This window comes from Pseudomonas sp. NPDC047961, assembly GCF_050272435.1.
Lineage (GTDB): Bacteria > Pseudomonadota > Gammaproteobacteria > Pseudomonadales > Pseudomonadaceae > Stutzerimonas.
Genome location: NZ_JBNNMD010000007.1, coordinates 227,388 through 283,148 on the forward strand (window position 1 = coordinate 227,388; position 55,761 = coordinate 283,148).

54 protein-coding genes and 1 pseudogene (2 of these 55 running past the window's edge) are annotated in these 55,761 nt (G+C 62.1%); 28 read left to right on the forward strand and 27 right to left on the reverse strand.

Annotated elements, in window-relative coordinates:
• From ACQKIK_RS21135 to glcD, 6 genes are all read right to left on the reverse strand, one after another.
• On the reverse strand, window positions 1-1,226 hold the 5' portion of the coding sequence (locus tag ACQKIK_RS21135) for an L-lactate permease (RefSeq protein WP_499137354.1). Its footprint begins 484 nt before the window's first position; the window shows 1,226 of its 1,710 coding nt (coding positions 1-1,226); it begins with the start codon at window positions 1,224-1,226; its stop codon lies off the left edge, out of view.
• A gap of 221 nt (window positions 1,227-1,447) precedes the next feature.
• Complete coding sequence (locus ACQKIK_RS21140) at window positions 1,448-3,628, reverse strand: malate synthase G (protein ID WP_499137355.1); 2,181 nt, start codon at window positions 3,626-3,628, stop codon at window positions 1,448-1,450.
• Window positions 3,629-3,646: 18 nt separating this feature from the next.
• The gene (locus tag ACQKIK_RS21145) at window positions 3,647-4,051 is read right to left on the reverse strand and encodes a heme-binding protein (protein ID WP_045160358.1); all 405 of its coding nucleotides are present in this window, start codon (window positions 4,049-4,051) and stop codon (window positions 3,647-3,649) included.
• A 182-nt stretch (window positions 4,052-4,233) separates the two neighbouring features.
• Entirely contained in the window at window positions 4,234-5,451 is a 1,218-nt protein-coding gene (glcF, locus tag ACQKIK_RS21150) for a glycolate oxidase subunit GlcF (protein WP_499137356.1), read from the reverse strand.
• A 1-nt stretch (window position 5,452) separates the two neighbouring features.
• Window positions 5,453-6,511, reverse strand: coding sequence for a glycolate oxidase subunit GlcE (gene glcE, locus ACQKIK_RS21155; RefSeq protein ID WP_499137357.1), 1,059 nt, complete (start codon window positions 6,509-6,511; stop codon window positions 5,453-5,455).
• The gene (gene glcD / locus ACQKIK_RS21160; RefSeq protein WP_499137358.1) at window positions 6,511-8,010 is read right to left on the reverse strand and encodes a glycolate oxidase subunit GlcD; all 1,500 of its coding nucleotides are present in this window, start codon (window positions 8,008-8,010) and stop codon (window positions 6,511-6,513) included. The genes glcE and glcD overlap by 1 nt, the downstream gene beginning before the upstream one ends.
• A gap of 234 nt (window positions 8,011-8,244) precedes the next feature.
• Here glcD and glcC point away from each other — a divergent pair, with 234 nt between their 5' ends.
• The 8 genes from glcC (at window position 8,245) to ACQKIK_RS21200 (ending at window position 15,836) form a co-directional block, all read left to right on the forward strand.
• On the forward strand, window positions 8,245-9,015 hold the full coding sequence (gene glcC / locus ACQKIK_RS21165) for a transcriptional regulator GlcC (RefSeq protein ID WP_045431204.1): 771 nt from the start codon (window positions 8,245-8,247) through the stop codon (window positions 9,013-9,015).
• 291 nt (window positions 9,016-9,306) lie between these two features.
• On the forward strand, window positions 9,307-9,525 hold the full coding sequence (locus tag ACQKIK_RS21170; RefSeq protein ID WP_045431207.1) for a hypothetical protein: 219 nt from the start codon (window positions 9,307-9,309) through the stop codon (window positions 9,523-9,525).
• A 156-nt stretch (window positions 9,526-9,681) separates the two neighbouring features.
• Window positions 9,682-10,419 carry a hypothetical protein gene (locus tag ACQKIK_RS21175; RefSeq protein ID WP_046162996.1) on the forward strand — a complete coding sequence of 246 codons (738 nt, stop codon included), beginning with the start codon at window positions 9,682-9,684 and terminating at the stop codon, window positions 10,417-10,419.
• Between the two features lie 250 nt (window positions 10,420-10,669).
• Window positions 10,670-11,209 carry a chorismate--pyruvate lyase family protein gene (locus tag ACQKIK_RS21180; protein ID WP_127838259.1) on the forward strand — a complete coding sequence of 180 codons (540 nt, stop codon included), beginning with the start codon at window positions 10,670-10,672 and terminating at the stop codon, window positions 11,207-11,209.
• A 50-nt stretch (window positions 11,210-11,259) separates the two neighbouring features.
• Window positions 11,260-12,156 (forward strand): 4-hydroxybenzoate octaprenyltransferase, encoded by an 897-nt coding sequence (gene ubiA / locus ACQKIK_RS21185; RefSeq protein ID WP_127838258.1) that lies wholly within the window; start codon window positions 11,260-11,262, stop codon window positions 12,154-12,156.
• 165 nt (window positions 12,157-12,321) lie between these two features.
• Window positions 12,322-13,011 carry a phosphate regulon transcriptional regulator PhoB gene (gene phoB / locus ACQKIK_RS21190; RefSeq protein WP_046162997.1) on the forward strand — a complete coding sequence of 230 codons (690 nt, stop codon included), beginning with the start codon at window positions 12,322-12,324 and terminating at the stop codon, window positions 13,009-13,011.
• A gap of 80 nt (window positions 13,012-13,091) precedes the next feature.
• Window positions 13,092-14,393, forward strand: a complete 1,302-nt coding sequence (phoR, locus tag ACQKIK_RS21195; protein WP_499137359.1) for a phosphate regulon sensor histidine kinase PhoR — start codon at window positions 13,092-13,094, stop codon at window positions 14,391-14,393.
• 99 nt (window positions 14,394-14,492) lie between these two features.
• Window positions 14,493-15,836 carry a hemolysin family protein gene (locus ACQKIK_RS21200; RefSeq protein WP_045431221.1) on the forward strand — a complete coding sequence of 448 codons (1,344 nt, stop codon included), beginning with the start codon at window positions 14,493-14,495 and terminating at the stop codon, window positions 15,834-15,836.
• A gap of 84 nt (window positions 15,837-15,920) precedes the next feature.
• On the opposite strand, the gene ACQKIK_RS21205 is transcribed toward ACQKIK_RS21200, so the two are convergent.
• On the reverse strand, window positions 15,921-16,829 hold the full coding sequence (locus ACQKIK_RS21205; protein ID WP_499137360.1) for a peptidoglycan DD-metalloendopeptidase family protein: 909 nt from the start codon (window positions 16,827-16,829) through the stop codon (window positions 15,921-15,923).
• 165 nt (window positions 16,830-16,994) lie between these two features.
• Complete coding sequence (locus tag ACQKIK_RS21210) at window positions 16,995-17,906, reverse strand: response regulator (RefSeq protein ID WP_499137361.1); 912 nt, start codon at window positions 17,904-17,906, stop codon at window positions 16,995-16,997.
• A gap of 183 nt (window positions 17,907-18,089) precedes the next feature.
• Between ACQKIK_RS21210 and ACQKIK_RS21215 the strand changes: the two genes are divergently transcribed.
• Window positions 18,090-18,884 carry a universal stress protein gene (locus tag ACQKIK_RS21215; protein ID WP_499137362.1) on the forward strand — a complete coding sequence of 265 codons (795 nt, stop codon included), beginning with the start codon at window positions 18,090-18,092 and terminating at the stop codon, window positions 18,882-18,884.
• A 160-nt stretch (window positions 18,885-19,044) separates the two neighbouring features.
• Here ACQKIK_RS21215 and ACQKIK_RS21220 read toward each other — a convergent pair whose 3' ends face one another.
• Complete coding sequence (locus ACQKIK_RS21220; RefSeq protein ID WP_499137363.1) at window positions 19,045-19,818, reverse strand: ParA family protein; 774 nt, start codon at window positions 19,816-19,818, stop codon at window positions 19,045-19,047.
• Window positions 19,819-19,958: 140 nt separating this feature from the next.
• On the opposite strand from ACQKIK_RS21220, the gene ACQKIK_RS21225 reads away from it, so the two are divergent.
• Entirely contained in the window at window positions 19,959-21,023 is a 1,065-nt protein-coding gene (locus ACQKIK_RS21225) for a transporter substrate-binding domain-containing protein (RefSeq protein WP_499137364.1), read from the forward strand.
• Between the two features lie 38 nt (window positions 21,024-21,061).
• On the opposite strand, the gene ACQKIK_RS21230 is transcribed toward ACQKIK_RS21225, so the two are convergent.
• From ACQKIK_RS21230 to ACQKIK_RS21240, 3 genes are all read right to left on the reverse strand, one after another.
• Window positions 21,062-21,856 (reverse strand): thymidylate synthase, encoded by a 795-nt coding sequence (locus ACQKIK_RS21230; RefSeq protein WP_045431233.1) that lies wholly within the window; start codon window positions 21,854-21,856, stop codon window positions 21,062-21,064.
• Between the two features lie 108 nt (window positions 21,857-21,964).
• Window positions 21,965-22,765 (reverse strand): prolipoprotein diacylglyceryl transferase, encoded by an 801-nt coding sequence (gene lgt, locus ACQKIK_RS21235; protein ID WP_127838251.1) that lies wholly within the window; start codon window positions 22,763-22,765, stop codon window positions 21,965-21,967.
• 10 nt (window positions 22,766-22,775) lie between these two features.
• A complete protein-coding gene (locus ACQKIK_RS21240) occupies window positions 22,776-23,558 on the reverse strand; it encodes a sulfite exporter TauE/SafE family protein (protein ID WP_046163006.1) in 783 nt (260 codons plus the stop codon).
• A 125-nt stretch (window positions 23,559-23,683) separates the two neighbouring features.
• Between ACQKIK_RS21240 and ACQKIK_RS21245 the strand changes: the two genes are divergently transcribed.
• Window positions 23,684-24,463, forward strand: coding sequence for an NRDE family protein (locus tag ACQKIK_RS21245; RefSeq protein ID WP_499137365.1), 780 nt, complete (start codon window positions 23,684-23,686; stop codon window positions 24,461-24,463).
• Here ACQKIK_RS21245 and ptsP read toward each other — a convergent pair.
• Window positions 24,460-26,733 carry a phosphoenolpyruvate--protein phosphotransferase gene (gene ptsP / locus ACQKIK_RS21250; RefSeq protein WP_241529935.1) on the reverse strand — a complete coding sequence of 758 codons (2,274 nt, stop codon included), beginning with the start codon at window positions 26,731-26,733 and terminating at the stop codon, window positions 24,460-24,462. The two genes, ACQKIK_RS21245 and ptsP, sit on opposite strands and share 4 nt — an antisense overlap.
• Window positions 26,734-26,752: 19 nt before the next feature.
• Window positions 26,753-27,232 carry an RNA pyrophosphohydrolase gene (locus tag ACQKIK_RS21255; RefSeq protein WP_045432287.1) on the reverse strand — a complete coding sequence of 160 codons (480 nt, stop codon included), beginning with the start codon at window positions 27,230-27,232 and terminating at the stop codon, window positions 26,753-26,755.
• Between the two features lie 178 nt (window positions 27,233-27,410).
• Between ACQKIK_RS21255 and ACQKIK_RS21260 the strand changes: the two genes are divergently transcribed.
• Window positions 27,411-28,064 (forward strand): histidinol-phosphatase, encoded by a 654-nt coding sequence (locus ACQKIK_RS21260; RefSeq protein ID WP_499137366.1) that lies wholly within the window; start codon window positions 27,411-27,413, stop codon window positions 28,062-28,064.
• Window positions 28,065-28,078: 14 nt separating this feature from the next.
• Here the strand turns inward: ACQKIK_RS21260 and ACQKIK_RS21265 are convergent, their stop codons facing one another.
• Together ACQKIK_RS21265 and ilvA are read right to left on the reverse strand one after the other, a co-directional pair.
• A complete protein-coding gene (locus ACQKIK_RS21265) occupies window positions 28,079-28,519 on the reverse strand; it encodes a DUF2269 family protein (RefSeq protein ID WP_064481293.1) in 441 nt (146 codons plus the stop codon).
• A 21-nt stretch (window positions 28,520-28,540) separates the two neighbouring features.
• Complete coding sequence (gene ilvA, locus ACQKIK_RS21270; protein ID WP_045431247.1) at window positions 28,541-30,055, reverse strand: threonine ammonia-lyase, biosynthetic; 1,515 nt, start codon at window positions 30,053-30,055, stop codon at window positions 28,541-28,543.
• 174 nt (window positions 30,056-30,229) lie between these two features.
• Between ilvA and rpiA the strand changes: the two genes are divergently transcribed.
• A complete protein-coding gene (rpiA, locus tag ACQKIK_RS21275) occupies window positions 30,230-30,901 on the forward strand; it encodes a ribose-5-phosphate isomerase RpiA (RefSeq protein ID WP_045431250.1) in 672 nt (223 codons plus the stop codon).
• Between the two features lie 122 nt (window positions 30,902-31,023).
• On the opposite strand, the gene ACQKIK_RS21280 is transcribed toward rpiA, so the two are convergent.
• The 3 genes from ACQKIK_RS21280 to ACQKIK_RS21290 form a co-directional block, all read right to left on the reverse strand.
• On the reverse strand, window positions 31,024-31,935 hold the full coding sequence (locus tag ACQKIK_RS21280) for an SdiA-regulated domain-containing protein (protein ID WP_499137367.1): 912 nt from the start codon (window positions 31,933-31,935) through the stop codon (window positions 31,024-31,026).
• 101 nt (window positions 31,936-32,036) lie between these two features.
• Complete coding sequence (locus ACQKIK_RS21285; protein ID WP_499137368.1) at window positions 32,037-32,702, reverse strand: fumarylacetoacetate hydrolase family protein; 666 nt, start codon at window positions 32,700-32,702, stop codon at window positions 32,037-32,039.
• Between the two features lie 17 nt (window positions 32,703-32,719).
• Window positions 32,720-34,114, reverse strand: coding sequence for a D-2-hydroxyglutarate dehydrogenase (locus tag ACQKIK_RS21290; RefSeq protein ID WP_499137404.1), 1,395 nt, complete (start codon window positions 34,112-34,114; stop codon window positions 32,720-32,722).
• 197 nt (window positions 34,115-34,311) lie between these two features.
• On the opposite strand from ACQKIK_RS21290, the gene serA reads away from it, so the two are divergent.
• Window positions 34,312-35,541 (forward strand): phosphoglycerate dehydrogenase, encoded by a 1,230-nt coding sequence (gene serA / locus ACQKIK_RS21295; RefSeq protein ID WP_499137369.1) that lies wholly within the window; start codon window positions 34,312-34,314, stop codon window positions 35,539-35,541.
• A 500-nt stretch (window positions 35,542-36,041) separates the two neighbouring features.
• Here serA and ACQKIK_RS21300 read toward each other — a convergent pair whose 3' ends face one another.
• Both ACQKIK_RS21300 and ACQKIK_RS21305 read right to left on the reverse strand, forming a co-directional pair.
• A complete protein-coding gene (locus ACQKIK_RS21300) occupies window positions 36,042-36,374 on the reverse strand; it encodes a hypothetical protein (protein WP_052724748.1) in 333 nt (110 codons plus the stop codon).
• Window positions 36,375-36,582: 208 nt separating this feature from the next.
• Window positions 36,583-38,283, reverse strand: coding sequence for an OPT family oligopeptide transporter (locus ACQKIK_RS21305; RefSeq protein WP_499137370.1), 1,701 nt, complete (start codon window positions 38,281-38,283; stop codon window positions 36,583-36,585).
• Window positions 38,284-38,563: 280 nt separating this feature from the next.
• On the opposite strand from ACQKIK_RS21305, the gene ACQKIK_RS21310 reads away from it, so the two are divergent.
• From ACQKIK_RS21310 to ACQKIK_RS21375, 14 genes and pseudogenes are all read left to right on the forward strand, one after another.
• The gene (locus ACQKIK_RS21310; RefSeq protein WP_045432296.1) at window positions 38,564-39,148 is read left to right on the forward strand and encodes a helix-turn-helix transcriptional regulator; all 585 of its coding nucleotides are present in this window, start codon (window positions 38,564-38,566) and stop codon (window positions 39,146-39,148) included.
• Complete coding sequence (locus tag ACQKIK_RS21315; RefSeq protein ID WP_045431266.1) at window positions 39,136-39,546, forward strand: CsgE family curli-type amyloid fiber assembly protein; 411 nt, start codon at window positions 39,136-39,138, stop codon at window positions 39,544-39,546. Before ACQKIK_RS21310 ends, ACQKIK_RS21315 begins: the two co-directional genes overlap by 13 nt.
• A gap of 116 nt (window positions 39,547-39,662) precedes the next feature.
• Entirely contained in the window at window positions 39,663-40,145 is a 483-nt protein-coding gene (locus ACQKIK_RS21320) for a curli production assembly protein CsgB (RefSeq protein ID WP_499137371.1), read from the forward strand.
• A gap of 31 nt (window positions 40,146-40,176) precedes the next feature.
• Entirely contained in the window at window positions 40,177-41,106 is a 930-nt protein-coding gene (locus ACQKIK_RS21325) for a hypothetical protein (protein WP_499137372.1), read from the forward strand.
• Between the two features lie 21 nt (window positions 41,107-41,127).
• The gene (csgH, locus tag ACQKIK_RS21330) at window positions 41,128-41,553 is read left to right on the forward strand and encodes a curli-like amyloid fiber formation chaperone CsgH (protein ID WP_499137373.1); all 426 of its coding nucleotides are present in this window, start codon (window positions 41,128-41,130) and stop codon (window positions 41,551-41,553) included.
• Window positions 41,554-41,613: 60 nt separating this feature from the next.
• Window positions 41,614-41,835, forward strand: coding sequence for a hypothetical protein (locus tag ACQKIK_RS21335; RefSeq protein ID WP_499137374.1), 222 nt, complete (start codon window positions 41,614-41,616; stop codon window positions 41,833-41,835).
• A gap of 69 nt (window positions 41,836-41,904) precedes the next feature.
• Window positions 41,905-42,915 carry an SDR family oxidoreductase gene (locus ACQKIK_RS21340; RefSeq protein ID WP_499137375.1) on the forward strand — a complete coding sequence of 337 codons (1,011 nt, stop codon included), beginning with the start codon at window positions 41,905-41,907 and terminating at the stop codon, window positions 42,913-42,915.
• A gap of 135 nt (window positions 42,916-43,050) precedes the next feature.
• Window positions 43,051-43,656 (forward strand): hypothetical protein, encoded by a 606-nt coding sequence (locus ACQKIK_RS21345; protein ID WP_499137376.1) that lies wholly within the window; start codon window positions 43,051-43,053, stop codon window positions 43,654-43,656.
• 69 nt (window positions 43,657-43,725) lie between these two features.
• Window positions 43,726-44,402 (forward strand): annotated as a pseudogene (locus ACQKIK_RS21350) (response regulator).
• On the forward strand, window positions 44,399-45,796 hold the full coding sequence (locus ACQKIK_RS21355) for an ATP-binding protein (RefSeq protein ID WP_499137377.1): 1,398 nt from the start codon (window positions 44,399-44,401) through the stop codon (window positions 45,794-45,796). The pseudogene ACQKIK_RS21350 and the gene ACQKIK_RS21355 overlap by 4 nt, the downstream one beginning before the upstream one ends.
• An 85-nt stretch (window positions 45,797-45,881) precedes the next feature.
• Window positions 45,882-46,325 carry a ketosteroid isomerase-related protein gene (locus ACQKIK_RS21360; RefSeq protein ID WP_046163021.1) on the forward strand — a complete coding sequence of 148 codons (444 nt, stop codon included), beginning with the start codon at window positions 45,882-45,884 and terminating at the stop codon, window positions 46,323-46,325.
• Window positions 46,326-46,431: 106 nt separating this feature from the next.
• Window positions 46,432-47,085 carry a DUF2238 domain-containing protein gene (locus ACQKIK_RS21365; protein ID WP_499137378.1) on the forward strand — a complete coding sequence of 218 codons (654 nt, stop codon included), beginning with the start codon at window positions 46,432-46,434 and terminating at the stop codon, window positions 47,083-47,085.
• Window positions 47,086-47,230: 145 nt separating this feature from the next.
• Entirely contained in the window at window positions 47,231-47,662 is a 432-nt protein-coding gene (locus ACQKIK_RS21370) for a hypothetical protein (RefSeq protein ID WP_046163023.1), read from the forward strand.
• A 298-nt stretch (window positions 47,663-47,960) separates the two neighbouring features.
• Complete coding sequence (locus ACQKIK_RS21375; protein ID WP_499137379.1) at window positions 47,961-49,604, forward strand: methyl-accepting chemotaxis protein; 1,644 nt, start codon at window positions 47,961-47,963, stop codon at window positions 49,602-49,604.
• 159 nt (window positions 49,605-49,763) lie between these two features.
• Here ACQKIK_RS21375 and ACQKIK_RS21380 read toward each other — a convergent pair whose 3' ends face one another.
• The 6 genes in view from ACQKIK_RS21380 to ACQKIK_RS21405 are tightly spaced (each overlapping or abutting the next) and all read right to left on the reverse strand, a layout consistent with a single transcriptional unit that may run on beyond the window.
• Window positions 49,764-51,419 (reverse strand): proton-conducting transporter transmembrane domain-containing protein, encoded by a 1,656-nt coding sequence (locus ACQKIK_RS21380; protein WP_499137380.1) that lies wholly within the window; start codon window positions 51,417-51,419, stop codon window positions 49,764-49,766.
• Window positions 51,416-52,912, reverse strand: a complete 1,497-nt coding sequence (locus tag ACQKIK_RS21385) for a complex I subunit 5 family protein (protein ID WP_127838231.1) — start codon at window positions 52,910-52,912, stop codon at window positions 51,416-51,418. Before ACQKIK_RS21385 ends, ACQKIK_RS21380 begins: the two co-directional genes overlap by 4 nt.
• Window positions 52,909-54,333, reverse strand: coding sequence for a complex I subunit 5 family protein (locus ACQKIK_RS21390; RefSeq protein WP_499137381.1), 1,425 nt, complete (start codon window positions 54,331-54,333; stop codon window positions 52,909-52,911). Before ACQKIK_RS21390 ends, ACQKIK_RS21385 begins: the two co-directional genes overlap by 4 nt.
• Window positions 54,330-54,629 (reverse strand): NADH-quinone oxidoreductase subunit K, encoded by a 300-nt coding sequence (locus tag ACQKIK_RS21395; RefSeq protein ID WP_499137382.1) that lies wholly within the window; start codon window positions 54,627-54,629, stop codon window positions 54,330-54,332. Before ACQKIK_RS21395 ends, ACQKIK_RS21390 begins: the two co-directional genes overlap by 4 nt.
• Complete coding sequence (locus ACQKIK_RS21400) at window positions 54,626-55,537, reverse strand: hydrogenase subunit MbhD domain-containing protein (RefSeq protein WP_499137383.1); 912 nt, start codon at window positions 55,535-55,537, stop codon at window positions 54,626-54,628. The genes ACQKIK_RS21395 and ACQKIK_RS21400 overlap by 4 nt, the downstream gene beginning before the upstream one ends.
• Window positions 55,530-55,761, reverse strand: the 3' portion of a protein-coding gene (locus tag ACQKIK_RS21405) for a cation:proton antiporter (RefSeq protein ID WP_045431315.1). The gene runs 65 nt beyond the window's last position; the window shows 232 of its 297 coding nt (coding positions 66-297); the start codon falls outside the window, past its right edge — the gene reads right to left on this strand; its stop codon occupies window positions 55,530-55,532. Before ACQKIK_RS21405 ends, ACQKIK_RS21400 begins: the two co-directional genes overlap by 8 nt.

Consider the following 55,761-nt stretch of genomic DNA (forward strand, 5'->3'; position numbering starts at 1 on the left):
GCGCCCAGCAGCGTCTTGCTCGATTCGGCGATGGCAGCGCCCAGCTGAGCGGCTTTCATCCGATGCAGGAAGAAGGTCACCAGCACTACCATGCAGAGAATCCCGCCTGGCAGATACAGCGGCTCCAGCGTGCCGGATACACCGGTTTCACCAAGGATGTCCCTCCAACCGAAGCTCACCGACATCAACGCCGCCTTGAGCTCCGGGAATATCCGCGACATCACCAGGAAGATCGCCAACAGCAGGTAAGGCGCCCAGGCCATCGGCACGGAGATCGGTGTACGCCCAGCGACGTCTTCGATCTTCATCTCGATCTTGCCCATCCACTCAACCGGCCACTCGCTGGCCGGGGCGAAATCCCAGCTGGTCTTGGGCAGCAGGAAGCCCGCCTTCGCCGCCGGAACCACAATGGCCAGACCGACCAGAGCGCCGATCATCGACGGGAATTCCGGACCGAGGAACACACCCGCCGCAGCGTACGGAATCACGAACGCAAGACCGGTGAAAATGGCAAACGGCGCCATTGCCAGACCTTCGCTCCAGGAACGGTTACGACCGAAGAAGCGCGTCATGATGCAGATCATGATCAGCGGCATGAGGATGCCACACAGCGCATGGATGATCGCCACGCGGGAGTAGATCAGCTGGAAGAACACATCCCAGTTGCTGCCCACGGTTGCCAGCTGACCGCCGAGCGTGGCCTGGTCCAGACCACCCGCGACACCCACCAGAATCGGCGTACCCACCGCCCCGAAAGACACCGGTGTGGATTGCACCATCATCCCGAGCACCACCGCCGTCAGCGCCGGAAAGCCCAGTGCGACGAGTAGCGGCGCAGCGACCGCTGCTGGAGTACCGAAGCCCGAGGCGCCCTCAATGAAGCAGCCGAACAGCCAGGCCACGATCAACACCTGGACGCGCTTGTCCGGGCTCACATTGGCGAAGCCCCGACGAATCGACGCGATACCCCCGGAGTGTTTAAGCGTGTTCAGGAGAAGGATTGCGCCAAAGATGATCCAGAGGATCGCGGCGGTGAGAATCAAGCCTTGCAGCGTGGAAGCCAGGACCCGGTTGAAGGTCATGTCCCAGGCCAGCAGCCCGATCAACGCAGTGAGCACGAAAACCAGCGGCATTGCGTACTTGGCCGGCCAGCGAAAGCCGATCAGCAGTACCCCCGCCAGCACCAGCGGCACGAAGGCCAGTATGGACAGCAGTGTCTGACTCATTGTTGGGTTCCTTGTTTTTTGTTGTGAACCGCTTACATCCGGGAAAGCCCGGTCCCACGCATGGCTGAAATGAAGAATCACCTCAGTCCGAAAAGCTGACTAGCAAGTCACGTTAGCCCGCCCCTCTTGCTCGAAAGCCCCGGACGCTGAAGCGCCCGGGGCTCATCAAATCGCGTCGGCGATCAGCTCATGCTGACCGCCGACTGTCTTGCTGATGCCGCTCAACCGACCTGCTGCTTGAAGCGCTGACGCCAGGCATGCAGCAGCGGCTCGGTATAACCGCTGGGCTGCTCGCGACCCTTGAACATCAAGTCACAGGCCGCCTGGAAAGCCGCAGAACCCGCATAGTCGGCAGCCATCGGGCGATAGGCCGGATCGCCGGCGTTCTGCTGATCGACCACCTTGGCCATGCGTTCCAGGGTCTCGCGCACCTGCGCTTCATCGACCACACCGTGATGCAGCCAGTTGGCCAGGTGCTGGCTGGAGATACGCAGCGTGGCGCGGTCTTCCATCAGGCCGACATCATGGATGTCCGGCACCTTGGAGCAACCAACGCCCTGCTCGACCCAACGCACCACGTAGCCGAGGATGCCCTGGCAGTTGTTGTCCAGTTCCTGCTGAATCTCCGCGGCCGACCAGTTGCGCTCAGGCGCGACCGGGATGGTCAGCAAATCGTTGGTCAGCTTGTCGCGCTCGGCGGCGAGATCGACCTTTTCCAAGTCAGCCTGAACGGCTTGCACATCGACCTGGTGGTAGTGCAGCGCGTGCAGCGTCGCACCCGTCGGCGACGGCACCCAGGCGGTGTTGGCACCGGCCTTGGGATGACCAATCTTCTGCTCGAGCATGGCGGCCATCAGGTCCGGCATGGCCCACATGCCCTTGCCGATCTGCGCCTTGCCACGCAGCCCGCAGTTCAGACCGACCAGCACGTTGTTGCGCTCGTAGGCCTGAATCCAGGCGGTGCTCTTCATGTCGCCCTTACGCAACACGGCGCCGGCTTCCATGATGGTGTGCATCTCGTCGCCAGTGCGATCAAGGAAGCCGGTATTGATGAAGGCCACGCGGTTCTTCGCCGCGCCAATGCAGGCCTTGAGGTTGACGCTGGTGCGGCGCTCCTCGTCCATGATGCCGACCTTCAGCGTATGACGCGGCAGACCGATGAGGTCTTCGACGCGACCGAACAGCTCATCGGTGAAGGCGACCTCGGCAGGGCCGTGCATCTTCGGCTTGACGATGTACATCGAGCCGGTACGCGAGTTGCCCTTGCGCTGCTGGTCATGCTTGGCGATCAGGCTGGTAACCACGCCGTCCATGATGCCTTCGGGGATCTCGTGGCCTTCGCCATCAATGATCGCCGGGTTGGTCATCAGGTGACCGACGTTACGGATGAACAGCAGCGAGCGGCCATGCAGCTTCAGGTTGGAGCCATCAGCGGCGGTGTACTCGCGATCTTCGTTGAGGCGGCGGGTGATGCGCTTGCCGCCCTTCTCCATATCTTCGACCAGATCACCCTTCATCAGGCCCAGCCAGTTGCGGTAGACCAAAACCTTGTCGTCGGCATCGACCGCGGCGGTTGAGTCTTCGCAATCCATGATGGTGGTGACGGCGGCTTCCAGCAGCAGATCCTTAACCCCAGCGGCATCGGTCTGGCCGATGGAGCTGTTCGGATCGATCTGGATTTCGACGTGCAGCCCGTTGTTCTTCAGCAGAATCGCAGTCGGCTCGACTGCTTCGCCCTGGAAGCCCACGAACTTCTCGGGTTGCTTCAGCCCGGTGACACTGCCGTTTTCCAGGGTGACCTTGAGCTCGCCATCCTGCACACGGTAGCTGACCGAATCCACATGGCTGCCTTCGGCCAGCGGCGCGGCCTGATCGAGGAAGTTGCGCGCGAAGGCGATGACCTTGGCGCCACGTACTTCGTTGTAGCCGGGGCCTTTCTGCGCGCCGTTCTCTTCGCTGATGGCGTCGGTGCCGTAGAGCGCGTCATACAGCGAGCCCCAGCGGGCGTTGGCGGCGTTCAGTGCATAGCGCGCATTGCCGATCGGCACCACCAACTGCGGGCCGGCCTGGGTGGCGATTTCGCTGTCGACGTTGCTGGTGCTGATCTTCACCTCGCCCGGCTCGGGCTGCAGGTAGCCGATGGACTCGAGGAAGCTGCGGTAGGCCGGCATGTCGCTGATCGGGCCGGGATGGCTGCGGTGCCAGTTGTCGAGCTCGACTTGCAGGCGGTCGCGCTCGGCAAGCAGGGCACGGTTCTTCGGCGCCAGGTCATGCACCAGCTGGTCGAAACCACTCCAGAAAGCGGCCGCCTCGACGCCGGTGCCCGGCAATACTTCGTCTTCGATAAAGCGTTGCAGGTTGGCCGCGACTTGCAGACGGCCCAGGGTTACACGCTCGGTCATGTTGTTCTCCTATCCGAATCAGTTGGCGACAGCGGCGACGCCGGCCTTGGCGACCTGTGCATCTTGAGCAGCGGTCACGCCGGATACGCCGACCGAACCGATCACCTGCCCATCGACGATCACCGGCACGCCACCTTCCAGCGAGCAGACCACCGGCGCGGACAGGAAAGCATTGCGGCCGCCGTTGACCATGTCCTCGTAGCCCTTGGTTTCGCGACGACCCACCGCGGCGCTGCGCGCTTTCTCAGTGGCGATGTAGGAGGCGATCGGCGCACAGCCGTCCAGACGTTCCAGCGCCAACGGATGGCCGCCGTCGTCAGCAACCACAATGGTCACGGCCCAGCCGTTGTTCTGCGCTTCGCTGCGCGCGGCGGCCAAAATGGCGGTCACTTCGGTCTGGGTCAGCATGGCTTTGGTTTTCATGGTTTCTCCTGTCTTCAGATTCGGTTGTTCGTTTGGGCCGCGGCCAGAGCTGCCAAGTTGATTCGTAGGGTGGGCCGGGCGGCGTTCCGCTTCAGCCCACCGGGCGGCATGTGATCAGCTATTGGTGGGCTGAAGCCCACCCTACTTCGACTTCGGCGATTTCAATCTAGCCTTCGACGTTGTCACCCCATCGCCTCCTCGACGATTTCGATCCAGTGCCGCACCGGTGTCCGCCCGGCGCCGTCGAGGTGTGTCTGGCAGCCGATGTTGGCGGTGACGATGACTTCCGGCTTGCCGCTTTCCAGTGCGTTGAGCTTGTTGTCGCGCAGCTGGTGAGAGATCTCCGGCTGGGTGATCGAATAGCTGCCTGCAGAACCGCAGCACAGATGCGCATCCGGTACCGCGGTGAGATGGAAGCCGAGCCGGGTGAGCACGTCTTCGACCGCGCCGCCGAGTTTCTGTGCGTGCTGCAGGGTGCAAGGGCAATGAAAGGCCATGCGCTTGTCGGTCTCGACCTTGAGCCGTTCCAGCTCGGCGCTGCGCATCACTTCCACCAGATCCTTGGCCAGCTCGCTGACCCGCGCGGCCTTGGTCGCGTAGGCCGGATCGCCTCGCAGCAGATGACCATAGTCCTTGATGAAGGCACCGCAACCACTGGCGGTCTGAACGATGGCTTCGGTGCCGCCTTCGATGGCGGGCCACCAGGCGTCGATGTTGCGGCGCGCGCGGTCGAGGCCGGCTTCCTGGGCGTTCAGGTGATAGTCCACGGCACCGCAGCAGCCGGCTTCACGCGCGGTCGTCACGCTGATGCCAAGGCGATCAAGCACGCGGGCCGTGGCGGCATTGGTGTTCGGCGACAGGCTCGGCTGCACGCAGCCTTCAAGGATCAGCACGCGGCGTGCATGCAACACCTGGGGCCGCGGCTTGGCCGGGGTGACCTGGCGTGGCATGTGCGCCTTGAGCGTCGCCGGCATCAACGGACGCAGCGTGTTACCGGCACCCAGCAGCGCCTTGAACAGACCCGGGCGCGGAATCACGGTGCGCAGGCCGGTGCGTAGCAGGCGTTCGCCCGCCGAGCGCGGCACCTGCTGTTCCATGAAGTCGCGGCCGATATCCAGCAGGTTGTGGTACTGCACGCCGGACGGGCAGGTGGTTTCGCAGTTACGGCAGGTCAGGCAGCGGTCCAGGTGGGTCTGGGTGGCCTCGGTAACTTCGCCGCCTTCGAACATCTGCTTCATCAGATAGATGCGCCCACGCGGGCCGTCCAGCTCATCGCCAAGCAACTGGTAGGTCGGGCAAGTGGCGTTGCAGAAGCCGCAATGCACACAGGAGCGGAGGATGCTTTCGGCTTCCTCGGCGCGCGGCAGCTTCTTCGCGGCTTCGCTCAGATTGGTTTGCATATCAGACCTCGGAATACATGCGGCCGGGATTGAAAATCCCCTGCGGGTCGAGCGCCGTCTTGAGCTGGCGGTGGTAACGCAGCAGCGGCTCACCCAATGGCTGAAACGGGCTGCCCGTGGCGCCAGTGGTAAAGCAGATCGCATGACCGCCGACTTCACTGACGATGGCGCGGATGGTTTGCGCATCGGCATCGGATTTGAGCCAGCGCTGGGCGCCGGCCCAGTCAATCAGCTGCTCGCCGGGTAGCGCCAGCACCGGGGTATCGGTAGGCAGCGACAGACGCCACAGCGGACGGGCATCACCAAAGAAGCCCAGGCGCTGTTCGCGCAGTTCATTCCAGTAGCCAACGTCCAGCGTCTCGCCACCAATACGGTCGCAAGCGGCGTTAACCGAGCCTTCGCCGCCTTCGAGACGCAGATGCAGCGCCTGTCCGTCATGGCTCGCCGCCGTGATCGGCACCGGTTGCTGTCCCCACTCGGCGAGCTTGAGCAGTGCACGGTCGACCGGAATCTCGACCCGCAGGCTGCGACACAGGCGCGGCTTGGGCAGCACTTTCAGCGAGACTTCAGTGATCACGCCAAGACAGCCGAAGCTGCCGGCCATCAGCCGTGACAGGTCATAGCCGGCGACGTTCTTCATCACTTCGCCGCCGAAACGCAAGTGTTTACCGAGGCCAGTAATTACGCGTGTGCCGAGCACAAAGTCGCGCACAGAGCCGGACCAGGGCCGGCGCGGACCGGACAGGCCAGCGGCGATCATCCCGCCAACTGTGGCCCCTTCGCCAAGATGCGGCGGTTCGCACGGCAGCATCTGGTTGGCCTCGTCGAGCGCGGCTTCTAGCTCCGCCAACGGGGTGCCGGCGCGAACGCTGACCACCAGCTCGGTAGGGTCATAGGTGACGATGCCGCGATGGGCGCGGGTGTCGAGCAGCGTGCCCTGCACCTCGCGGCCGAGAAACGCCTTGCTGCCGCCGCCCTGAATGCGCAGCGGGGTGTTGCTGGCCAACGCCTGGTTGACCTGGTCGAGCAGCTGCTGGCTGTCGTCGAAGGAAACCGTCATCAGAAGCGCTCCAGTTCAGGGAAAGGCAACTGCCCGCCATGGACGTGCATGCCGCCGAATTCGGCGCAGCGATGCAGTGTCGGGATGTTCTTACCGGGGTTGAGCAGGCCGCTGGGGTCGAAGGCCGCCTTTACCGCGTGGAACAGGGTCAGCTCGTCGGCGTTGAACTGGGCGCACATCTGGTTGATCTTCTCGCGACCGACACCGTGTTCGCCGGTAATCGAACCACCCACCTTGACGCAGAGTTCCAGAATCTTGCCGCCCAGCGCTTCGGCGCGCTCCAACTCGCCTTCGGTGTTGGCATCGAACAGGATCAGCGGGTGCATGTTGCCGTCGCCGGCGTGGAATACGTTGGCCACACGCAGGCCGTATTCGTCGGAAAGATCACTGATGCCCTTGAGTACACCCGGCAGCTCGCGGCGCGGGATGGTGCCGTCCATGCAGTAGTAGTCTGGCGAAATCCGCCCGACCGCCGGGAAGGCGTTCTTGCGCCCGGCCCAGAACTTGACCCGCTCGGCCTCGTCCTTGGCCAGCCGCACTTCGGTGGCGCCGGCCAGCTTGAGCACCTCGCCCACGCGGGCGCAGTCATCGTGAACGTCGGCTTCGACACCATCCAGTTCGCAGAGCAGGATCGCCTCGGCGTCCACCGGATACCCGGCGTGGATAAAGTCTTCGGCGGCGCGGATCGACAGGTTGTCCATCATTTCCAAGCCACCGGGGATGATGCCCGCCGCAATGATGTCGCCCACCGCGCGGCCGGCTTTCTCCACCGAATCGAATGCCGCCAGCAGCACCTTGGCCACCTGCGGCTTGGGCAGGAGCTTGACCGTGACCTCGGTGACGATGCCGAGCATGCCTTCGGAACCGGTGAACAGCGCCAGCAGGTCGAAACCCGGCGAATCCAGCGCGTCGGAGCCCAGCACCATGCGCTCGCCCTCGACGGTGAGGATCTCGACCTTGAGCAGGTTATGCACCGTCAGCCCGTATTTCAGGCAGTGCACACCACCGGCGTTCTCGGCGACGTTGCCGCCGATGGAGCAGGCGATCTGTGACGAGGGATCCGGGGCGTAATAAAGGTCATAGGGCGCCGCCGCTTGGGAAATCGCCAGATTACGCACGCCGGGCTGGACGCGAGCGAAGCGACCGGCCGGGTCGACTTCGAGAATCTTGTTGAAGCGCGCCATGACCAGAAGGATGCCATGCTCCAGCGGCAACGCACCGCCCGACAACCCGGTTCCCGCGCCTCGCGCCACAACCGGGACACCGCGCTTGTGGGCGATCTTCAGTAGGGTTTCGACCTGCTCGATGCGCTCGGGCAGCACCACCAGCATCGGCGTGGTGCGGTAAGCGGAAAGGCCATCGCACTCATAAGGCTTGAGGTCTTCGCCGCGATGGAGAATGTCCATGTCGGGCAATTGCGCCTTGAGCTCGGCAAGCAATGCCGCTTTGTCGACCTTGGGCAGCTCACCATCGACGCGTTCGTCGTAGAGGATATTCATGGCAGTCGGTGCTCTCATTGTTCACCGCGCGCACGGCCAGCTGCGGTGGTTTGACGCATCATTAGCCCGACACCTTCCTGCCGTCCACACTAAAAACCACTGGTCCTACCAGTTTCTTTCATGAGCCTTTCAACGGAAATGGCCACAAGCACCGGATATCCAGGCCTTTAGCGGAGCGATTCGAGATTGATGTAAGATCCGGCCAAACTGGTCCTACCAGTAACGGAGCCCACAATGCTGATTGAAAACACCCAGGATCGCCGCCAGCTGTCGGACGTAGTAGCCGAGCGTATAGAGCGCCTGATCGTCGACGGCGTGCTCAAGGTTGGGCAGGCGCTACCATCGGAACGGCGCCTGTGCGAAAAACTGGGCATTTCGCGCTCGGCACTTCGAGAAGGGCTGCGGGTGCTGCGCAGCCGCGGGATCATCGAGACCGCCCAAGGGCGAGGCTCCCATGTGGCAAAGCTGTCCGGTGAGCAGGACGCGAGCCCTCTGATGCACCTGTTCAACTCGCAGCCGCGCACCCTCTACGACCTACTTGAGGTCCGCGCCTTGCTCGAAGGCGAATCGGCCCGGCTGGCCGCCCTGCGCGGCACTGATGCCGACTTCATCCTGCTGCGCCGTCGCTACGAGGAAATGCTCGCCGCGCACACCACGGAAGAGGCCGACCCGCGCGAGCATGCGCGCCTGGACCACGCCTTTCACCTGGCCGTCAGCGAGGCGTCGCACAACCCGGTGCTGGTGCATACGCTGCAGTCGCTGACCGATCTGATGCTCTCCACCGTGTTCGCCTCGGTGAACAACCTCTATCACCGACCGATGCAGAAGCGGCAGATCGACCGGCAGCACTCGCGGCTGTTTCACGCCATTACCGAGCGCCTGCCGGATCAGGCCCAGCGCGCCGCGAGAGACCATATCCACGGCATTCGCGACAACCTCAAGGAGATCGAACAAGAGGAGCAGCGGCTGGTGCGGGCGACCATGCGACTGGAAGGCTGGGGCTGACGCCTACCCCGGCAGACACAATTGAGCCCTCAAAGCACGCTACCAGACGCCAGGAAATATCTGTCGACCCTGCCTATCCCTGCCTTGCATGAATCCCTCCCCTGCCCCTAAGGGCTGTCAGCCCTGTAGTCCAGCGCGCCACCGGTCGTGGCTCACTCTGACTAATTGCTGAACTGTGAAAGACGCTCCCTGTCGACTTTATTAAGCGCGGACGAACCGTCACAGGTTGCGCATATGCGCTGCCGCTTCGGCAATTCCGCGTCTTTAGCCAGTCATTCGGAGGAATGTTGCATGAACAGATCAGCCAAATTTGCACTCGGCAGCAGCCTGCTTGCGCTCATGCTCGGAGTAGGTGGTTGCACCATCGAGAAGGAAGAATCCGGTCGGTTGCCCGACGTAGATGTGCAGGGCGGCAACATGCCTGAGTACGACGTTAAAGACGCTGACGTCGATGTGGGTATCAAAGAACGATCTGTGCCACTTCCGAACGTAGACGTCGACACCGAGTGATAGCCCCCTGGAAGCACCGGGCTCGATAGCGCCCTTACTAAGGAGGACCCGTGCGAAACAATCACCCCCGTCTCGCCAGCCGCAGCGATCAGACGCCTGACGGATAAACCGTGATTGCTCAGCAAAACCCCAACCATTACCTGTGAGGAATGAACGATGAACGCATTGAACAAGAAGCCACTAGCACTCGCCACCGCCCTGATGGCCGCCAGCCTAGCGCTGCCCGCCGCCGCCCAAGAGACGCAAAAGGGCATGCAGACTCAGCAGGCAGGCACCTCCATTCGAGTTGGCCATAACGTCGTTGATGCCGTTGACGATGTTCGCGAGAACGTTGCCGATTTGATCGGATCGCTGCGCCAGTCCGGGGTATCCATGGGCATCACCAACTGGCAGCAGAGCGATGGTCAGCTGGCAAAAATGGAACAACAGCTTAACCAACAGATGGAGCACCGGCTGGACGAGAAAGCCGAACGCACTGACGATGATTGGATTACCTGGATCCGCGACGAAGATTACAAGGTTGGCGTGACCAAACAGGTCAACGAGCTGGCCAGCAACTTGGACGAAGTGGCGAAGATGCTCAGCGGCGCGTCAAGCCAGAAGATGCAGGAAATCGACAGCGCCGACGTCGTGAATCAGGTCGATGACCTGCAGGAAACTGTCGAGGACTTGGTTCAGGCACTGCAGGACATGGACGGTATGAACGTCAACAAGCAGAACCTGCAGCAGGCTCAGCAGCGCCTGGATACCCTAGAGAAGGAGCTGGACCGCCTGAATGATATGGCAGAGGCGGAATGGCGCACCTACGCCCTTGGCGAGCAGTTCAATCCCGCCGTTCATAAAAACATATCCGAGCTTGCGCAGATCCTGCGGAGCCTGTTCCAGCAAAGCTAACCCCGTCCTAGGACTCGGTTCGCACCAAGCCCCGCCGGCGCCAAAGAGTCGCATGGCGGGGCTCGCTCCCACCCGTACAACCACTACATGCGCTCAGATGCCAACGCTTCGGTCGACAAGGCGTTCTACCTCGAGCGCTCACGTCGCAGTGCTAAACGGTCTTGGCGCCCAAGGCAAACCCTACGCCTTTAAGCCTGCTAATAGCCCCCATGCTAGACTGGCCGCCTCTTTCCGCTACCTGTTACCGCCCGTGCCCGATTCTCAAGCCTGGCTGCCTGCCGACCGCCTTTGCGCCCCACCCGCACCTGATCTGCACGACTGGCTTTACCTCGACAAGGGGTCGCTCACCCGTCGCCTGACCGAGCTGGCCGACGGCGCGTTCAGCGTCGAGCCCCTGAATGAAGGCTGGCAGGTCATGCGCGCTGACGAATGCGCCGCGCTGGACGTAGCGGAAGGGAGTGAAGGCTGGGTTCGCGAAGTCTATCTACGTGGCCACCATGAGCCCTGGGTATTCGCCCGCAGTGTCGCCGCCCGCCACGCCCTGGAACAGTCCGGACTGGATCTGCCACACCTGGGTAGCCGCTCGCTCGGCGAACTGCTGTTCAGCGACCCGGCGTTCAGCCGCGGCCCACTGCAAGCCCGACGCTACCCGGCCGCCTGGTTGCCGCAGGATGTTCGCCAATCGCAGCTGTGGGCGCGCCGTTCCTGTTTCAGCCAGGACAAGCTGCGCGTGCTGGTGACCGAAGTGTTTCTGCCAGCACTGTGGCAGGCCGCACGGATCACCACCTGAACGCGGCACAGACTGCCCGTAACCGCCGCTCACCGACCGGAGCCCCGCCGATGTATCAAAAGCTTCTGCAATCGAGCAATCGCCTTCATCCGCGCGCCTGGGACTTTATCCAGCTGATGCGCCTGGATCGCCCGATTGGCACCTATCTATTGCTGTGGCCGACGCTCTGGGCGCTGTGGATCGCTGGCGAGGGATCGCCCAGCGTGAAAAACGTCGCAATCTTTGTGCTCGGCGTGATCCTCATGCGTGCCGCCGGCTGCGTGATCAATGATTTCGCCGACCGCAACCTGGACGGGCACGTCAGCCGTACCAAGGGCCGTCCACTGGCGACGGGCAGGGTCACCTCGAAGGAGGCCTGGATCCTCTTTGCCGTCCTTGTCGCATTGAGCTTCGGCCTCGTCCTGCTAACCAACACTGCCACCGTCTGGCTATCGTTTGGCGCGCTCGGTGTCGCATCGCTCTACCCCTTCATGAAGCGCTACACCTACTACCCGCAGGTTGTGCTCGGCGCGGCGTTCTCCTGGGGCATGCTGATGGCCTTTACCGCCGAGCGAGGCGAACTGCCCCCCGAAGCCTGGCTACTGTTCATCGCCAATGTGCTGTGGACGGTCGGCTACGACACCTATTACGCCATGGCCGACCGCGAGGACGACCTAAAAATAGGCATCAAATCCACAGCGATCCTCTTTGGCGAGGCTGATCGGGTCATCATCGCCACGCTACAGGGCCTCGCCCTGTTCTGCCTGATTCTCGCAGGCGTGCGCTTCGAACTCGGGCAGTGGTTTCATCTTGGGCTGACCATCGCCGCAGCCTGCTTTGCCTGGGAGTTCTGGAAAACTCGCTCGCGCAAACCACAGGTGTGCTTCCAGGCCTTTTTGCATAACCACTGGGCAGGCCTGGCGATTCTTGCGGGGATCATGCTCGACTACGCTACAAGAGCGGGCTAATGCGCCCCAGCGCACGCAGCATGACCGAACCCCACAGCTTCGAGACGCTTGCTAGACGAGGTCGGGCGGCAGTCGTTCTGGTGCAGAGGCGCCAATTCCTGTCACATGGCTGCAACATTTCCGTTATCTAATGCCGAGCGACAATAAAACGGACCGAGAGCGGACATGAACGGTAAATGCATACTGATCGTCGATGACGAAGCGCCGATTCGGGAAATGATCGTGGTGGCGCTGGAGATGGCCGGCTACGAATGCCTTGAAGCGGAAAACGTCCAGCAGGCCCATGCGCTGATCATCGATCGCCAACCGGATCTGATCCTGCTCGACTGGATGCTGCCCGGCACATCCGGCATCGAGCTGGCTCGGCGCCTCAAGCGCGACGAGATGACAGCCAACACACCGATCATCATGCTCACCGCCAAGGATGCCGAGGACAACAAGATCCAGGGCCTGGAAGTGGGCGCCGATGACTACATCACCAAACCCTTCTCGCCTCGTGAACTGGTGGCGCGCCTCAAGGCTGTGTTGCGCCGCGCCGGCACCAGCGACAACGAAACGCCGATCGAGATCGGTGGTCTGCTGCTGGACCCCATCAGCCACCGAGTGACTATCGACGGCACACCCGCAGACATGGGCCCGACCGAATACCGCTTGCTGCAGTTTTTCATGACCCATCAGGAGCGTGCCTACACCCGTGGGCAGTTGCTGGATCAGGTCTGGGGCGGCAATGTGTATGTCGAGGAGCGCACGGTGGATGTCCATATCCGCCGCCTGCGCAAAGCACTGGGCGAAACCTATGAAAACCTGGTGCAAACCGTGCGTGGCACTGGTTACCGTTTTTCCACCAAGAGCTGAACAAGCCGCAACCGCCGAGCATGAGCTGGCGTTGTAGATGATTTCCGGCCGGCCTCAAGCTGCCTCAAGGAGCGTTAGCGGTGAATCAAGACTGGCAAGGCGCTCTGGTGCGCCGCCTGCTGTTGATACTGGCTGGATGCCTGCTGGTGGGCCTGGTCACGGGCGAATATGCCTGGGCACTGGTGATTGGCCTTACCGGTTACCTGGGCTGGACGCTGCGCCAGATCCGGCGCCTGTTGCTGTGGCTGAAGAGCGATCAAACCGATCAGCCTCCGCCGGACAGTCATGGCATCTGGGGAGAGATTTTCGACAACCTGTACCAGCTACAGCGCCGCGATCTACGTCTGCGAGCCCAGTTGCAATCGGTGATCGACCGGGTGCAAGGCTCGACCACCGCGCTCCGGGATGCGGTCATCATGCTCGACAGCGATGCCAATCTTGAATGGTGGAACCCTGCCGCCGAGCGCTTGCTGGGCCTGAAGAAACCGCAGGATACCGGCCATCCGGTGACCAACCTGGTGCGTCACCCGAGCTTCAAGGAATATTTCGACAAAGGTCGTCACGAGGAACCGCTGGAGCTGTCGTCGCCAGTCAACGACCGCCTTTGGCTGCAGATAACCATTACCCGCTACGGCAACAGCGAGCATCTGATGGTGGTACGCGACATCACCCGCCTGCATCTGCTGGAGCAGATGCGCAAGGACTTCGTTGCCAATGTGTCCCACGAGCTGCGCACGCCGTTAACGGTGATTGCCGGCTACCTGGAAACGATGCTCGAACATACCGACGAAATGCCTCCGCGCTGGCCTCGGGCGTTGAACCAGATGAGCCAGCAGGCCGGCCGCATGCAGCTCCTACTCAACGATCTGCTGCTATTGGCCAAGCTCGAAGCGACCAACCCACCGACCAATACCCAGCCGGTGGCCATCGCAAAACTGCTGCAGTCCATCAAGAGCGACGCCTTGGCGCTGTCGGCCGAGCGCAACCACCAGATCACCCTGGAAGCGGATCCTACCCTGCTGCTCAAGGGCAGCGAGAGTGAGCTGCGCAGCGCATTCTCCAATCTGGTATTCAATGCGGTGAAATACACGCCGGACAATGGCGAGGTGCATATCCGCTGGTGGTGCAACGAACATGGTGCACACCTGGCCGTGCAGGACTCAGGCATCGGCATCGAACCCAAGCATCTGCCGCGTCTGACCGAACGCTTCTACCGGGTCGATTCCAGCCGCGCGAGCAGTACCGGCGGCACCGGCCTCGGCCTGGCCATCGTCAAGCACGTATTACTGCGGCATCAGGGCCGTCTGGATATCAACAGCACGCCCGGCAAAGGCAGCACTTTCACCTGCCATTTCCCGCTGACCCAGGCCACGGTGCCGTGACCGCTGTGCAACCGGCCGGCAGCTGACGCCTCAACGGCTCCTTGAAATAACCCCGAGCCGGCCCCATCCTTGGGCCGTCTTTGACTACCCGACACCCTAATGGACCCTTCCCCCGCTAGTTACGCCGCTTCATCCTACTTCGCCGATTTCGGCATGATTCTGTTTGCACTTTTCCTGGTCTTGCTCAACGGCTTCTTTGTGGCGGCCGAGTTCGCCATGGTCAAGCTGCGCTCCACCAAGGTCGAGGCGATCGCCAAGCAGCACGGCTGGCGCGGGCATATCCTGCGCAAAGTACACAGCCAGCTGGACGCCTACCTGTCGGCTTGTCAGTTGGGTATCACCCTGGCATCGCTAGGCCTCGGCTGGGTCGGTGAGCCGGCCTTTGCCCACCTGCTGGAGCCGGTACTGGCCGCCGCAGGCGTGCAATCCCAGGCGGTTGTACATGGCATCGCCTTTTTCACGGCTTTTTTCATCATTTCCTACCTGCACATCGTCATCGGCGAGCTGGCCCCCAAATCCTGGGCGATTCGTAAACCCGAGCTGCTGTCGCTGTGGACGGCGGCGCCGCTCTACCTGTTCTACTGGGCGATGTATCCAGCGATCTACCTGCTCAATGCCAGCGCCAACGCCATTCTGCGGGTGGCCGGCCAGGGCGAGCCGGGGAGCCACCACGAACACCACTACAGCCGCGACGAGCTCAAGCTGATCCTGCATTCGAACCGGGCGCTGGATCCGGCCAACCAGGACATCAAGGTGCTTGCCTCGGCGGTCGAAATGAGCGAACTGGAAGTGGCCGACTGGGCCAACTCCCGTGAGGACTTGCTGCAACTGGAACACAATGCTTCGCTGGCCGACATCCTCGACCTGATTCGGCGCCACAAGTACAGCCGCTACCCGGTCTATGACAGTGAGCAGGGCGACTACATTGGCCTGTTGCATATCAAGGATCTGCTACTGGCGATCGCAGGCGACGAGCAGCTGGCTGAGCATTTCGTGCTCAGCGACATACTGCGGCCGCTGGAGCGGGTGCCACGCTATCTGCCGCTGAACGTACTGCTGGACCAGTTCCGCCAAGGTGGTGCGCATTTCGTGCTGGTTGAAGAAGGCGACCACAAGGTGGTGGGCTTCCTGACCATGGAGGATGTGCTGGAAGTGCTGGTGGGTGACATTCAGGACGAGCACCGCAAAACCGAGCGCGGCATTCTTGCCTATCAGCCAGGCAAGCTGCTGGTACGGGGAGACACGCCACTGTTCAAACTCGAGCGCCTGCTTGGCATCGACCTGGATCATATCGAGGCCGACACGCTGGCGGGACTGATCTACGAGACGCTGAAGCGCGTCCCGGAAGAAAACGAAGAGTTGCTGGTGGATGATCTACAGATCGTGGTCAAGAAGATGCGCGGACCGAAGATCGTTCTGGCCAAGGTACTGAAGCAGGAATAAGCCCGCATGGAGCCGCCATGCGGCAAAGAGCGGTGGCGTCGAGCGTTTTGCTTTCAGTTGATGGGCTTGGGCTTGCAGCGGCCCTTAGTCCCCACCCACCGCAAAATTGGGCAAGCTGTTGACCGGCTGGGCGAAATCGAAGGGAATCGATTCGACGGCCAAACCAACGTTGCGCTGGACCACGAAATGCAAATGCGGGCCGGTGCTGTTGCCAGTGTTTCCGGAGCGAGCCAGCAAGCTGCCGGCTTCGATGTGCTGGCCTTCGCGTACGCTCACCGAGCCCTTCATCAGGTGCAAGTAAACGCCCATGGTGCCGTCATCATGCAGGACCCGGACGAAATTGCCGGCCGGGTTGTTGCCCCGCCCACTCTGCGCGTTCTCGATTTTTACCACCATGCCGCCGCGCGCCGCCACGATGGGCGTGCCTTCCGGCATGGCGATATCGGCGGCGTAGCGACCTTTAGGCGTGAAGTGACTGTACTTGCCGTTGGCGCCCTGAGTCAGGCGGAACGGGCCGCCACGCCACGGCAACGGATACCGGTAGGGTTTGGGCAGCAGACGCGGATCACCCAACGCGTGACGTAGCTTGGGTGTGTACTTGAGCGGCTTTGATGGGTCGAGCGGCGCGAGTGTTGCCAATCGGATCTGGCTACGCGGCGGCAGTACCCAACGGATCGGTTTATCCGGGGCGCCGACGACATTCTGTACGCCGGTCAGCTTGAGCTCAATATCCACGGGCGCAAACAGATCGTTGCGAACCAGCAGCGTCTCGCCCGCGGCATGCTTGCGGGTTTCCAGCTTTACCTGGTTGTCGAGTTTCTCGACCATGCGATCGCTGAAGGTGAATACCCTCGCGCCTGGTGCAGCCTGGTCGCTGTAAGTGACCACGCCGTTGGCGTCAGTGTATTTGTAGATGGTCAGGGCCGACGCGGACGAGGCCAGCCAGAACGACCCGAGAACGAGAACGAGAACGAGAATGATGCGCCACGACATAACGGCAGACTTCATAGGGTTATGTAGTAAGAGGGCTGCAGACTAGCAGCGCAACGGTGCGCACGCGAGCCACCGACCGTCGGCCTGTGAAATTGTTCCGGCGGCACTGCAAATTTCAGATGATCGGAGCTTCTATTTGCAGGCTTAAGCGGTGCTCGTCTCTATTCAGGCGCCTGGGACGAAGTGCCGTTGTGCTGTCCCGCGGGCGATGAGACGTGACAGATAATCGAGCTTCTGCGGATCGCGATCGACGAAGCGGAAGGTCAGCTGCAACCATTCACTGTCCGGCTTCGGCTCCAACGCCGCGACGGCGTGAAGGTAACCGTTGAGGCGGGCCACCTCGCCGCCTTCGCCCTGCTCCAGATCAAGCACGGCACTTTCCAGCACTTGCGGCAGCGTCTCGCCGCGCTTGACCACCAGCAGCCCCTCTTTGAGGCTGAGGGCCTTGATTACACAGGCAAGCGTTCCGCTCGGCAAACGCAACTGGCCCTGGCCGCGGCCGGCGTTGGCCGCCGTCGGCTTGGCTGCTCCCGGCTGAACGAGCGGCGCGGCGAACCCGGGTGCAGGCGAGGCGACCGGCGCAGAAGCCGGTTTGACAACTTCAGCTTTACCGCCCGTCAGCGCAGCCAGGGAATCGTTGGCCATTCCGGTATTGGTCGGCCGTGCCGGTGCGCTGGCGGCCAACGCGTCGAGCTTGCCGGCCCGTCCGAGCGCCTTGCGTACCTTGGTAGTCAACTGTTCGTTGGAGAATGGCTTGCCGATGAAATCGGACACACCTGACTGGATCGCCTGGACCACGTTCTCCTTGTCGCCACGGCTGGTGACCATGATGAACGGGGTGGTCTTGAGCTTTTCCTGGGCACGGCACCAGGTCAGCAGTTCAAGGCCGGACATTTCCGGCATCTCCCAATCACAAAGAATGAGGTCAAACGAATCCCGATCGAGCATCTGCTGAGCCTTGCGCCCGTTCACAGCGTCCTCGATACGAATCCCCGGGAATTGGCTGCGCAACCCCTTCTTGATCAGATCCCGAATGAAGGGCGCGTCATCCACCACCAGCACACTGACCTTGCTCATCACTCGCTCCTGCTTGAATGGCCGCCAGCATAGCGTTAGCAGCCCGACGAAAAAAGCGTTCCAGATCAAAGCAGCGGCCAGCCTCCTACTGTACGCACGGCTGCTGCCTGCTCCCGATCAGGACAACGCCTGGATCTGGCCGGCATACTGCAGGTATTTCGCCCAGCAAAACGCGAGGCCTTCATGGTTCAGCACATTCTTGTCGCCCACGATCTCAGTCCCGATGCCGACCTGGCGCTGGGCCGCGCCGCACAGTTGGCGCAGCAGACCGGGGCACGACTGAGCGTCTTACACGTTCTGGCCGGTAACCCAGGGGCAGCGGAGCAGCGAAACGCACAGAGCTATCTGCAGACAACGCTTGAGCGCCACGGCCTTGCCCAGCTGCAGCCCTGGATTCGTAAGGGCCGCGCCGCTGAAGAAATTCTTACCCAGGCCGCTTGGCTGGAAACCGATCTGCTGGTGATGGGCCGCCACCACCGCCAATCTCCGCAGGGATTTGCTGGCACCACACTGGAGCAAGTGCTGCAGAGCTGCACCGCACCGCTGCTTCTGGCTGTCGCACCGGCAGCGCCCTATTCACAAGCGCTCGCCGCGCTGGATTACTCCAGCTGCGCCAGCCGCGCGCTGCAGGCTGCGTGGCAACTATTGCCGGCTGCCAGCGATCTGACCGCGCTGAACATCTACGAAATGCCGGACCTCGATCAGCCGAGCGAGCCTGACCTGGCACTGCAGCGCGAGTTGTTCGATCAGTTGCTCAGCGACCTTCAAGCGGGTCTGGACAGTTCCGGCGCGCGACTTCATTCGAGTCTTCTCCACGGTGAGCGCAATAGTTGCCTCGATTCGGCCATCGCCGCGCTGCAACCGCAACTACTCGCACTGGGGAGCCACAGCCGTGGCGAAATCAGCAACGCGCTGCTCGGCAGCCTGACTCGGCAATACCTCGACCTGCCGCCCTGCGATGTATTGATCTCTCATTGACCGCCCAAGGCGGGCGACATGCGCGCCCCCAGTCCAACCGCCTGCGTGACACAAGCCGGGGCGCCACCGTTATGTCAGCTAGCCCGAGTGGCGCGCTTTACGGCTTTACGCTACGCGTATCGTCCGCCGCATTGAGTGAGCACGAAGCGCGCTCATTCGATCAGCCCGCATTTTCCAAATAGGTGTGCAGCTCGACGAACTGCTGCGTCAGCTTGTGCCGCGGGTCGAGGTGGATCAGCGGCGTGCAGACCTGATGCGACTCGCGCATCCGTACCGAACTCATCAGATGCACCGGAAGTACGGGTAACCCCTCGGCCAGCAGTTCGTCGATCATCTGTTGCGGCAGGGCCGCGCGCGGCTGGAATTGGTTGACGACGATGCCTTCGACTCGCAGCGCTTCATTATGGTCTTCCTGCAGCTCCTCGATTTCGTCGAGCAGGCTATACAGCGCCTGACGGGAGAAGCTGTCGCAATCGAATGGAATCAGGCAGCGGTCCGCAGCTATCAAGGCCGATAGGGTGAAGAAGTTCAGGGCCGGTGGCGTATCCAGATAGATGCGTTCGTATTCTTCGGAAAGACTTTCCAGCAGTTTGCGCAGCTTGTTGATCTTGTGCTTGGCTTCGAGCTTGGGTTGCAGATCGGCCAGCTCTGCGGTGGCGGTAATCAGGTGCAGGTTTTCGAAACGGGTTTCCGTGATCGGTGGGCGAGCCTTCTTGCCCGCCGGCCCTCCCGCCAGGATCTGTTTGAAGTAATCGGCGATGCCAGTTGGCAGTTCATCTCCGGCCAGGCCGGTGAGGTAATGGCTGGAATTGGCCTGCGCATCCAGGTCGATCAACAGCGTGCGATAACCTTGCGCTGCGCTGACTGCCGCCAGGTTGCAGGCAATGCTGGACTTGCCAACACCACCCTTTTGGTTGAATACGACCCGTCGCATGCTCCGTCCTCTGATCATGGTTTCTTCGGAGTCTATACAACGCAGATGGCAATCTGGCGACTTTTCATGGGCCGAAGGCGCCGCAGTCCCACCGTTCAGCTTTGCTACCCTTGGCGCATTACGACAACGAGGAAAGACCTGTGCCGAGGTTTCTGATCGCTTTGCTGTTCGCCTTATTGAGCCAGCAGGCCGCCGCCCAATCACAAGGCGACGTGCTGCGTGTAGGCATCACGGAGGTCCCACCCTTCGTCATCCAGGAGGCCGATGGCAGCTGGAGCGGTATCAGCATTGACTTGTGGGAGGCGATCGCAGAGCAGGAAGGTTATCGCTACGAGCTGCGACCTTTGCCGTTCGACCAACTGCTACCGGGCCTGCAGGACGATCGACTGGATGTGGTGGTCGGTGCCCTGACCATGACTGCCAAGCGCGAGGCACTGGTGGACTTCACGCACCCGTTCTATCGCACCGGACTGGCAATTGGCGTTCCCCAGGAGCAACAGGGTGACGGCTGGGGCGCCGTCCGCGCGCTGTTCTCCTGGCAATTCGCAAGCCTGGTGCTGGGCCTGGGCGCGCTGCTGCTGCTGGTCGGCGCGCTGCTCTGGCTGTTCGAGCGCCAGCGCAACCGCGAGCAGTTCGGCGGCAGCTCGGTGGAAGGACTCGGTAACAGCTTCTGGTGGGCGGCGGTCACCATGACCACGGTCGGCTACGGCGACAAGGCACCCGTGACTCTCGGCGGGCGGCTGATTGCGATCGTCTGGATGTTCGCGGCATTGATCATGGTGTCGACCTTCACGGCAGCCGTGACCAGCACCTTGACGGTCGGCAGCCTGCAGAGCGGCCTGCAAGGTCCGGACGATCTGCGCAGCGCACACGTTGCGACAGTGGACGGCACCGTAAGCGCAGGCTACCTGCAAGAGCACCGCATCCGCGCCACGGCGTTCCCTGATGTGAGCCACGCCATTAAAGCCGTGCTCGACGGAGAAGCGGAGGCGGTGGTGTATGACCAACCCATCCTGCAGTTCCGCAACACCGAGTTGCTGGGCAAAGGCTTACGGCTGCTGCCCGGCACCTTCGAACAACAGTCCTACGCCTTTGCAGTGCCCGCTGGTAGCCCCTACCGGGAGCCGCTGAGCCAAGCGATTCTGGACATCACCAACAGTACGCGCTGGCAAGACGTGCAGACGCGCTATCTCGGCGAGCAGTAATCCATAGCGCCCCTCACATGCCGAGAGCGGCGAGACACTCAGACGGCGACAGGCGCCTTGATGTGCGGATGGGCCTCGTACCCCACCAGCTCGAAATCCTCGAAGCGGAAGGCGAACAGGTCCTTCACGTCGGGATTGAGCTTCATCGTCGGCAGCGGTAGCGGTTCGCGGGTCAGCTGCAGGTCGGCCTGTTCCAGGTGGTTTGCATAGAGGTGGCAATCCCCACCGCTCCAGATGAACTCCCCCGGCTGCAGGTCGCAGACCTGAGCCACCATCAGCGTCAGCAGCGCATAGCTGGCGATGTTGAAGGGCACACCGAGGAAGATGTCGGCTGAACGCTGGTACAGCTGGCAGCTGAGCTTGCCGTTCGCAACATAGAACTGGAACAACGCGTGGCACGGTGGCAGAGCCATCTCGTCGACCAGCGCAGGGTTCCAGGCTGAAACGATCAGGCGTCGCGAATCCGGGTTCTTCTTGATCATCTCCACCAGCTTGCTGATCTGGTCGACCGACCCGCCGTTGGGGGCCGGCCAGCTGCGCCATTGGTAACCGTAGACCGGGCCGAGCTCGCCGTTCTCGTCGGCCCACTCATCCCAGATACGCACCCCGTTTTCCTGCAGGTACTTGATGTTAGTGTCACCCTGCAGGAACCACAGCAGCTCGTGAATGATGGATTTGAGGTGGCATTTCTTGGTGGTCACCAGCGGAAAGCCTTCGCTCAGGTCGAAGCGCATCTGGTGGCCGAACACGCTGTAGGTGCCGGTGCCAGTGCGATCGCTCTTGAAGGTGCCGTGCTCGCGCACATGGCGCATCAGGTCGAGATACTGTTTCATCGATGGGCTCGAAGCGGGCGCCGTGGCGCCGTGGAGAAGAGATCCTGCAGATAGTAAAAGTTTGGCGCGCGGCTTGTCGCGCTTATGCGACAAGCCGGGCCTTGCAACTCAGGCTGATGCCTTGGCCGGCTCGTGACGGTAGCCCCAGGCAATCATGCCGAGGCCGATCAGGATCATCGGCACGCACAGGACCTGCCCCATGGTCAGCCAACCGAACGCCAAGTAGCCGAGCTGGGCATCGGGTACGCGCACAAATTCAACGATGAAACGGAAGATGCCATAGCAGACGGCAAACAAGCCGGAGACTGCCATGGTCGGCCGGGGCTTGCTCGAGTAGATCCAGAGAATGACGAACAACGCCACGCCTTCCAGGGCGAACTGATAGAGCTGCGAGGGATGCCGCGCCAGCTGCTGCGGGTCGGTGGGAAAGACCATGGCCCAGGGCACATCGGTCGCCTTGCCCCACAGTTCAGCATTGATGAAGTTGCCGATGCGCCCAGCCCCCAGCCCGATCGGCACGAAAGGCGCGATGAAGTCCATCAGCTCGAAGAACTTCTTGCCGTTGCGCCGGGCGAAAATCCAGGTGCACAGCAGCACGCCAAGCAAGCCCCCGTGAAACGACATACCTCCCTTCCAGACCTGGAAGATAAGCGTTGGATCGTTGATATAGGACGCCAGGTCGTAGAACAGCACATAACCCAGCCGCCCGCCAACGATCACGCCCATCGCCACCCAGAACACCAGGTCAGAGAGTTTGTCCTTGTCCCAGCTGGGATCGAAGCGGTGCAGGCGACGGGACGCCAGCAGCCAGGCCCCGCCTATGCCGATCAGGTACATCAGGCCGTACCAGTGGATTTGCAGCGGGCCTAGCGAAACGGCCACAGGGTCTATCTGCGGATAAGGCAGCATCCGGGTTTCCTCAAATCAAGAAATTGATACCAACGCCCAGCAACAACAGCGCAAACAGGCGCCGCAGCATCAGTGCCGACAGCCGATGGGCCAGTTGCGCCCCGATACGGGCAAAAAACATACTGGTGATCGCGATGCCCAGCACCGCTGGAAAATAAACAAATCCAAAGCTCCAAGCCGGGAGATGCGGGTCCTGCCAGCCGACCACTGCGAAACTCAACGCACCGACGATGGCAATCGGCAGGCCGCATGCGGCGGACGTCGCCACCGCCTTTTGGATGGGCACGCTGCGCCAGCTGAGAAAGGGCACCGTTAAAGAACCTCCACCGATTCCGAAGATCGCCGACGCCCAGCCAACCACGACACCAACCAGCGTGAGCGCCGGCTTACCGGGCACGCCTCGGCTGGCCTTAGGCTGAAGCGAAAACGCCATCTGAACGGACACAGCGATGGCGAAGACCCCGATGATTTTCTGCAGTAGCGGTCCTTGAATCGCAGCCGCCGTGAGACTGCCCAAGGCAGCGCCAAACAGAATGCCGAGGGTCATCCATAGCACCACGGGCCAGAGCACTGCACCTTTGAGATGATGAGCTCTGATCGAGTTCAGCGAAGTAAAAACGATGCTCGCCAGCGACGTGCCGACGGCCAGATGGGTCAGCACCAACGGATCGAAACCCTGGAGAGTGAAGCTGAAAACAAGCACCGGGACGATGATCATCCCACCGCCTACACCGAACAGCCCGGCCAGCAAACCAGCAAACCCGCCGAGCAGCAGGTAAAGCGCGAACTCCATCGGGCCATCCTGACCAAAACAAAGCAGCATGTTAGCGGAAAAACTGCCCGGAAGCTGAAAGCGGGTTGCCGAGCCGGGCGGCTTGGCTTCAAGCTTTCGCCTCTCGCACCCAGCTGAGCCTGACCATGTGCCTAATCGTATTCGCCTGGCGCCCGAGCCACGCATTGCCGCTCATCGTCGCGGCCAACCGTGACGAATTTCATGCGCGTCCCAGCCTGCCGCTGGGCCACTGGGACGACGCGCCAGAAATCGTAGCTGGGCGCGACCTCCTCGCGGGCGGGACCTGGATGGGAATCAGCGCAGCGGGACGCTTCGCGGCACTGACCAACATCCGCGCACCGGGTACCCCAGCCGGCGCGCGCTCACGAGGCGAACTGCCGGAGCGCTATCTGCGCAGTGATCTGTCGCCCCAGGCCTACCTGAGCGAATTGACTGGCCACCTAGAGCACTACTCGGGTTTCAACCTGCTGGTCGGAGATGCGCGTGAGTTGTGGTACCTGAATTCAAAGTCCGCCACACCGGAACGGTTGCCGGCCGGTGTCTACGGCTTGTCGAATGCAGCGCTGGATACACCCTGGCCGAAGCTCGTTCGCGCCCGCGCCGCGTTGCAGGCTTGTACCGATGCACCGGAGGTGGACACCCTGTTGCAGGTGTTAAGCGACCCCCAACCCGCCGCAGACGGCGAGATGCCAAGCACCGGCGTGCCCTACGAATGGGAGAAGAAGCTGTCCAGCGTATTCATATCAAGCGCTGACTACGGCACCCGCGCCAGCACAGTACTGATCCGCCGCGCGGACGGCTCCGCACATATCACCGAGCGCCGCTTCGGACCGGCCGGGGTGTTGGATCAACGCCGCATCGACGTACCTTCATCCAGCCAGGTAAGCCGCTCGGATCCGATCTAGAGCGCCGCCGACGGGTTGAGCATGCGATCCAGCCCCAGGTTGCGCAGGGTCAACTGCACGGTGGCATGGATCACCTGAGGGCTGTCCATGACCATGACCTTGGCCAGCAGCTCGCGCGCCGTGACCGAGCTGATCTGACGCAGCATCCACTTCACCTTCGGCAGGTTGGTGGCGTTCATCGACAGGCTGTCGAACCCCATCGCCAGCAGCAGGATAGCCGCACCGGGGTCACCGGCCATCTCACCGCAGATGCTGACCGGCTTGCCTTCGCCGTGGGCTTCACGGACGACGCGCTGCAAGGCCTCGAGCACTGCCGGATGCAGGTAATCATAGAGATCGGCCACACGCGGGTTGTTGCGATCGACCGCCAGCAGGTATTGCGTCAGGTCATTGGACCCCACCGAGAGGAAGTCCACCTGACGCGCCAGTTCGCGGGTCAGATAGACCGCAGCCGGCACTTCGATCATCACCCCCACCGGCGGCATTTCGACGTCGGTGCCTTCGTCACGCACCTCGCCCCAGGCGCGGTGGATCAGGTGCAGCGCCTCTTCCAGCTCGCGCGTGCCGGAAATCATCGGCAGCAGAATTCGCAGGTTGTTCAGCCCGGCGCTGGCCTTGAGCATGGCGCGGGTCTGCAGCAGGAAGATCTCGGGGTGATCCAAGGTGACGCGGATGCCGCGCCAGCCGAGGAACGGATTTTCTTCCTTGATCGGGAAATACGGCAGGCTCTTATCACCGCCGATATCGAGACTGCGCATGGTCACCGGCAGCGGGTGGAAGGCCTGGAGCTGCTCGCGATAGATCGCCATCTGCTCCTTCTCGCTGGGGAAGCGCTCCTTGATCATAAAGGGCACTTCGGTGCGATACAGGCCGACGCCTTCGGCGCCGCGCTCCTGCGCGCGCACCACATCGGCGAGCAGGCCAGTGTTCACCCACAGCGGAATACGCAAACCGTCGGTGGTCTCGCACGGCAACTCGCGCAGTACGTCGAGCCCTTCGGACAGCTGCCGTTCCTGCTCGGCCAGAACCAGATACTGCTCGCGCAGCACCTTGGCAGGATTGGTGATGATCTCGCCACGGGTGCCGTCGATGATCAGCTCGATGCCGTCGACCTTCGAGTACGGCAGGTCGACCGCGCCCATCACCGTCGGAATGCCCATGGCCCGGGCCAGAATCGCCACATGCGAGTTGCTCGATCCGAGCACCGACACCATGCCCATCAGCTTGCCTTCAGGCACTTCGCCGAGCATCGCCGGAGACAGTTCTTCACTGACAAGGATGGTGTTGTCCGGGTAGGTCAGCGTCTGCTGCCGGGCCTGCTGCAGATAGCCGAGCAGGCGCCGGCCGATGTCCTTGACGTCGGAGGCGCGCTCACGCAGGTAGGCGTCGTCCATCATCTCGAAGCGACCCACATGATCGGCAACGACTTGGCGTAACGCGCCTTGCGCCCACTGGCCGGTGCGAATGACCTTGGACACCTCGCCACCTAGGGCAGAGTCATCGAGCATCATCAGATAGACGTCGAACAGTGCGCGCTCTTCCTTGCGCATCTGCGTAGCAAGCTTGTCGGACAAGGCACGCATGTCGGCACGTACAGCCGCGAGCGCAGCTTCGAACAGCTCGAGCTCGGCTGGAATGTTATCGATAGCCTTGTCGGGCACCACGTCCAGATCAGCAGGAGGCAGCACGACGACTGCCGTACCCACCGCCGCCCCGGGCGCACCCGGAATACCGATGAAACGGGTTTCCTGAATACCCTTACCCTGACGGCCGAGGCCGCGGATCGAACCGGTCGCTTCTGCGTGGGCGATAACCCCGGCGAGCTGCGCGCTCATCGTAACCAGGAAGGCTTCCTCGCCTTCGTCGAACAGCCGCTGCTCTTTCTGCTGGATGACCAGTACGCCCATCACCCGCCGGTGGTGGATGATCGGTGCGCCGAGAAAAGAGGCGTAGCGCTCTTCACCGGTCTCGGCAAAGTAGCGATAGCGCGGGTGCTCGGAGGCATGCTCCAGGTTCAGCGGCTCCTCGCGGGTGCCAACCAGACCGACCAGACCCTCGTTGGGCGCCATGCTGACCTTGCCGATGGCTTTCTTGTTCAGGCCTTCAGTGGCCATGAGCACGAAGCGTCCGGATTCCGGATCGAGCAGGTAGACCGAGCAGACCTGGCTGGCCATGGCCTCCCGAACTCTCAGCACGATGATGCCCAACGCCGCCGTGAGGTCCTTGGCGGCATTGACTTCCTGGACGATCTTGCGAAGCGTGCCGAGCATGCTCAGGGGCTTTCTCCCGTCAATCCCGCGCCAGAAGGCGCGGGGCGAGTTCTTTTAAGGCGCGACGGTAAACCTCGCGCTTGAAGGTGACCACCTGGCCCAGCGGGTACCAGTAACTGACCCAGCGCCAACCGTCGAATTCTGGCTTTCCAGTCAGATCCATGCGCACCCGGTCTTCGGCGCCGGTGAGGCGCAGCAGAAACCACTTCTGTTTCTGCCCGATGCACAGCGGCTGGCTGTGAGTACGCACCAGGCGCTGCGGCAAGCGATAGCGCAACCAGCCGCGGGTGCAAGCAAGGATTTTCACATCCTGCTGCTCCAAGCCGACTTCTTCGTTGAGTTCGCGGTAGAGGGCCTCTTCCGGCGTCTCGCGTGGATTGATTCCGCCTTGCGGAAATTGCCAGGCATCCTGATTAATCCGCCGAGCCCACAACACCTGCCCGACATCATTGGTCAGGATGATGCCGACATTGGGGCGAAAACCATCGGAGTCGATCACGGCAACAACCTCGCAAACGCATGTCGCGGCATTGTTCCACAAAAACGTGAAAAGCAGAAAGCGCGCATGGGAGCCATTGATCAACCGGAAGCGGCGCTCCATCGAAGTGCTTGGCATCTGCCATCTATCGAGCGATCCCGCTATGCTTCGCCTCCCTTCATCGCCCGAGGAACGCAGCGTGCGCCTGGCTCTATTCGATCTCGACAATACCCTCCTGGCCGGCGATAGCGACCACGCCTGGGGCGAATTTCTCTGCCAGCGCGGACTGGTCGACGCCGAGGCCTATCGCGACCGCAACGATGCCTTTTATCAGGACTACCTGGCCGGCACGCTGGATGTGCTGGAGTATCAAAACTTCTGCCAGGAGCTGCTTGGGCGCAGCGAGATGGCGCAGCTTCAGCAATGGCATGCCGAGTTCATGCGCGACCACATCGAACCCATCGTGCTGGCGAAAGGCGAGGCACTGGTCCGCCAGCATCATGACGCCGGTGACCGGGTGGTGATCATCACCGCAACCAACCGCTTCATTACCGGGCCCATCGCCAAACGGCTGGGCGTCGATACCCTGCTGGCCACCGAATGCGAGATGCAGGAGGGGCGATACACCGGTCGGCTGACCGATGTGCCGTGCTTTCAGGAAGGCAAGGTGACACGAATCGAACGCTGGCTGATGGAAAATGACCAGAGCCTGGATGACAGCTATTTCTACAGCGACTCGCGCAACGACCTGCCATTGCTAGAGCGGGTCAGCCATCCTGTCGCCGTCGACCCCGACCCCACCCTTCACGATATCGCTCAGCAGCGCGGCTGGAGCATCATCAGCCTGCGCTGAGTGGCGGCCGTAGACTAGACCGGCTTGGCGCCCATCAACCCCATGATGGCGATCAGAATCAGCAAGATCAGCCCAGCGTAAACCAGCGCAAAACGTGGCAGGCGCGCGGGCGCTGGGGTATCGCCCAACGCTTGCCAGGCGCGCAACCGGCCACCGAGCAACAAGGTGAGCGGTACGAGGATCAGGAACAACACCGAACTGACCAGCAGCCACAGCTGGCCGAGCGGAAAGCCTGCGAGATGGGCCAGCCACCAGCCTGTCACTGGCAGCAGCAATCCAAGCACGGCGAGCAACGGCAGCGACATCAGCCGGGTCCGCCGCAGTTTTTTCTGCAACACGGTGGAATCCCCCCGCCGCGAGGCTTTCCAGAGCATGACAATGTGGGCGATCAGCCCGAGCGTGAGCAGGATTGCCAGCGCGGCATGGGTAATGTTCAGCAGTTGATAGTGTTCCATCAATCCTCGCGGTACGGCTGGTCAGCCGAGAAACAGTTGGTAGGCCGGGTTGTCTGTCTCGTCCCAGTAGCGGTAGCCGATCTTGTCCAGAGCAGCGGGCAACAGATGACGGTCCTCGGCGGGTACTTGCAAGCCGGCCACCACTCGACCGTCGGCAGCGCCATGGTTGCGGTAGTGGAACATCGAAATATTCCAGCGCCCGCCGAGGTTGTTGAGAAAGTTGAACAGCGCGCCCGGACGCTCCGGGAATTCGAAGCGATAGACCAGCTCGTCGCTCACGCCGGACGCATGTCCACCAACCATATGACGCGTGTGCAGCTTGGCCAGCTCATTGTCGGTGAGATCGAGTACCGGGAACCCCTTGGCCCGCAACCCTTCTACCAGCGCCGCACGCGGATCGTTTTCCGGATGCGTCTGCACGCCGACGAAGATGTGCGCTTCGCGGTCCTGGTGGTAGCGGTAGTTGAACTCGGTGATCTGACGCTTGCCGATGGCCTCGCAGAACGCCTTGAAGCTGCCCGGCTCCTCGGGGATGGTCACGGCGATGATCGCTTCGCGCTTCTCACCCAGCTCGGCCCGCTCGGCGACGTGGCGCAGGCGGTCGAAATTGACGTTAGCCCCTGAATCGATGCCCACCAGTACCTGGTTCTCGACCCCGTCGCGCTCGACGTAGCGCTTGATCCCGGCCACCGCCAGGGCACCGGCCGGCTCGGTGATCGAGCGGGTGTCGTCGTAGATGTCCTTGATGGCCGCACAGATCTCGTCGGTACTGACCGTGATCACTTCATCGACATGGTGCCGGCAGATATCGAAGGTGTACTGACCGATCTGCGCCACTGCCACCCCATCGGCGAACAAGCCCACCTGCGGCAGCACCACGCGCTCGCCGGCCGCCATCGCCTGCTGCAGGCAGTTGGAATCGTCCGGCTCCACACCGATGACCTTGATCTCGGGACGCAGATATTTGATGTACGCGGCCACGCCCGCGATCAGCCCGCCGCCTCCCACTGGCACGAAGATCGCGTCCAGCTGGCCCTGATGCTGGCGAAGAATTTCCATCGCCACGGTGCCCTGCCCGGCAATGACGTGAGGATCGTCGTAGGGGTGGATATAGACGTAGCCCTTTTCCTCGACCAGCCGCAGCGAGTAGGCCAGCGCCTCGGGAAAGGCGTCCCCGTGTAGCACCACCTTGCCGCCGCGAGCTCGCACGCCCTGCACCTTCAGTTCCGGCGTGGTGCGCGGCATGACGATGGTCGCCTTGATGCCCAGCTCGCGGGCCGCCAAGGCTAGGCCCTGGGCATGGTTGCCGGCCGATGCGGTGACAACGCCGCGCGCCAGCTCCTCAGGTGACAGCTGCGCCAGCTTGTTATAGGCACCGCGAATCTTGAACGAGAACACCGGCTGCAGATCCTCGCGCTTGAGCAGAATCTGGTTACCCAGCCGCTCGGAAAGCTGGCGGGCAGGCTGCAACGGGGTTTCCACCGCAACGTCATAGACGCGCGAGGTGAGGATCTTCTTGACGTACTGTTCGAGCATCGTGAGCTATCTTGGCGGGCCTTGCGGGGCAGACGAGTCTACTCTGCGAAAAACCCTGCGACCACCGTCAATCGGCGCGCAAAACAGCAGTACAGCCTTAGCAGGCAAGACCCGCCGATGAGCCCCCGCTATACTCTTGCTCTTCGATTCACTCACCGCCCGGACCTTTACGCCATGACTCAGGATCAACTCAAGCAGGCTGTCGCCCAGGCCGCTGTCGACCTCATCGCGCCGCAGCTCACCGACCGCAGCATCGTCGGCGTTGGCACCGGTTCCACCGCCAATTTCTTCATCGATCTGCTGGCCAAGCACAAAGGCTTCTTCGACGGCGCGGTAGCCAGTTCCGACGCAACCGCCGAGCGCCTGAAAGGCCACGGCATCCCGGTTTACGACCTGAACTCGGTATCGGACCTGGAGTTCTACGTCGACGGTGCCGACGAGACCAACAGTCATCTGGAGCTGATCAAAGGCGGCGGCGCGGCATTGACCCGCGAAAAGATCGTCGCCGCAGTGGCGCGAACCTTCATCTGCATTGCTGACGGCAGCAAGCTGGTCGAACGCCTCGGCGAGTTTCCCCTGCCGGTCGAAGTGATACCGATGGCCCGCAGCCACGTGGCGCGTGAATTGGTCAGGCTGGGTGGAGATCCGGTCTACCGTGAGGGCGTGGTGACCGACAATGGCAACGTCATTCTGGACGTGCACAACCTCATGATCGGCTTCGCCCCGGATGTGGAAGCGCAGATCAACAACATCGTCGGCGTGGTCACCAATGGGCTGTTCGCAGCACGCCCGGCCGACATCCTGCTGCTGGGCACCAAAGACGGCGTTCAGACCCTCAAGCGTTGACTATTTGGTTGTTGGCACCGGCGCGCTCGGTCCACGCACCGACCTCCAACCATATGAAGTACTGCAAGCCTTCGTCGCTGTTCACGTTAAGTGACAGCGATCAGGGCGATCCAAATCGAAGGTCAGCGCCTACGACTGAAAACATAGAAGCGGTTCGGCTCCGCGACGACATAGATATTCCCCTGCCCGTCCATGGCGACGCCCTCGGCCTGGTCTATTCCCTCCACTAAGCCATTGAGGCCGCCGAGCAGGCTGATGAAGCTGCGCGGTCGGCCTCGTAGGTCAAATTCAACCAGCAGGCGCGATTCATCGGACAGCATCAGGGTGTGGCCGGTGCGCGGGTCGATAGTCACCGATGAGATATCACGCACCAGCAGCGGCTGCTCGGGCCAGGCCTCGAGGATGCCGGCAGCGCCGTCCTCTCCGGGAAAAGGCAGTTCGAACAATCCCTGCGGATCGCGCTCCTTGGCCAACAGCATGCGTTTGGTGCGTGGATTCCAGGCCAGCCCTTCAAAGCCTTTATTACCTGCACTGTCGAAACCCAGGTCATAGGTTGCGAGATCATCAAGATCGAGACTTTCCACCCCTGGCGCCAGCCGAAACACTGCAACCAGCCGACGCCGCTCGTCGACGATAGCGAGTCGCCCGTCGTCCAGCGCTTCGACCGCTTCAGGATCAGAGAATCCGGTCAGGGTGATGCGCCGCAGCACGACGCCGCCAGGGGAAAACTCCACGAGCTGCGGGTTTTGGCCGGTGACAGTAAACAGCGTCCCGGTCGCTGCATTCCAGGTCAGCCCAGAGGTTTCGTCTTCTTCCAGGCCAAACAATGTGGTCTCCAGCGCCAGCTCATAATCTGGCAACCAGATGCTCGCCGCGCGCTCTTGAGAATCGACGTATTGCTCCTGCCAGTAGAGTTTCAGCTGGTCGTCCCAATGCAGCATCCAGCCGACCAGCACGGCCATTGCGATGGTTAGGATTAGGGAAACGTACAGAAACAGGCGGATGCGGGATGGTCGGACGGCGGCGTCAGGCATGAAAGCAAACCCAAGTAGAGCGTGCGATTACAGCATGACCTTCACAGGGAGGATATAGCGCTGCAGGCCGGATACGTCAGACGTACCCGGCCCATACTGGGTTAAAGCACGCGACTTTCGAAGCGAGACAACCCGACCAGCTCCAGTATCAGCTCGTCACCCTGATGGAGGGGGCCTACACCCACCGGCGTGCCAGTCAGCACCACGTCGCCCGGTTGCAGGCTGAAGTGCCCGGCGATGTGCTGCAGCAGCGGCAGGATGGCATTGAGCATCTGGTTGCTGTTGCCGTCCTGACGCACCTCACCGTTAATGCTCAGGCGCACGCCGATGTCGGTCAGATCCTCCACTGCATCGCCCGGCACGAATGGAGCCAGCACGCAGGCACCGTCAAAGCTTTTAGCGATTTCCCATGGATGGCCCTTTTCCTTCAGTTTGGCCTGCACGTCGCGCAGGGTCAGGTCGAGGGCTGGGGCGAACCCGGAGATCGCGTCGCGAACCTCTTCTTCGTTCGGCTTGCGCGACAACGGCTTGCCGATCAGCACGGCGATTTCCGCCTCGTAGTGCACGGCACCACGGTCAGAGGGAATACTGAAGCCGCTGTCCAGCGGCACGGTGCAGCTGCCGGCCTTGATGAACAGCAGAGGCTCGGTCGGCACCGGGTTGTTCAGCTCTTTGGCGTGCTCGGCGTAGTTACGGCCGATGCAGACGACTTTGCCCAGCGGGTAGTGGATCGTGGTGCCGTCGGTGTACTGGTGCTTGTAGGTCATGGAGAGTTCCTGTCTGCTCAAACAGCGAAGATCTTGCCCGGATTCATGATGCCGTTCGGATCGAAGACTGCCTTGACTGCCTTCATGTACTCGATTTCCACCGGCGAACGGCTGTACTCGAGGTAGTCACGCTTGGTCATGCCGACGCCATGTTCGGCGGAGATCGAACCGTTGTACTTCTGCACGGTTTCGAACACCCACTTGTTCACCGTCGCGCACTTGCCGAAGAACTCGTCCTGGTCCATCGCATCGGGCTTGAGGATGTTCAGGTGCAGGTTGCCGTCGCCGATGTGGCCGAACCAGACGATTTCGAAATCCGGGTAGTGCTCACCGACGATGGCGTCGATTTCCTTGAGGAAGGCCGGCACCTTGGCGATGGTGACGGAGATGTCGTTCTTGTACGGCGTCCAGTGGCTGATGGTCTCGGAGATGTACTCGCGCAGCTTCCACAGGTTCTGCAGTTGCTGCTCGCTCTGGCTCATCACGCCATCGAGTACCCAGCCCTGCTCAACGCAATGCTCGAAAGTCGCCAGCGCCTGATCGGCGCGCTCATCGGTCGTGGCTTCGAATTCCAGCAGCGCGTAGAACGGGCAGCTGGTTTCGAACGGTGCCGGCACGTCGCCGCGACCGAGCACCTTGGCCAGTGCCTTGTCGGAGAAGAACTCGAAGGCGGTCAGGTCCAGCTTGTCCTGAAAGGCGTGCAGCACCGGCATGATCGAGTCGAAGTCCGGCGTGCCCAGCACCAGCGCAGTTAGATTGGTTGGCTGGCGTTCCAGGCGCATGGTCGCCTCGACGACGAAGCCCAGAGTGCCCTCGGCGCCGATGAAGAGCTGGCGCAGGTCATAGCCGGTGGCGTTCTTGATCAGGTCCCTGTTCAGCTCGAGCAGATCGCCCTTGCCAGTGACGACCTTAAGCCCCGCCACCCAGTTACGGGTCATGCCATAGCGAATCACCTTGATCCCGCCGGCGTTGGTGCCGATGTTGCCGCCGATCTGGCTGGAGCCTGCGGAGGCGAAGTCCACCGGGTAGTACAGGCCCTTGTCTTCGGCGAACTGCTGCAGCTGTGCGGTGACCACGCCAGGCTGGCAGACCGCGGTGCGGTCCATCTCGTTGAATTCGAGAATCTGGTTCATATAATCGAACGACACCACCACCTCGCCATTGGCCGCCACCGCGGCAGCGGAAAGGCCGGTGCGGCCGCCCGAGGGCACCAGAGCGATCTTTCGCTCGTTGGCCCAGCGCACGATAGCCTGCACCTGCTCGATGGTCTTCGGGAACACGATGGCCGAGGGTGCCGGGGCGTACTGCTTGGTCCAGTCCTTGCCATAGGTGTTCAGCGAATCGGCATCGGTCAGCACCTTGCCAGGCTCGACCAGGGTCTTCAGCTCGTCGATCAGGGCGGGGTCGGTCATCATGGGAACTCTCATTCGATTCATGGTCACCCTGAGTACGCTTCAGCTCAGGACATGGGTGTTTCGAGGGGTGCGTATGCTAGCATACGCACCCTTTTGAAACGTGCCTCGGCAGACTCCCGACACCGCTGATACCGGGTCGGCCAGCCTTCGCTGGACACTTCGTCCTACCCTTCGGCCTTAAGGTTTAAATGCAGATGAGCCAGACCTCTCTCGACAAGAGCAAGATCAAGTTCCTTCTTCTCGAAGGCGTGCACCAGAACGCTGTCGACACCCTCAAGGCCGCCGGCTACTCCAACATCGAGTATCTCAAGACCGCGCTGACCGAGTCGGAGCTGAAAGAGAAGATCGCTGACGTCCATTTCATCGGGATTCGTTCGCGCACTCAGCTCACCGAGGACGTATTCGAAGCAGCAAAAAAACTGATCGCCGTCGGCTGTTTCTGCATCGGCACCAACCAGGTCGATCTCAATGCCGCCCGCGAGCGCGGCATCGCCGTCTTCAATGCCCCCTACTCCAACACTCGCTCGGTAGCCGAGCTGGTGCTTGCCGAAGCCATCCTGTTGCTGCGCGGCATCCCTGAGAAGAACGCTTCGTGCCATCGCGGCGGCTGGATCAAATCGGCGGCCAACTCGTTCGAGATACGCGGCAAGAAGCTCGGCATCATCGGTTATGGCTCCATCGGCACCCAGCTGTCGGTACTCGCCGAGAGCCTGGGCATGCAGGTCTGCTTCTACGACGTGGTGACCAAGCTGCCGCTGGGCAACGCCACTCAGATCGGCTCACTGTATGAGCTGTTGGGCATGTGCGACATCGTCTCCCTGCACGTCCCCGAGCTGCCATCCACCCAGTGGATGATCGGCGAGAAAGAAATCCGCGCAATGAAGCCGGGCAGCATCCTGATCAACGCTGCGCGCGGCACCGTGGTCGAGCTGGATCACCTCGCCGCTGCGATCAAGGACGAGCACCTCATCGGCGCCGCCATCGACGTGTTCCCGGTCGAGCCCAAATCCAACGATGAAGAGTTCGAAAGCCCGCTGCGTGGCCTGGATCGCGTGATCCTGACCCCACACATCGGCGGTTCGACCGCCGAAGCACAGGCCAACATCGGTCTGGAAGTGGCAGAAAAGCTGGTCAAGTACAGCGACAACGGCACCTCGGTATCGTCCGTCAATTTCCCGGAAGTCGCCTTGCCATCGCACCCCGGCAAGCACCGTCTGCTACACATCCACCAGAACATCCCAGGCGTGATGAGCGAGATCAACAAGGTGTTCGCCGACAACGGCATCAACATCTGCGGCCAGTTCCTACAGACCAACGAGAAGGTTGGCTACGTCGTCATCGATGTAGATAAGGACTATTCCGACCTGGCGCTGGAAAAGCTGCTGCAGGTCAACGGCACCATCCGCAGCCGCGTGTTGTTCTAAGCGCTGCACTGGCAGTATCGAACGGGAGGCTTAGGCCTCCCGTTTTCGTTTTGCCGCATGGCTGCCACGGTTTCGCACGATTGATCAGTTGGCTGAGGCTGAATCGCCGCTTCCGCCCGAACGTGTGCCCGGCCGATCCGGCGATGATGGGCGTTCAACAGGCGTAACGGGTGGCACCTCAGGCGGTGCTTCCAGCGTTGGGGGCCTCGGCTGGCCTTGGCTGTCATCTCCGCTCTCGATGACATCCTGCCGCGGCTCGCGCGTGTCCAGTGGATGTTCTCGGGCTTCCTCAGGGTGCGTCGGACCAGTGCCGGCGGCGATTGCCAGCGAAGCAGCCATCAATGTTGAAACGAATAACGAAACGCGTATAGCCATGAGCGTCTCCCGATTAGAAGCCATGGGGTGCCCGGCGCAATCAGCTGCGGCAGCGGGAGCCCAACGGCTGCGCAAGAAAAAGCCCCGTCCGAAGCCGGGGCTTTTCATCTAGCGGCGAAGGCATATCAGTTGCCAGTAGCACTGCTTCCCGTGGCGGTCGTGTTGCCGACACTGGTACCTGTTTCAGTTCCCGGACCTGCCGGCTCACCGTCAACGGTGGTGCCCATACCGGTTGTCAGGCCTTCGCGGTCGGTGTCGTCGGTAGTTTTGCCGTCCATCATGGTGTCGTCATGGGCGCCGCCCATTTTGCCGTCGTGAGTGCCGCTCTTCATTGAGCTGCTATCCGCGTCGTAACGGCCCTTGTCATGAATGGCTTCGTTGTCCGTTGTGCCTGCGGCAAATACAGCGGTAGACATAAGGCCGGCTAGAGTCAGCGCGGCGAGCTTGGTCGTTTGCATGATTGCTCTCCAGTTTCAAGGGGTTCACATACTCCGGCACTGTCCACGAAAATAAATTTCACCCCGGCGCGTGACAGGATCTTTCAAAAACGCTGAAGCCCAGACGAGGCGGGCGTTGTAGCCCTGTCACCACTGGTCGCCATGCTGGCGGCAGACCGCTCATCGGATGTCCACACGCCATTTTGCGTTGAGAACACCTGACCAAAACTCAGCGCAACAACTGCCACAACGAAATCCCGATACCAGCCATGCTTTCACCGGCCACTAACCCGGCGGCGGCAACGATCACAAAACGTTCGGCCAGGCTGCCCCAGCGGGCCGCGAACACCCAGGCCAACAGGGCGCCGAACGCCATCATCAGGGAGATCGAGGCAGGAATGATGAATGCCAGCCCCAGCGCCGCGGAACTGGGTAACCAGCGCAACCGCCAGACCGGCGCCGAGCCTTCGAGCAGGCCGAGCACAACGCCGACCAGTGCTCCGATCAACATCGCCCAGCGGATGTCCAGGCTGATCGAGCCGAGCCCGGCGGTCAGCGCCTGCGCCACGGCTTTCCAGGTCGCCACGGCAGGCGCTGGCCACTCGGGGGTGATCAGCATGGCCTGAGGATCAGGAATCAGCAGTTGATAGACGAGTACTCCTACCAGGCTGCCGACCAGAATACCCAGGCACTGTGCGACCACCTGGCGCGAGGGGGTCGCGCCAATTGCATGACCGACCTTGAAGTCGTTGAGCAGATCGGTGCATTGACCCGCAGCACCGCCTGCAGTGTTGGCACTCATCAGGTTGATCGCCACCTGACCAGGCGCAATGGCAGCGAAACTCAGCTGCGACAGCTGCCCGATCGCACCAATCGGCGGTATCCCGGTGGCGCCGACGACACGTGCCGCAACCATGGCCAGCACCAGCGCCAGCGGGATCGACAGCGCGGCCATGAGTGGATGGATATCAAACAGGCTCATCTGCAGGGCGATCACCAAGATGGCCGCCAGGCCCAGCCCGAGCGCCGGCAGTGGCGCGGGCCGAGCGAATCGCATGCGCTGTGCTGCAGCGCCTCGTCGGGCGCGCAAAAAACGCAGGCTGAGTGAAATCAGCGTGGCGCAGACCATCAGACTGACTCCTGGCCACAGCAGCCACTCGATCAGCACTCCAAATTGCGGCCCGCTGGCGCCCGCAGGGATCGTCACCAGACCTTCCGTCAACAACCAGGGTGCCAGCACGCCCCAAGCAATCAACGCGCCGAGCAGCAACGACAACCCAACCCGTACGCCGATGATTCCGCCGAAGCCCAGCAGCAACAGCGACGGTTCGAGGCTGAACGTCAAGCGCTCCAGCTGCGCGCTGGGAGCCCAGCGCGGCACGCTCCACCAGAGACCGTCCACCAGCTTGGCTAACGCCGCCAGCAGCGCAGCCGAGCCCAGTACCCATAAGCGCCGCGCCGCCTCAGCGCCATGGCTGTAGATCTGCTGCATGGTGGCCAAGGTCGCCATGCCTTCAGGAAAGCGCAGCTGCGTTTCGATAATCAGTGATGGCCGCAAGTACCAGGCGACCCAGATGCCGAGAAAGCTGACCGAGAACACCCAGGCTACCAGCGGCAAGGTGTCGAACTGCTGGCCGGTGATCAAGGTGTAGGCAGGAATGGGTGCGACCAAACCGCTGGAAATGATCGAAGCCGCTGATGAGGCAGTGGTCTGGTTGATGTTGCTTTCGTGCAGCGTCCAGGCGGGCCTTCTCAGCACTCGCGCCAGGCTCTGCCAGAAGGCGAAACCGACCAGCAGCGCGATGATCGACATGTTGAACGACCAGCCGATCTTGAGGCCCGAGTAGATATTCGAAGGCGTCAGCACGGCCCCCAGCAGCAGGCCGGTCAACAGCGCGCGCAACGTCAGTTCGCGGGAGGGGTCACTCATGCAGGCTCCATCGAATGGGCGATTGACTCACCTTAGCCCATTAAGTCCACCACAGCGTTTCTTCAACCGTCCGTCGGGATGTCATCCTCAGCGCGCAGATGCCGACCTAATCCCAACGTGAACGCTGAACTTCGTCATTTCTGGCCGGTCGTTTAGTAACTTTTCTATGCAGCATAACGGCACTCCAAACCAAGGATTGAACATGGACGAAGCGGACTTCACCCACCTGGAACGTAACCGGCCTACCGTCACCCTGCTGACCGGCAATGAGCTTCTCGGGCTGTTTTTCAAGCACTTTCTTGGTGAGCAGGCTCAGCTAGAGGTAGCCCTGGCGCGGCTCGAGAAGATCGTGCCGGGCAGCACCGATCTCTACCTACTCGACTCGGGAAACAGCCAGACCGAGCAATTGTCGACACTGCTCGATCAGCTCGACGAGCAGACACCCGTTGCGCTGGTCAATATCGCCCCGGAACAGGCCGAGCAACTTGTCGACAAGCACCCTGCCATTCGCGGCGTGTTTTACAGCCATGCCACTCGCGAGCACCTGCTCGACGGCATCCAAGTATTGCTCGAAGGCGGCGACTGGCTGCCGCGGGTCTTGACCGAGCGGCTGCTCAGCCAGTGGCGACGCATGCGCCAACTCGCTGGCAGCAAACCGTCGCTGACGCTGCGTGAGCGGGAAATCCTCAGCCTCGCCGGCAAAGGCCTGTCCAACGCCGAAATTGCCGAACAGCTGTGCCTAAGCCCCCACACAATCAAGAGCCATATCCACAACCTGTTGCGCAAGATTGGTGCCTCCAACCGGGCCGAGGCGGCCTTTCTGCTACGTGGCCGACTGGATTGGTCCGAGTCGTGTCACGCCTGACGCTGTGCCTGTTGCTGCTGAGTCTGCTCGGCCCGCTGCAGGCTCAGGCAGCGCTGGGCCAGGCGGAAGGCGAGGCGGAACTGAGCGGGCTGATCATCGACAACACCATCACTCGCTTCGGTCACGACTTCCACCGCTACCTGAGCTTTCAATTGCAGGACGCTAGCGCGCTTGAAGGCGATCTGGTGGTACGTGAACGTCCTTCCGCGCGCTGGGGCAGCCTGGTCTGGGTGGAGTATGGGCAGCGCACGGTCTACCGGCGCTTTCTGCAGCCCAACGTAGCGGAGATCGAAGACATCGCCACCCAAGCCGCGCAGCTGATCTTGGAGGAGGTCAATCGCAGCAAGCTGCAGAACCTGCTCCAGGACACCTTCGACATGGACCGAGACGAGCTGTGAGTCGCAAAAGGATTAATTCGCCCCGTTCATCACGTAGCGCTTGTTTTGCACCATTCGATGGATGTTCAGCGCCCCGCCTGCAGTCAAGAATCCGAACACTATCCCGAGGTGCCTGCATGGATTGTCTAGCCCTATTCCGCCGCGGCTTGTTCGCCGCCCTTCTGCTCACCGGTCACGCGGTTCATGCGGCCGATCTGATGGACAACGGAGACCTTGCGGGAGGCTCATTGAGCCTCGCTAACCAGTCGGCGGCGTTGCAATTGCCCGACATGCAGGTCGCGCGAGTGCTGCAAACAGGCAGCGATAACCTGACTGACATAAGCCAGACCGGCACGGCTCAGCTGGCGAACATCATGCAACAGGGCAGCGACCAGCAGGCCTTCATCCTCCAGCAAGGCGAGAACCAGATCGCCACCATTCTGCAGATTGGCCAGGGCAACCTGGCCGACATCAGCCAGATCGGCAGCGACAACGAGGCCGCGATCGCTCAGATTGGTTCGAACAACGTTGCCAGCATCGAACAGCTCGGCAGCGGCTTGAGCAGCAGTGTCACCCAATACGGCAGCGGCCAACGCGTCCAGATCGTCCAGCATCGCTAATCACCAGCATCGCTAATAAAAAGGTAACCCTATGCGCAGTCTGCATCTCCTCGCGTCAGCCGCTTTGCTGTCTGTCGCCGTTGGCGCCCATGCCGACAACAGCGCCAAACTCGTGCAGACAGGCGATGACAACGACGCCGCGGTTGACCAGACCGGCCTGCTTAACGAGGCCACGATCCGCCAGAACGGTACGGCGAACAGCGGTTCGATCTTTCAGAATGAATTCGCCGAGTCGAACCAGGCGAGCCTCGTGCAAATCGGCAGCAGCAATAATGCTGCGGTCTATCAGGGGCCAGACAGTCACTTCTCCACCGCGAGCGTCTATCAGCAGGGCACCGGCAACCGCGCCGATGTCGAGCAGACCTGGTATGCCAATGACCTGCAGCTCAGCAGTATCGGCGACAACAACCGCATCGCTGCAAACCAACAGGGCTTCGCCGGTGCTAAGGCGTATCAGATCGGTAACAACAACTCAGTCACCATGGATCAATACGGCATCTACCACGGCACAACGCTGGCGGTATACCAGGTTGGCAATGAGAACCTGGCGACGATCGAGCAGGGCGATGGCAGCGATATTCAACTGGCCCAGAACGGCAACCTGAACACCGCGACGATCTCGCAGTACAACCTGTTTGGTGAAGTCGAGTTCAATCAGGCAGGCGACGACAACCTGCTGACAGTCGAGCAGAGCGGGCGCAGCAATGCATTCCGAGGCTCGTCAACTGGAAATGGTAACAGCGTCGAGTTGGTGCAATGGTTCGATGGCAACCAAGCCAGCGTGGTGCAATCTGGCGACGACAACATCGCCGCCATCAACCAGCTAGCCGGCTACAACGAGGCCCGCATCAACCAGGTGGGAATGGCGAATCAGGCCTCGATCACTCAGAACGCCGAACTCATGAACGCGGTGATTTCGCAGACGGGGACCGGCAACATGGCCACCGTTACCCAACAGTGATCCAGACCTTGGCCACCCCCTATGCTCACCGCGACCCTCGCCGCCATGCTGCTCGCCTCCGCCGGTCCGGTTGATGCTCGCCTGGAGCTGCTGCCCGAAGCCGACCGGTTGAATTTGCGGTTGTGCTTCAGCAGTGCCGAACCCCACCGGCTTAGCTACCAGCTGGAAGTGCGTTCCAAGGGCCACGCCGGTACCAGCCGCAGCCGCCAATCGGGCGAGCTGACCAGCGGGCCTGAAACACAGTGTCCGCTGAACAACCGACTCGGTATTGCACCTGACAGCCAGATCGAGGCGACGGTCACCTGGTCCGTTGACGGCCAGCAGCAAGCGCCTCTGCACCAGAGCTACCCAGCAACCCAACCCACCGATTCGGCGCCCTCGGCGCCAGATTCCACGCCTGCTGCAGCGGATCATCTATTCGTCAAGGCTGATTCAAACCGGCGATAGCGGTCTTGGCTGACTGCGTGCAAGCCGGCACCCCACCTCGATCCCCTTCAGCTCGACGTAGTGATACGTCAGGTTCGATATCGCGCGCACCATGGCCACCTCAAGCAGGATCAGCAAGCCATCGACCAAGATGCTGCCGCTGCTGATGCAGCGCGCGATTTGCTTGCTTCCTGGCTGCTGAAGGATGGTGATGTGTTCGGTCAGAACCTGCCGCTGTATCTCGGCAGCGCCAGCAGCACCATCCTGCCCAGGATCGATCAATCGTTGCCATCCATCGCCTGACCGGAACCGGAAGCGCGGCCACGGCTTCTACCGAGCCAATCCACATCGCCGCTATCCGAGGAGATCCCGATGCGCATTTCTCTCAAACCCTTGCATGAGCAGGTCATCGTTATCACCGGTGCTTCGAGCGGGATCGGCCTGGCGACTGCCCGCCTCGCCATCGAAAGAGGCGCACGCGTGGTGCTGGTGGCGCGTAACGAAGAAGCCCTGCTCGACATCGAGCGTGACCTGAACGCGGGTGACCGGGTCCTTCACGTCATGGCCGATGTCGGCCAGCGCGCGCAGCTGGAACGCGTCGCCAGCGAGACCGTCGCCCGCTTCGGTGGCTTTGACACCTGGATCAACAATGCCGGCAGCTCGGTATGGGGACGCTTCGATGAGGTCAGCGACGAAGACCATTATCAGGTGATGCAGACCAACTTCTGGGGCACTCACTACGGCTCGTCCATCGCCGTTAAGCATCTGCGCGACAAAGGCGGTGCTCTGATCAACATCGGCAGTGTGGAATCGGCAAATGCCCTGCCCTTCCACAGCAGCTACAGCGCCAGCAAGCATGCGATCAAGGCGATGACCGACGTGCTGCGCGTCGAGCTGCAAAAGTCGCACACGCCGGTATCGGTAACCCTGGTACGCCCCTCCTCGACCGACACGCAGTTCATGGATCACTCGAAGAATTACCTGCCCAGCGCGCCGGTGTTTCCGCCGCCGGTCTATGCCCCCGAAGTGGTCGCGCGGGCGATTCTGCATGCCGCCGAGCACCCGCAGCGCGACGTTTACATCGGCAATGCCAAGTTGCTCTCGCGGCTCGCGCAGAACGCGCCGCACCTGGCCGACTGGATCAACCGCACCTTTGTCTACGACACCATCAAGAGCGGCCGCCCAGACCGACACCCACGCGGCGCGCTCTACGACAGCGATGTCGGCAGCGCGGGTGACGGCAGCGCCAGTGGCGATTATCCGGGCATGGTACTGACACGCAGCCTATACACCCGTGCCACGCAGCATCCGGTCGCGACCACGGCCGCCGTGGCGGTGGGGGCAGCAGCATTGGTCGCCCTGCTGGGACGTCGCGGGCGCTAGCTGACCACCAGCGCAGCCCAGGCTGCGCTGGCTGCATGATCGTTCAGCTCAGGTTCAGCCAGGGTTCAGGCGCTGTTCAGCGTTCCGCAGGCAGGATGGAGACGTAAATTTTCCACGCCTGCAAAGGAGCGACACATGAACAAGCTGCACACCCTGGCCATCGCCACCACTCTCAGCGTCTTCACCCTCGGCGCCCAAGCCGCCGACAACTTCGCTGGCCTCACCTGGGGCAAAAGCACCGTCAACATCGACCGTTCCAGCACCCTGAAGCAGAACATGCCGGGCGCGAACCGTTTCGATGACACCATCAAGAACAGCGGCACCTGGGGCATCCGCGCCGGTCAGATGACCGACGAGGCACGCTACTATGCCACCTACGAAAACGTATCCGACGACTACGGTAGCTCGCTCAAGCTGCGTCAGCAGAACCTGTTCGGCAGCTACGACATGTTCCTCCCGGTCGGCGACACCACCCGCCTGTTCGGTGGCGCCAGTGCCGGTCTGACCAAGCTCGAGAATGAGTCCAGCGGTTACCGCCGCGACAGTGACATCGGTTATCTGGTGGGTCTGCAGGCTGGTGTGCTGCAAGACGTCGGCAAGAACACGTCGGTCGAAGCGGGTTACCGTTATCTGCGCAGCAACGCTGGCACCGAAGTGGCCGAGCGCGGCGTCGGCAAGGTCGGTTCGATCGACCTGCATAGCAGCAAGCAGGCCTACCTGGGCGTGAACTACAAGTTCTAAGCAGACACGCCTGCATCAACAGGAACACGGCCGGGATTGTCCCGGCCGTTTGCATGACAGGAGCCGCACATGAAAGTGCTGGTGGTGGAAGACGAGGCGCTGCTGCGCCACCACCTGCTGACTCGCCTGAGCGAAAGCGGGCATGTGGTCGATGCGGTGGCGAATGCCGAAGAGGCGCTTTACCAGACACGCGAATTCAATCATGACCTGGCCGTGGTCGATCTCGGCCTGCCGGGCATCTCCGGCCTGGATCTGATTCGCCAGCTGCGCAGCAATGGCGAGCGCTTTCCCATCCTCATCCTCACGGCGCGCGGTAACTGGCAGGACAAGGTCGAAGGATTGGCTGCCGGTGCCGACGACTACGTGGTCAAACCCTCCAGTTCGAGGAGCTGGAGGCACGGCTCAACGCGTTGCTGCGACGCTCGTCCGGCTTCACCCAGGCGAGCATCGAAGCCGGCCCGCTCAAGCTTGACCTCAACCGCAAACAGGCGCTGGTGGGTGACGAGCCCCTGCCGCTGACCGCCTTTGAATATCGCATTCTGGAATACCTGATGCGTCACCAGCAGCAGGTGGTCGCCAAGGAACGGCTGATGGAGCAGCTCTAGCCGGACGACAACGAACGCGACGCCAACGTCATCGAGGTGCTGGTCGGCCGGCTGCGCCGCAAGCTGGAAGCCCACGGCGGGCTTAAACCCATCGATACCGTTCGCGGCCTGGGTTATCTGTTCACCGAGCGCTGCCGATGAGCCTCAATTGGCGCCGCTGGCGCGTGCTGGCTCGGGCCGCACGCAACGGCACCCTGTCGCTGCGCCTGCGCCTGATGCTGGGCGCCACCTGCCTCGCCGTTCTGTTCATGCTTGCCCTGCTGCCGGTGCTGCAGGCTGCGTTCAGCCTCGCCTTCGAGCGGGTCATCGAAGAACGCCTGGCCGCCGATGCCAATACACTGATCACCGCATCGCGCATCGAACAGGGCCGATTGGTGATGCCGGCGCGGTTGCCCGATGAAGAATTCGACCTGCCCGATGCGAAGCTGCTGGGTTACATCTACGACCCGCAAGGCAAACGGCTCTGGCAATCACGGTCGGCCGAAGACGAATCCATCGACTATCAGCCGCGCCTGCAGGGCGATGTCACCGAATTCCAACGGATCCGCGATGCCGATGGCGCCGAGTACTTCGTCTACGACGTGGAGCTGCGGCTGAATACCGATCAGCGTCAGGCGTTCAGCTTCGTCACCATGCAACCCACCAGTGAATACCGCAGCCTGTTCGAGGAATTCCGGCAACAGCTGTATCTCTGGCTCGGCGGCGGATTGCTGGTGCTGCTCACGTTGCTTTGGCTGGGCCTGACTTGGGGCTTTCGCTCGCTCAAACGACTAAGTCTCGAGCTGGACCAGGTCGAGGCGGGGCGGCTGGATCGGCTCAGTGATCGACACCCCCGCGAACTGTTGCGCCTGACCCGCTCGCTGAACCGCTTGCTCGACGGCGAGCGACGCCAGCGCGAGCAGTACCGCAACTCGCTGGGCGACCTGGCCCACAGCCTTAAGACGCCATTGACGGTGCTGCAGAGCGTCGGCGAGGCGATCAGTACGCAGCCGGACAACCGCGAACAGTCCCGCGTGATGCGCGCGCAGATCGAGCGCATGAGCCAGCAGATCGGCTACCAGCTGCAGCGGGCAAGCCTTGGACAGAGCGGCCTGGTGCGCCACCGGGTAGCGCTGCAGCCGCTGCTGCTGCGCCTGTGCAGCACGCTGGACAAGGTTTACCAGGACAAGCGCGTGCAGGTCGAGCTGCAGGTTCCGCCAAAGGCCACCCTGCCGCTGGAGCAGGGTGCGCTGATGGAACTGCTCGGCAACCTGCTGGAGAACGCCTACCGACTCTGCCTCCATCAGGTGCGCATCAGCCTGCAGCAGGGCGACGAATACCTAACCCTGAGCATCGAAGATGACGGGCCCGGTGTGCCGGTTAACCAGCGCGCCCGGATCCTGCGTCGTGGTGAACGGCTGGATGCCCAGCACCCCGGCCAAGGCATCGGCCTGGCAGTGGTGAAGGACATCATCGACAGCTACGGCGGCGAGCTCAGGCTCGACGATTCCATGCTTGGCGGCGCTGCGTTTCGGTTGCGCCTGCCGGTGGACTGAGCCGACGAAGGGATCTGTTGATTGATGCCTGTTCCGGGTGGCGGCTGCTACAGTTCGTAGTCCCGCCACTTACCGGACGCGACAAATGTCACTGGACGACAACAAACGGCTGGTCCGCCAACACATCGATCTGAGCTGGAACCGCGGACACCTGGCCCTTGCCGAGAAGTTGCACAGCAAGGACTTCCTCTACAAGAGCTCCTTCGTCGGCCATCCGATGGCCAGCCCTGAGTTCGCCGCGATGGTGACCCAGATCCGTACTGCCATGCCCGATCTCGAAGTGGTGGTCGAGGAATGCGTTGCCGAGGGCGACAAGGTCGTCACCTGGAGCACCCTGATTGGCACCATCGAAACACCCGCGCTCGGCTACCCACCCAGCGACAAGGTCTTGAGCATTTCAGCGATGGCCTTCTGGACCCTGACGCCGGGGCAGCAGATCCGCGAGATCTGCACCATGTTCGACATGGAAAGCTTCCGTTCCCAGCTCGGACTGGCGACCCGCACCTACGCCGAAAAAGCCCTGCCCTGACGGCCGCGAGCGGCCAGAATGGGAGCGTTTCGCGCTGTCGCAGCAGTCATCGCCCCGGTTTCGTGGTCCATTGCACATGCGCCCGATTCCGAAAAAGGCAGGTTGAATGCACCGCCGGTTGTTGCTCAAGACCCTGGTTTGCCTCGTTGTACTGGCCTTGCTGGCCTCCGCCATCAACCCGCACGACCATACCACCTGGCTGATGGAAGTCCTTCCGGTGGTCATCCTGCTGCCGGCATTGGCTTACACCCATAGACGATTTCCGCTCTCTTCGCTGCTGTACTTGTTGCTGGCTGTCCAGGCCCTGGGGCTGGTTGCGGGCGGCCATTACACCTTCCCCCGTGTCCCGGTCGGCTTCTGGCTGCAGGACTGGCTGGACCTGAGCCGTAACCCTTACGACCGGCTTGGCCATTTTTTCCAGGGCGTTGTGCCTGCGCTGATCGCGCGGGAACTACTGGTGCGTAATGAGCGGGTTCATGGCAAACACCTGCTGCCATTTGTCTGCGTAAGCATGGCGATGATGCTCAGCGCCGTTTATGAGCTGGTCGAGTGGGCGGCGGCCCTTTCGCTTGGCCAGGGCGCCAAAGCCTTTCTGGGCATGCAGGGCGATCAGTGGGACACGCAGGCCGACATGTTCTGCGCGTTGCTTGGCAGCCTGACCGCCATGACACTGCTGGTGCATCTACACGACCGCAGCATGGCCGCGATCGGTAAACCTCGGCAAAGCCTAACGGCTGTACAAGGCGAAACCGCCCGATAAAAACGGCCAGCTGGTTAACTATCGATTTAATTGAATTAAATAATTGGCTGAATTAATCAATTAGCGGCAGCGACACTTAGTATCACAGTTGTCGATTTGTACTATTGATACGCTCGCGTTTGTTCAACTAGCCCTCGCCCGTAGCATGTGTCCCGTACCCACTAATACCGAGGACACACTCATGAAAAAGCTATTAGCAGCTGCCATCCTGGCCAGCGTTGCTTCGACTGCCTTTGCGATCCCACCAAGCCATCCGCAACCAATTCTGGGGGAAGCGCAAAGCACCTCAACCGTCCAAAAGCAGTTATCAACTGACCGCACCCTGTCTGAAAACGGTTTCGATCGCACGCCATTGAGCGAGCAAATTGCTGAAGACGGATTCGATCACACTCCCATCAGCGAGCAGATCGCTGAAGACGGTTTTGACTCTACGCCGCAAGCGGAGCAATTCGCAGAAGATGGATTTGATCTGACACCTCAAGCCGATCAAGTCGCCGATGACGGTTTCGACCGTACTCCGCTGGGGCAGTTACTGGCGGAAGATGGCAGTGATCGTACCGAGCTCGGCACAGCCTGAACTTAACGCTTCAACTCAAGGCGCCGTTGGCGCCTTTTTTATGTGGCAATAAAAAATTAATAAGCACTCGCTCCGCGAGTATTTACAGCCGGATAAATCCACAGGAGCAATAGCTTTCTGACGGCCCCTAGCCTATCGGGAGGCTCGCTCACAGAAAACCGTACGATTCCTGTACACCATCGATACCAAAGTACAGTACTTATGATGTCTTGATGCCACTACCCTGACTGAATAGTCATTTCAGGGACGATGGTGCAGTCAGCTCAGGGAAGATCCTCATAAATTGTGCGGAAATCCCATGAACCTAACCGTCAAATTGAAGCTCGGCCTGAGCTTTGCAGCACTTACGCTGATCGTTCTGCTCATTTCTGCGTTGGCGATTGCCGAGCTTGCCAAGTTCAACGATGCCTTCTCTGACTATGTCGAAGGTGTTAACGCCCGCGAAGAGCTGGCGTCAGCGTTACTCATCGCGGCGCAACGCCGCGCAGTCGCGGCCCGTAACCTGGTGCTGGTGTCCTCGGAAGCTGACCTGAAGCTCGAACATGCAGCAGTCCTCGAAGCACACCGCGACGTTCAGACTCATCTCAGTAATCTCAAGACGGCGGTAGATCGTTTGTCTGGTGCTGAGGCCAAAGAAGAAAAGCAGCTGCTTGCCGAGATAGCCCGCATAGAAAGCCTTTACGGTCCAGTAGCGCTGGACATCGTCGAACGCGCCGTAGCCGGGCAGCGCGAAGACGCCATCGTGCGGATCAACCGAGACTGCATTCCACTGCTGCGTCAGCTGCTGGCCGCTGGCGAACGCTATATGCAGCACAGCCGTAGCGCCGCGAACGCGGAAGTGGTGGCCGAGCGCAACGAATATGAAACCCAACGCAACCTGATGATCGGTGTCTGTTTGATCGCCGTATTGCTCGCGCTCGGTCTGGGTATCGGCATCGTCCGCAGCTTGTTGCGCACGCTGGGCGCCGAGCCGCTCGATCTATCCGCTGCAGCCCGCCGCGTCGCTGCTGGTGACATGCGCAGCATGCCGGGAATGGAGCACGCGCCGGCTGGCAGCGTCATGGCCTCCCTTGGAGAGATGCAACGCAGCCTCGGCGAGTTGATCGGACAGGTACGGCGCTCAGCTGAAACGATATCGTCCTCCGCCGAAGAGCTATCCCAGTCTACCGAGCAGGCGAGCCAAGGCGTCATCGCACAAAAACTGGAAGTCGATCAGGTAGCCACGGCGATTCATGAAATGGCTGCGACGGTGCTTGAGGTCGCGCGAAACTCCGAGCAAGCGGCCAGCGCGGCGGTTTCAGCCGATCAGCAAGCGCAAGCCGGCGAGGCGACGGCACGCCAGGCAGTGGTACAGATCAAGCGGCTTGCCGATGAGGTGACAAAATCGACCGCTGCGATGGCGCGCCTGAAGAGTGAAAGCGAGCGGATCGGCGGGGTACTGGACGTTATCAAGTCGGTAGCGGACCAGACCAACCTACTCGCGCTGAACGCTGCGATCGAAGCTGCACGCGCTGGCGATGCCGGCCGAGGTTTCGCCGTGGTGGCCGACGAGGTGCGAACACTTGCTCGTCGCACCCAGGACGCGACGGTTGAAATCCAATCACTGATCGAAGGGCTGCAGCGGATTGCCGAGGAGTCCGCTAAAACCATGCAGGGCTGTAGCGATCTGACGGAGGCCACCGTGGCGGGCGTCGATGAGACTGGTGCGGCGGTGGCAGACATCACCTGCATGATCGCCGCTATTCAGCAAATGATGCAGCAGATCGCAACTGCGGCCGAAGAGCAAAGCGCCGTGGCTGAAGAAATCAGCCGCAGCGTGACCCGAGTACGCGATATTGCCGATCAGGCCGCGACGTCCAGTGAGCAGACAGCCGCCTCCAGCGTGGAGCTCGCACGGCTCGGTAGCGCTCTGACTCAGCAGGTCCGGCGGTTCGAGATCTGACGCGGGCTGCGCCTGATCGAAGAACGCAAACGGCAAGCCGAATGGAATCGGCCCTGCGTTATAGGTGCCGTGTATTTAGGGCCGTGCGTGTTCAGCCATCCCTCCTCCCCCGCGCCGTACCCGCAAGCGAGGTGCAACCAGGGTTGCAAGCGCAGCGCATCACCACAACCAACCCAACCACAGCAAAGCGGCCAGCAACCAGGCGCTCATGTTGAGTGCGCCGGTGCTCCAGAAGCGGTTCCAGCGGCGCTCCCGTTGCCGCCAGCGCGAGGTGTTCGGATGGAGGGTTGGAACGGCCATCGGTGGGCGTAATACCAGACGCCGGAGTCGCAGCGAGAGCGTCAGCGCCGGGTTGGGTAGATTCGCCAGGCGTGCCGGAACCTTCCAGCCCCTTTTCAAGGCCACGCCAGCCAAAACCGACGCCAGCAGTAGCGGCCATAGTGCGGCCGAGATGCCCCCAGGATAAAGTCCATGCAGCATCGGCTCGCGCAGGGCGGGCCACAGCCAGGGCAAGAGTAACGAGCTGATGCTGAGCAACGCCCAGGGCAACAGCTGAGGTAGCGGTGGACGCGTCGCGGGCGCATCGCGGGCATCCTGGCGTAGCAACCACAGCGCGCGAATCAAAAGCAGGGCGGTAGTCAGGCTGCTGAGGCTCAGCCAGACCAGCCAACCTTCGAACTCACCGGCATGCCAGACGTCTTTCAACGCGGTCTTGACCGCCCCGCCGCTGGTCAGCGGCAAGCCCATGATCGCCAGGGCCGGCAGTGCCAAAATCGCCCAGCCGATGCGCGGAAGACGACCGGCATGGATCAAGCCCGCCGCGAGAAACAACGCCCCCTTGGCCAGGCCGTGATGGACGCCGTAGAGCATCAGCACGACGGTCATCGCCTGAAGTTGCTCGGGATGTCGCCAAGCCAGCGCCAGCAGCATCACCAGATAGCCCATCTGACTGACCGATGAATAGGCCAGCACCGCTTTGGCCTTTCTTGCCGCGAGCCCGAGCAATGCGGGGTAAACGGCGCCGAAGATGCCCATGGCGAGCAACACGTCCGCCCAGCTCGACAGCAACGGATCGCTTTCCGGCAAGCATCGCCAAATGCCCAACAGACCGGCCTTGAGCATCGCCCCCGACAGCACCGCGCTAGCCGGTGCAGGTGCTGCCGGATGGGCCAGGGGTAGCCAGACATGCAGTGGCCAGAAACCAGCCTTGAGCCCCAGTCCCGCCAGCAACAGGACCAGCGTCAGGCCATCCATGGGCAGCGTTTGCCAGGCGGCGAAGGAGAAATCGCCGTCCGCGTCGTGGCTGCGCAGCATCAGCCCAGCGAGCAAAGCCATTTCGCCGCAGATGGCCAGTTGCAGGTACAGCCGTCCGGCGCGACGGGGGCCGGGCCCACGCCGATGCACGATCAACCCATACGCGGCGAGGCTCATGGCGCTGAAACCGAGGTAGAAGCTCAAGGCGTCGGTCGAGATGATCAGCATCAGGTTGCCGGCCAGCGCCAGCAGCCAAAAGGTCCAGAAGCGAAGCAGACAAGCGTCATCCTTCTGGCTGCTGCTGGCGAAGACGCTTGCACAGCCCCACAGCAGCGCGGTGAAGCCCAGCCAGGCACGGCTGAGGTCATCACTGGCGCCCCAGCGCACGCCATCCCAGAGCATCGGCAGCTCCAGCAAGGGAACGGGCTGAGCAACTAGCGCCAGCGCCGGAATACAGGCCAGCCATAGCCAGCCGATGGCCCGTTCGCGCCAGATGGCCAGGCAGCCCGCGGCCAGAAGTGGCGCCAGCGGCACCAGCATCCAGAGCCAGGCGCCGCTCATATCTCGAACTCCCGATTGACGATCAACTGCGCCCAGCCCAGCGGGCTCAACGCCGTGCCGGCCAGCACGCCCACCAGCACTGACAGAAAGGCAGTGAAGATCGCGGGGAGCAACAACATCCAGTGGGTTTCCCAGCGCTCCTCGCGCCAGTTGTCTTCATGCCAGTCAGCCGGTTCGGCGAACCAGCCGCGCCACAGGAGCGGCAGGAAATAGCCGGCATTGAGCAACGCAGACCCCATCAAGACCAGCAGCACCCAATCCTGCCCGACCTCCAGCGCGCCCATGCCCAGCGCCCATTTGCTGACGAAGCCAGCGATCGGCGGAATGCCGATCATGCCCAGCGCACCGATACTGAACGCAGTCATGGTCAGCGGCATGCGCCGGCCGACACCGTCCATTTCGCGAACACGATGGATGCCAAGGGTTTCGGCGAAATTACCCGCGCAATAGAACAGCGTGACCTTCATCAGCCCCTGATGGACCAGATGCACCAGCCCACCGACCGCCGCAATCGGCCCGAGCAGCGCAACGCCAAGGGTCACGTAGGACACCTGACTGATGGTCGAGTAGGCCAGGCGCTTCTTCAGTTCCTGCTGCTGCAGAGCGCGCATCGAGCCATAGAGGATCGTTGCCGCGGCCAGCCAGAGCAGCGGCCCGGCCATGTCCAGTTGACCCATCGCCTCGGCGCCATAGACGTCATAGACCACCCGAATAATTCCGAACGCGCCGGCCTTGACCACGGCCACCGCATGCAGCAGCGCGCTAACGGGTGCCGGCGCCACCATCGCCTTTGGCAGCCAGCCATGCAGTGGGATCAGCGCCGCCTTGACCCCAAGCCCGGCGACCAGCAGGACGAAGGCGACGCGCAACGCTAGATCGTGCTCGCCCACCGCCGGCAGCAAGTAGCCGCCCGGCTGGAAGTCCTGCCCGCCGGCCAGGCCATGCAGCAGCGCCACGCCCATCAATACCAACGCACCACCGCCCACGGTGTAGGCCAGATAAACGCGCCCGGCACGCAGCGCTTCGGGCGTACCGCGATGCACCACCAGCGGGAATGTCGCCAAGGTCAGCATCTCGTAGAACAACAGAAAGCTGACCAGATTGCCCGCCAGTGCGAGGCCTACGGTGGCGCTCACGCAAAGGCTGAAGTAACCGAAGAAGCGCGACTGCAACGGAGAATTTTCAAGGTAGCCAATGGCGTAAATGGTAGTGGCCAGCCACAGCACCGACGACAGTGCGACGAACAACAGCGACAGCGCATCGCCCTGCAGCACCAGCGGCGCGCCGGGAAGGAATGGCAGACTGAAGCGAAACTCCAGGCCTTTGCTCACGCCATAGATCATCGCCACCACCAGCAACAGCTTGATCACCACGCCACAGAGGTTGAGCGTGACCCGCAACCGATGCTGGTCTTCGTGCAGGGTGAAGATCAGAAGGCCCGGCACCAGCGAGCTGAGCACGATGGCCAGCGGTAACCAATGGGTCCAGTTCATCGTGCCACCCCACCGAGCCAGAGCAGCAAGGGCTCGCTGATCAGCGCCAGGCTGAGCACCAACAGCGCCGGCAGCATCGCCAGCCATTGCGCAACGGGATCAGGCTTGACGCTGGGTGGGTTGGGCCGCGCACGATCGAAGCCCAGCGCCACCACACGGAACACATAGGCCGCCGACATCAGCGTGCCGAGCAGCACACCAAAAGCCCATGGCCAGTGCTGCGGTTGCTCGAACAGCGGCTGCAGCAACAGCCACTTGGCAAGAAAGCCTCCACTGGGCGGCAGGCCAATCAAGCTGCCACCGGCAACAGCGAAGGTCGCCATGGCCACCGGCATGTTCTGGCTGGCCCCTTTCAACGCACGTACCCGACGCGTACCCAGCACCCGCTGCAACTCACCGGCAGCCAGGAACATCGATACCTTGGCCAGCCCATGCGCCAGGATGAACAGCCACAGCGCCGCCTCCATTCGCGGCTCCTGCCAATGCAGCAGCAGACCGAGCGCCAACAGCGCATAGCCCAGCTGCGCAACCGTCGAATAGGCCACCAGCATTTTCAGGCGCGGCGCGCGCAGCGCCGACCAGCCGCCAGATATCAACGCCAGGATGCCGGCCCCAGCGAACAGAAACCCGGCCTGACGCCCCAGCTCCGGTGGCGCGATCTGGCTCCAGACCAGCCACAGGATATAGATCGGTCCCTTGACCACCAGCGCGGAGAGCAAGGCGCTGACTGCCGTCGGTGCGCCGGAATGCGCCGGGGGCAGCCACAGGTGCAGCGGCCACAATGCCGCCTTGAGCATCAGCCCGACACTCATCAGCAGCAGCGCCAGCCGGGTCGTGCTGTCGGCCTCGGTCAGCTCGGCCAGCACCAGCACATCGAGCACGCCGTAGCGGCCATAGAACAACGCCACGCCGAACAGGTAGGCGAGCGACCCGGCCAGCGACAGCATCAGGTAGTTGAAGGCCGGTCGATAGGCCTTGCGCCCGGCCAGTGCCACCAGCGCCACGGCACAGAGGCTCAGCAATTCAAGCGTGACGTACAGGTTGAACAGGTCCGCCGATAGCCACAGTGCGACCAGCGACGCATGCAACAGGCAGGACAACGGCCAGTAATCCTCGTTGCCAGTGGCGTGCGGGCTGCGCGCTGCATAAAGCGCGACCAGCAGATGCAGGCCGGCGGTAAAGACCATCAGCAGCGCGGTGAGCGGGGTCAGCTGGAACCGGATCGCCAACGGTGTCTCCCAATCGCCGATCTGCAACAGCTGCGGCCCGAGGCTGATCGCCTGCTGCAAGGCAAACGCCGCGGCGATCAGGCTGGCTGCGCTCATCAGGATCACGCAGAGGCCACTGCGAGCCGGCCGCAGCAACACCAGCAGCAGAGCTGCAAGCAGCGGTAGGGACAGGCTCAGCAACGCCGCATTCATTGTCGCGGCTCCTGCTGGCCCTTTGAATGCTCCGGACCTTGCGCCACGCCGGCCAACCGCAACGCCAGAGCGGTGGCGCTGACCGCCACCACCAGCCCGGTCACCACCAGCGCTATCAGCAGCGGATCGCTCGGCTGGCTGCGCGCCGCCAGGGCAATCATCACCAGAAACACGCCACTGCCCATCAGGTTGAAGGCGATGATCCGGCGCAGTGCCTGACGCAATGTCAGCAGGCCGTGCAGCCCCAGTAACCAGAGCGTGGCACCGATGATCATCCAGAACAGGCTGCTGGTCATGAGGAAACGTCCTCCCCTTCGCCCACCACCAGCAGGCTGAGGCTCGCCGCGATCGACAGGGTCGCTACGCTCTCGATCAGGACGATGAGCAGCTTGGCCGCCCCGCTTGGGTAAGTCAGCCAGCCCTCGCCCAGCCAGGCGGTTATCAACGCAACACCGATGAATACCAGCAGGCCGCCCAGCACCAGCAAGCGCAACGGTGTGAATGACCAGCGCAACCGTGGCACCAAGCCCGACAAGCGCAGCAGCACTACACCCGAGGCCAGTAGCGCCCCAGCCTGGAAGGCGCCACCTGGCGCGCTGGCACCGCGCCAAAGAATGTAGCCGGCAGCCAGCACCAGCAGCGGGGCGAGCACCCGCGCCCAGGCTCGTAGAAGCGGCCAGGGCTCCGCCAGATCCAGCGGTCGCGGGCCCAGTTGCCGAGCGCCAAGCAGCGCCAGCAGCAGGACGGCCAGTTCCAGCAGCGTGTCCCAGGCGCGGTAGTTCAGCAGCACGGCGGTTACCGGGTGGCTGACACCGGTCTCATCCAGATGCCGTGAGATCAGCGCCGGCATACGCGGCTCTACCTCACTCAGTGGCGCGAGCCCTTGCACCAGCAGGATCAGCATTGGCAGCACCACAGCCGCGGCGCCCAGGCGCAGTCGCGTACCGGTGGCATCTGGCAGATCCGCCGGCCCGGGCTGGCGCGCCAGTGCGGTGAACAGCAGAACGCCCGTCAGCCCAGCGCCAATCGCCGCTTCGGCCAACGCCAGGTCCGCTGCGCCCAGGCGCGCCCAGATCAACGCCAGCGCGAGGCCGAAGGCGATGAACAGCAGCACGCTGGCGTAGAGGTTACGACCATGCAGCGCGCCAAAGGCGAGCCCCAACAGGAGCAGGCCAAGCACGCTGTCGAACAGCCATTCAGTCATCGCGTGGCTCCTCACCGGCCTGTCGCGCCAGCAACTGGCAGGCGGTGGCGCTGGAGGCCAGCAGCAACAGCCAGATCAGCACCATCTGCCCGACCTCCCATAGGCTGTCGGCACGCAGCGAGAGGCCGGCAATCACCAGCCCGAGACCCAGGGTGTCCGCTTTGGTTAAGGCATGCAGACGGCTGACGGTGTCGGGAAAGCGCAGCAGACCGATACTGCCCGCC

Bases quoted from the DNA above. Each gene is read 5' to 3' on its own strand.
- phoB (WP_046162997.1), top strand. From the start codon at position 12,322: ATGAACGGTAAATGCATACTGATCGTCGATGACGAAGCGCCGATTCGG.
- ACQKIK_RS21210 (WP_499137361.1), bottom strand. From the start codon at position 17,906: ATGAGCAAGGTCAGTGTGCTGGTGGTGGATGACGCGCCCTTCATTCGG.
- lgt (WP_127838251.1), bottom strand. From the start codon at position 22,765: ATGCTGCCTTATCCGCAGATAGACCCTGTGGCCGTTTCGCTAGGCCCG.
- ACQKIK_RS21390 (WP_499137381.1), bottom strand. From the start codon at position 54,333: ATGAATGCGGCGTTGCTGAGCCTGTCCCTACCGCTGCTTGCAGCTCTG.
- serA (WP_499137369.1), top strand. From the start codon at position 34,312: ATGAGCCAGACCTCTCTCGACAAGAGCAAGATCAAGTTCCTTCTTCTC.
- ACQKIK_RS21200 (WP_045431221.1), top strand. From the start codon at position 14,493: ATGGACCCTTCCCCCGCTAGTTACGCCGCTTCATCCTACTTCGCCGAT.
- ACQKIK_RS21365 (WP_499137378.1), top strand. From the start codon at position 46,432: ATGCACCGCCGGTTGTTGCTCAAGACCCTGGTTTGCCTCGTTGTACTG.
- ACQKIK_RS21230 (WP_045431233.1), bottom strand. From the start codon at position 21,856: ATGAAACAGTATCTCGACCTGATGCGCCATGTGCGCGAGCACGGCACC.
- ACQKIK_RS21280 (WP_499137367.1), bottom strand. From the start codon at position 31,935: ATGCCTGACGCCGCCGTCCGACCATCCCGCATCCGCCTGTTTCTGTAC.
- ACQKIK_RS21205 (WP_499137360.1), bottom strand. From the start codon at position 16,829: ATGTCGTGGCGCATCATTCTCGTTCTCGTTCTCGTTCTCGGGTCGTTC.
- ACQKIK_RS21290 (WP_499137404.1), bottom strand. From the start codon at position 34,114: ATGACCGACCCCGCCCTGATCGACGAGCTGAAGACCCTGGTCGAGCCT.
- rpiA (WP_045431250.1), top strand. From the start codon at position 30,230: ATGACTCAGGATCAACTCAAGCAGGCTGTCGCCCAGGCCGCTGTCGAC.
- ACQKIK_RS21400 (WP_499137383.1), bottom strand. From the start codon at position 55,537: ATGACTGAATGGCTGTTCGACAGCGTGCTTGGCCTGCTCCTGTTGGGG.
- ACQKIK_RS21300 (WP_052724748.1), bottom strand. From the start codon at position 36,374: ATGCAAACGACCAAGCTCGCCGCGCTGACTCTAGCCGGCCTTATGTCT.
- ACQKIK_RS21285 (WP_499137368.1), bottom strand. From the start codon at position 32,702: ATGACCTACAAGCACCAGTACACCGACGGCACCACGATCCACTACCCG.
- ACQKIK_RS21240 (WP_046163006.1), bottom strand. From the start codon at position 23,558: ATGGAGTTCGCGCTTTACCTGCTGCTCGGCGGGTTTGCTGGTTTGCTG.
- ACQKIK_RS21360 (WP_046163021.1), top strand. From the start codon at position 45,882: ATGTCACTGGACGACAACAAACGGCTGGTCCGCCAACACATCGATCTG.
- glcC (WP_045431204.1), top strand. From the start codon at position 8,245: ATGCTGATTGAAAACACCCAGGATCGCCGCCAGCTGTCGGACGTAGTA.
- ACQKIK_RS21320 (WP_499137371.1), top strand. From the start codon at position 39,663: ATGGATTGTCTAGCCCTATTCCGCCGCGGCTTGTTCGCCGCCCTTCTG.
- ACQKIK_RS21305 (WP_499137370.1), bottom strand. From the start codon at position 38,283: ATGAGTGACCCCTCCCGCGAACTGACGTTGCGCGCGCTGTTGACCGGC.
- ACQKIK_RS21395 (WP_499137382.1), bottom strand. From the start codon at position 54,629: ATGACCAGCAGCCTGTTCTGGATGATCATCGGTGCCACGCTCTGGTTA.
- ACQKIK_RS21220 (WP_499137363.1), bottom strand. From the start codon at position 19,818: ATGCGACGGGTCGTATTCAACCAAAAGGGTGGTGTTGGCAAGTCCAGC.
- ACQKIK_RS21245 (WP_499137365.1), top strand. From the start codon at position 23,684: ATGTGCCTAATCGTATTCGCCTGGCGCCCGAGCCACGCATTGCCGCTC.
- ACQKIK_RS21340 (WP_499137375.1), top strand. From the start codon at position 41,905: ATGCGCATTTCTCTCAAACCCTTGCATGAGCAGGTCATCGTTATCACC.
- ACQKIK_RS21215 (WP_499137362.1), top strand. From the start codon at position 18,090: ATGGTTCAGCACATTCTTGTCGCCCACGATCTCAGTCCCGATGCCGAC.
- csgH (WP_499137373.1), top strand. From the start codon at position 41,128: ATGCTCACCGCGACCCTCGCCGCCATGCTGCTCGCCTCCGCCGGTCCG.
- ACQKIK_RS21380 (WP_499137380.1), bottom strand. From the start codon at position 51,419: ATGAGCGGCGCCTGGCTCTGGATGCTGGTGCCGCTGGCGCCACTTCTG.
- glcE (WP_499137357.1), bottom strand. From the start codon at position 6,511: ATGACGGTTTCCTTCGACGACAGCCAGCAGCTGCTCGACCAGGTCAAC.
- ACQKIK_RS21375 (WP_499137379.1), top strand. From the start codon at position 47,961: ATGAACCTAACCGTCAAATTGAAGCTCGGCCTGAGCTTTGCAGCACTT.
- glcF (WP_499137356.1), bottom strand. From the start codon at position 5,451: ATGCAAACCAATCTGAGCGAAGCCGCGAAGAAGCTGCCGCGCGCCGAG.
- ACQKIK_RS21355 (WP_499137377.1), top strand. From the start codon at position 44,399: ATGAGCCTCAATTGGCGCCGCTGGCGCGTGCTGGCTCGGGCCGCACGC.
- ACQKIK_RS21140 (WP_499137355.1), bottom strand. From the start codon at position 3,628: ATGACCGAGCGTGTAACCCTGGGCCGTCTGCAAGTCGCGGCCAACCTG.
- ACQKIK_RS21345 (WP_499137376.1), top strand. From the start codon at position 43,051: ATGAACAAGCTGCACACCCTGGCCATCGCCACCACTCTCAGCGTCTTC.
- ACQKIK_RS21170 (WP_045431207.1), top strand. From the start codon at position 9,307: ATGAACAGATCAGCCAAATTTGCACTCGGCAGCAGCCTGCTTGCGCTC.
- ACQKIK_RS21370 (WP_046163023.1), top strand. From the start codon at position 47,231: ATGTGTCCCGTACCCACTAATACCGAGGACACACTCATGAAAAAGCTA.
- ptsP (WP_241529935.1), bottom strand. From the start codon at position 26,733: ATGCTCGGCACGCTTCGCAAGATCGTCCAGGAAGTCAATGCCGCCAAG.
- ilvA (WP_045431247.1), bottom strand. From the start codon at position 30,055: ATGCTCGAACAGTACGTCAAGAAGATCCTCACCTCGCGCGTCTATGAC.
- ACQKIK_RS21265 (WP_064481293.1), bottom strand. From the start codon at position 28,519: ATGGAACACTATCAACTGCTGAACATTACCCATGCCGCGCTGGCAATC.
- ACQKIK_RS21145 (WP_045160358.1), bottom strand. From the start codon at position 4,051: ATGAAAACCAAAGCCATGCTGACCCAGACCGAAGTGACCGCCATTTTG.
- ACQKIK_RS21325 (WP_499137372.1), top strand. From the start codon at position 40,177: ATGCGCAGTCTGCATCTCCTCGCGTCAGCCGCTTTGCTGTCTGTCGCC.
- ACQKIK_RS21385 (WP_127838231.1), bottom strand. From the start codon at position 52,912: ATGAACTGGACCCATTGGTTACCGCTGGCCATCGTGCTCAGCTCGCTG.
- ACQKIK_RS21175 (WP_046162996.1), top strand. From the start codon at position 9,682: ATGAACGCATTGAACAAGAAGCCACTAGCACTCGCCACCGCCCTGATG.
- ubiA (WP_127838258.1), top strand. From the start codon at position 11,260: ATGTATCAAAAGCTTCTGCAATCGAGCAATCGCCTTCATCCGCGCGCC.
- glcD (WP_499137358.1), bottom strand. From the start codon at position 8,010: ATGAATATCCTCTACGACGAACGCGTCGATGGTGAGCTGCCCAAGGTC.